This is a genomic window from Bdellovibrio sp. ArHS (assembly GCF_000786105.1).
Classification (GTDB): Bacteria; Bdellovibrionota; Bdellovibrionia; order Bdellovibrionales; family Bdellovibrionaceae; genus Bdellovibrio.
Genome location: NZ_JTEV01000013.1, coordinates 56,950 through 114,079, shown reverse-complemented (window position 1 = coordinate 114,079; position 57,130 = coordinate 56,950). Strand labels below are relative to the sequence as shown.

Below are 57,130 nucleotides of genomic sequence, written 5' to 3'. Positions count from 1 at the left end.
ACGCGCGCCAGAAGATCTCCGGTCGCGGCGTTCAACTTAACAGCCATCTTTTTTCCCTGAATTCCGCGAGTGCGGAAGGCTTGTGCGGATTCATCCATTTGCGCAGAAACGGCTTTTACAGCTGGCCCCTTTGCCGTTGCGACAACAGAAGAATACTCCTCTATGGATGAAGCGAATGTTTCATGATTGTTGACTAGGCTTGCGACGATTTGTTGCTGCGCTGTTTGTAGAGCCTTCAGCTCTTCTTTCAGTTGCGCACATTGAGAAGCGGCAAATGAACCTGAGGTAAACAGAATTACGCAGAAGAATGTAGCGATGGTTTTCATTGTCGTTGCCTTTCAGTCAGTTGGACTGCTTTAAAGCAATGACTCTGCCACCTGAAAACACCTTTAATTCGTTCTCAGGTGACATTTTTGGCTAAGACCTTAGAAATTTTTCAAACTCGTCCTTTGTTTCGCCAGCGGTGTAGGGCAAAAGAAGACGAGCGACGTGACGGCGACCTCGATCAATACTGCGTTTGCCAGGCTGCTTTTCTGCGGATTCAAAGAACTGTAAGAATGTCGTCGCCATCGCCAGCAAGGATTCCGCAATGTACTGCATTTCTGACAGCTGCTCGATCTTCGCCATTTTGCCGTCCTTCACCCACTGACGGTACAGGATCACCATCAATTTCAACATCTTTTGGATATGGGCTCGCCACATCTTGGCCAATTGCTGATCCTTACGGCGAAGAGCATACATCTCCCGGTGGAAAAAGCGATAGCGCCAGTAAAGTTCGAAGTTTTCGTTGATGAACTCTAACGGACTGACCTTCTTAGTGCGACGAGGACGCCACACATTGTAGGTCTCCTTCGCCATTCGTTTAAAAAGCTCGACCAGAATCTCCTCTTTGTTGTCATAGTGGAAATACAAGTTTCCAGGGCTGATTTCCATGGCTTTAGCGATGTGGTTTGTGGTGATCGCGACGACACCGCTGCGGTTGAAGAGTTCGATGGAGGTAAGGAGAATACGTTCTTTGGTCTTCATGTATTTAAGTCTTTAGTCCAAGTCCGCTCGAGAGTCACGCGAGAATAGCCTTGAAATGGGCTCCGGATGAGGCTTTCCGGTGTCTTCTTCTGAGATTGGCCTTGTAACCAATTAAAAGTTGATGCTACGATTAAATAATGCGCGCAAAAAACAAATATAAGTTGTTAAAACTATTCGCTTTTTCTGGGGCCAGCTTCGTCGCTCTTTATTCTCTGATGGGCTTCACCGCCTCTGAAAGTCAAGAAGCTCCCGCTCTTAAAAAAATTCAAACTCAACTTGAGCAACGAACCCACATCGCAAAAGCCGTGGGAGAAAAAATTCGCTCCAACCAACTGCCAGAAAAAATGGATATTAGCTGGGACGGCGACAAACACCCCGTAACACTGTCTTACACTATCGACGACAGCCTTCAGAAGGAGGCCGATCGTCTTTTGAAATCTTACAAGCCTGACTACGGTGCGATCTTTATGATCGATGCGATGACTGGAGAAGTGTTGGCGATGTCGAGTTTTCAGCGCGATAATCCATCGGCTCCCAACTTAAATCTTCAGGCCACTTTCCCGGCCGCTTCCGTCTTTAAAGTCGTAACGGCCACTGCCGCTGTTGATAAAGCCGGCGTGAATCCTGAACACAAGATTCGTTACAACGGCGGCGCTTACACTCTTTACAAAAAGAATGTTCTTTCTGATCGCGTGACCCGTTGGACCAATGTGATCTCTTTAAAGGATGCTTTCGCACGTTCGATCAACACCGCCTTTGGGCGCTTAAGCATTGAAAACCTTCACCCCGAAGATCTGAACGAATACGCAAACCGTTACATGTTCAACCAAGAGATTCCGACAGACTTTCCCGTGGACATGGGGGTCGCCTATGTTCCGCCCGGAAAAGGCTTTGAACTTGCCGAGGTCGCTTCGGGGTACAATAAAACCAACCGCATGAGTCCCGTACAAGGGGCCATGATCGCTGCCGCTGTCGCTAATGGCGGACAAGTCGTCGTTCCTTATCTATTCAACTCAGTTCAAGACGAAAAGGGCGAGGTTCTTTATCAAGGCGCGACTTTGACCAATGGAACTATCATGACCAAAGAGTCTGCGGCGAAAGTGCGCGAATTGATGGAGCAGACTGTTGTGGCGGGAACTTCGCGTCGCTCTTTCCGACCGATCGTGAAAGATCGCAAGTTCCGCGAAATTGAGATGGGTGGAAAAACAGGCCATCTGACCGGCGATAATCCGCGCGGCCGCGTTGACTGGTTTGTTGGCTATGCTTTGGACGATGAACGAAAAATTGCTGTCGCGGCGATCACTGTGAACAAAAAATTCTGGACTGTGAAGTCGGCACATCTGGGACAAAGCATGTTCCGCAAATACTTCGGCCCCATCGTGTCTAATCAAAAAGGCCGCGTGATTTCTTCGGCCAAATAAAAAAGGCACCCCAGGGTGCCTTTTTTATTGCTCGTCTTTCTTCTTTTCTTCGTGGGTTATTTTAATAGGCGTGACGTCAAGAATGTTCGCCTCACCCACCTCACGCTCATTGTGAGGACCTGCTGAGTCCTCTGTTCGACGAAAACCCTGCCCGTCATTGCGGAACTCATAATAACGAAAGTCCATTCCCGCATTGCCAAAACCAAAAGGCCCCCGCGCAAAGCCACCTGCAAAACCATTCACGCCTTTTGCAACTTGCTTGGCCATGTAGAGCTTAAATCTCCACACCGCCAAATGACGAAGACCAGGTAAAAACAAAATCAGCCCCAGCACGCGTGTGAAAAAAGACGGCACCAAAAACAGCAATCCGGAAATAAAGATCGCGCCTGAATGAAGAATTTTAGAGGCTGGAAGCTGCCCGCGCATCACCGTGGTCTGCAAATTCATGATGGCCAAACGACCTACCGTCGAAACAATCAAAAGCCCTAACAGGCAGGGAAGAAGATAAAGGCCCAAAGTATTTAAAAAGCCCCAGTGACGAACGCCAAGAAAGAAGATCACAATTTCTGCGATCACCAGGGGAAAGGGAATAAAGAACATTGCAACTCCTTTAAAGGAACCTGGTACTACAAGTCCAACGTCGCGACGACAGGACAGTGGTCGGAGCCTTGAACTTGATCGAGAATATCTGCTGAAGAAAGATATTTCTCAAGGCCTTTTGAGATACAAATGTAGTCAATCCGCCAGCCTTTGTTAGAAACGCGGCCAAATGTGCGCATATCCCACCACGAGTAACGCTTTGCTTCGGCTGGTTTAAAATAACGGAAGGTGTCGATGAAGCCCAGTTCCAGAAAAGAATCAAACCACGCTCGTTCTTCAGGCAGAAATCCGCTGACTTTGGAAAGACGAATCGGGTCGTGCACGTCGATATTGTCATGAGCTACGTTATAGTCACCGACCACGACGACTTGACGTCCCGTTTTTAACTTCTCTTTAAGATGAATGTTTAGATCTTTCAAAAATTTCTGTTTAAATCCATGGCGCTCTTCACCTGAGCCACCATTGGGAAAATAGATATTGTACAGATCAAAAGCGCCGTGATCAGACATCACGATGCGACCCTCAGCTTCATACTCTGGAATATTGTCGAAGTGAAACTGCACCGCTTGAGGATCTTGGTGAACGAATGTCGCAACTCCGGAATAACCCTTCTTCGTCGCAGAGGACCAAAAAGAATATTCCCAACCCAATTTTCTGGTTTCAATTTCCACCTGATCAATGTGAGCTTTTGTTTCTTGAACGCAAAAAATGTCTGGCTTTTCAGCATTCACAAACTCCATCAAGCCCTTCTTATAGCAGGCTCTAATTCCATTCACATTCCAAGAGACGATTTTCACAGTTTCTCCTTGAGTTTCCTCCCCAGTGGGAGCAACTATAAATAGCAGATGCAAGGAGACAGTGTCTATGCCAATGATTAATCAACCCGCACCCCAATTCACAACACAAGCTGTATTCGATTCTGGCGAAGTGAAGGACCTTTCTTTAAGTGATTACAAAGGAAAATGGGTTGTTCTCTTTTTCTATCCCTTGGATTTTACATTCGTATGTCCGACGGAACTAACGCAATTCCGCGAGCACGTCAGTGATTTTGCTGCCGCCGGAGCCGTAGTTATGGGCTGCAGCGTTGACTCAGTTCATTCTCACAAACGCTGGTTGCGCGATGATTTGGGAAATTTGGGATATCCTCTTCTTGCGGACCTCACAAAACGTATTGCCCGCGACTACGGCGTACTGTTCGAAGACCGTGGCATCGCCACTCGCGGAACTTTCATTATCGACCCTGAACAAAAAATTCAGTACATGGGCATTCACAACACTTCTGTGGGCCGCGACGCTAAAGAAATCCTGCGCGTTCTTCAAGGCTGCCAATCGGGCGAACTATGCCAGGCCGGTTGGAAAAAAGGTGATTCACATATTTCTCCATTGAAGTAGCCATGAATACGAAATCAGATTTCATTCAGCAATTAAGATCGTCTTATCCGGGGCTTCAGACGAAGCCTCTAGAGGATATCGTCTCTGAAAATCTGATTTCGCCCTTCGCGGTCGAGCTGCCTTCTTCTGTCTTAAAACAGGCGCAAGAAGTGGTCGCGACACTTTTTGCTCTTCGCGAAAAGCCTGCTTATCGCGCGCACTATCAAGACTTGATCCAAGAAAAAGGTCTTCAAGACCCCGGCAACAAGTCTATTATGATGAGCTATGATTTTCATTTGGATGAAAACCAAAACCTGAAGCTCATCGAAGTTAACACGAATGCGGCCTTTCTAATACTTGGCTACGAAATGTACCAGATGAAGGGTCACGCCCTTCCGATCAAAGACTTTTCATTGTCTGAAATGGGCGCGGATATTCGCGAAGAACTGCATTTGCAAGGCAAAACAGCCTCTGAAAAACTGAAGGTCGCCATCATCGATGAAACTCCTTCTGAACAACGCCTGTATGTGGAGTTTCTGGTATATAACGAGCTTTATAAATCTTTTGGTTGGGATTCGCGCATTATGGACTATCGCGAAGTCTTTCAGGACTTTGACCCTGAATTTATTTACAACCGTTATACCGACTTCTTTTTAACAGCACCTGCAAGTCAGAAGCTGCGTGAGAAATTCCTAAAACGCGAAGTGTGCCTATCCCCAAATCCTTATGAGTACCTGCTTTTGGCTGACAAACAACGCATGATCGACTGGATGCAAGCAGGCTTCTTGGAATCTTTAGGCGTTGAAGCCGCGGCAGCGGCACTGATCCGTCAAACTGTGCCATTTTCCTATGACTTGAAACCAGAAGCGGCTGAACAGGTATGGGCGGAAAGAAAAAAACTTTTCTTTAAGCCTAAGAACGCCTTCGGCTCAAAACAGTCCTACAAAGGCGCCTCGATCAGCAATAAAGCCTTTCAAGAGATCGTCGGCCAGGACATGATTGCGCAGGAATTTGTACCAGCCCCGGAACAAACTTTTGAAACACCTGAAGGCCCTCAGAAGTTCAAATTTGATTTGCGCTGTTACGCCTACAAAGGGCGTTTACAACTGGTTCTGGCCCGCCTTTATCAAGGACAGGTGACAAACCTACGCACGCCTTACGGTGGCTTTGCGACTGTTCTATTTCAGTGATTTCACCGCATCATAGCGGACAGAAAGGTACTGCGTCGTCTCGCCGTCTTTTTTAACCAGCAAAAGTTCGTACTCATTGTGGGCACGCTGATACAGCTTGTATTGCGCCCCCGTGCTCTGAATCCACGACTCCAACTGTTCTTTCTGCGGAAAGGACGGGCTTTTTAAATTCCAAAATGAAAATTTGGCCCCATCACTCATCATCTGAAACTGCCACAGACTTTGGCCCACCTTGGGGTTTTTATAGGTGTCGATCAAAGTTGGCGCGAATAAAGAAAAGCGTTTTGCGCCACTCTCTGTTGAGCTGCCACAAAGAACCTGGGGCTCAGAATACGGTCCCTTCAGAAAAGATTGATAGCCATAAAGCTTTGTCTGTTGCGACTGACCCTCCACATAAAATTCCGCGTCTCGCGCCACCAGCAAGGTTTCGGGCAGTTTTGACAAAGCCCCCACAAAGTCGGCGCGCATCTCGCTTAAAAATTCGGGACGTTCTTCACAAGCCGGTGCCGTTGAAAACTGTGGCTGCAGCAAACGCCCTTGATCAGAGTTTTTCCAGGCGAATGAACTTGTTGAAATTAGCACCAGTAGCAAAAAGCCCGTTGATTTCACGACGACCCCTTTTTATGTCTAGTCCAGTATTCGGCAGAAAGTTTTTAAGGCTTAATATTAAAGTGCAGTCGTGTTCTGCCGATATGAAGAGTGTCTCATTTTTCTACAGGGAGTGTGGAAGCAACATGACGATGAAATTAAGCGGCGCTCGAAAACAGAAGGAATCGACAAACTTTTATTCATCTTTCGACCAACTGAATGGTGTCCATCCTTGGATGGAGGCCGTGACAGAAGGTTATGTCTCGTACCGCGTACGAGAACTCCACGCGGGCAAAGTTGCCTACTTCAACTTTATATTGGCAAAAGAAATGGGTCTGATTGCTGCGGATCATCCTCTGCAGATGACTGAAGATTTAGAAAATAAATTGATTGAGACTTTTTCAATTCAAATCATCAACGAATACGACGAACTCACGCAACGCCGCATCGATCCTGAAACCATCCGCCCGCATCGCCACATGGCCACCCGCTATCTGCAACTTCAACACGCCAACAAACAAGGCAAAACTTCCGGCGACGGCCGGGGCATTTGGAATGGCACCGTTTATCATCGCGGCACCACCTGGGATGTCTCTAGTCGCGGAACCGGTGTCACGTGTCTTGCTCCGGGAGCTGTAGAGGCCGCTAAACCGCTAAAAACCGGTGGCACCGAGTTCGGCTATGGGTGTGGCCTGGCCGAGATCGACGAGCTTTTGGGAGCGTCGATTCTTGCCGAAGTCATGCATTTGCAGGGTTTGCGCACGGAACGAGTCCTTTGCGTCATCGATTTGGGAAAAGGTTACGGCATCGGTGTCAGAGCCGCACCGAACTTAATTCGTCCGGCACATCTATTTCTTTATTTGAAACAGGAAAAATACGACACTTTAAAAGCCGCCACTGACTATCTGATCGATCGTCAAGTCGCCAATAAATCGTGGGATATCCCGTCTCGAGGCCTGCAAAGATACGATGCGCTGTTAAGCTGTGTCTCAAAGGCCTTCGCTGAATTTACGGCGCAAATGGATATTGACTACATCTTTGCTTGGTTAGACTGGGATGGCGACAATGTCCTGGCTGATGCCGGGATTATCGATTACGGAAGTGTTCGTCAGTTCGGGATTCGCCACGACAAATATCGCTATGATGATGTGGAAAGATTCTCGACCAATCTTAACGAACAAAAACAGAAGGCTCGTCTGATTGTACAAGTTTTCGCACAAATGGTCGACTACCTGAAAACCAAGAAAAAGAAACCGCTGCGCCAGTTCGCCCGGCATCCAGAGGTTCTGAAGTTCAATAAAACTTTCGACAAAAAACGTGCGGAAAGAATCTTATATCGCATGGGCTTTAATGAAACCCAAAGAAATAATATATTCACCCACAAAAATCTGTTCGAAAAATTTGACAAAGAATTCTCGTTCTTCGAACGCGCAAAAATCAGTGGTTCCACAGAAAAGGTCGCCGACGGTGTAAATCATCCCGCCCTTTTTAATATGCGCTCTATTTTAAAAGAATATCCAAAGTTTCTGTTGGAAAGCCCGGTGCCTTTTGAAAAACGCTGGATGACCGACGGCAACTTCTTCAAAATCATTCTTTCAAGTTTCGCCAAAGCCCGCGATGCCCGTATGGGAGAAAAGCAACAGCGTCACATTGAAAAATTCCAGATGGCCTATCGCTCTTTAGTGATTGCGGCCGCAGGCAAACAGAAGCCCGACACGATTATAAAAGGCATTTGTGAGCGCGCGGAAAAACTTAACTCCGATAAACGCATCACAGGCAATGCCTTAATCGAAATGGTGGAAGAGATCATCACCGAAAAGAAAAAAGGTCTATCCATGGATCAAATCCAAAAGATCGTCGATCGTTTGGTCTTTGAAAACAATGGATTGCCCGAGGTGAATACCGGTCGCTTCTATAAAGACCTCCAAAGCACTCCGGCAGTCAAAATGGACCTTTACGCAAAACTCTTAAGCCTCGTCGAAGAGAACGCCGAGTCCATCTAATTTCTTAACGAAGGTCGACTCTGCAAAAAAGAAACCCACACGCGGGGATTCCAGAAGGACACGTGTGGGCTTCGAGGGGCCATGAGAACTAGAGCGATTAATTTGCGTAGGCGTAAATCAAAGAGCCGCCTTTTAACATATTGATAACTTTGGTTTTAAGTGAGCTTGCCACCGCGGGGCAACCCCAGCTACGACCCTGAATCACAGATTTTTCGCTGACATAGTTGGCGCCATGGATTACAACCGCACGACCGCGCGCATTGGAATTCGTCGAAGAAAGACCATCCATTCTTAAAGACAATCCATTCGAACCATTGTAAGTGCTTCCGGTCAGATAGTAACCCAACGAACTTGCTTTAGAGCCTGACGTGTTGCTGAACTTCTCTGCATAACCGTCGTGGTTCGAGTCAGAGCCTTTGCCGTGAGCCACGTGAATGCTCCAAACTTTTCCCGTTTTCATATCGATGATGTGGAAACGAGCTTTCGTGGACTTCGCACCGAAATCGATCACAGACACATAGTTCTTATTTTTGATTTTTGATTTATTCGAATCGAAATAAATCAGCGCTTTAGCCAAAGCATCCGTGTTGATGGCTCGGCTGGGATCCACATAGTCGTACTCCTTCAAGATCGCAGATTTGGTGCTGCTGGCAACAGCATTTTCTTCAACCATGCCGGTCGCTTCCGGATTTTCCGACTGAGCCGTAGAGTCAAACACTTGCTCTTGTGTTGTATCGTCCTGCAAAGTCTCCGTGGAACTTAAGTCGTCACTGTTTCCTGCACAGGCAGCTAATCCAAGATAGGCAGTCAACACAAGTGAACTTAGTAATGTTTTTTTCGTCATTCTTCCTCCGTGAAAAATTGGCGTTGTGTGTTTGTGAGATCCTACATAAGCGAGGTTACAAAGCGGCAATTTTAGTTACGGAAAAAGAAAATTTAAGACGTTCATCCCAAAGTTTTTTGAGAATCACTAGGATAAAGCACGCCGAAGGTGCGTGAACAAACTCAGGTTCGCACTATTTTTTGATTCTTTTGAGCTAGATAAAAATAAGAAAGGCGGATTTCAACCGCCTTTGCAAAGAACTATTTCTTAAGATCCGACAGCTGCTCTCGCACCCACCGACGAATAATCGGATATTCTTCTTCTTTTAACGAGTGATCTTTGTCCATTTCAACCCAGGACACTTTTAGTCCGGCGTCCTTCAGCTTATCCACCCCGTATTTGGTTTCTTCCAAAGGCAGAATATCGTCTTGATGCCCATGCGTGAATAACCAAGGTGTATGCCGGGCCTCCATCGATAAATTCGTACGCCAGCGTGGATAGAAATTGAAATACCCGCTGATGCCAACAACCCCCGCAAGTTTTTTGGGATAATTTAAACCGACATCCGCACTGATCAAACATCCTTGCGAAAAACCAAAAAGGAATATTTTTTTAGGATCCCAGCCTTGGTTTTCAAGATCATTTAAGAGATCAAAAAGCTTCTCACGGATTTTAAGCACACCGTTACTTTGAAATGGCGGTTCTCCATACCACGTATATCCATCTAGAAAGCGTCGAGGCGCATTCAGCAACAAATAATTCATCTCAGGAATATTCAACTCGTCGTCAAAAGAATAGAAAGGGCGAATGCTATCCCCACGTCCATGCAGGACAATCATCAAAAATTCTGACTTCTTCTTGGCGGGAATAAACTTATGTTTGAATAAATTTGTGGAAATCATAAACCTGCTCTAGCCACGGAACGAGAACAAAATAAAACCTGGCGTGCCTTCGTCAATTGAACATCTTCATTTAAACCCTGCTCTTCCATTTCAAGGCAGTCCCCGGCAGAGTAAGCCAAAGTGGAACGAACTTGTTTTTCAGGTGCGAACAATGGATTCATAAACTGGTCGGACTCGCGAGCGACTGAAATCTTCTCGAAATCCACGGCGACATCAGGTTGAAGACCCTTCATCTGCGGCGAACGACCTGATGGCAGATAGTAGAAACCTTTGGTTTCAAACAACGCGATCTTTTTATTCTGGGACCAGTACTCGCCCTCTTGGAAGGACCCTTTTCCAAAAGTCTTTTCTCCGACTAAGAGCGCGCGGTTCAAATCACGCAAAGCCCCGGCTACGATTTCCGCGGCACTCGCAGAAGACCCGTTAATAAGAATTGCCATCGGTAAAGAGAACATCTTTTCTTCGCCGCCATAATACTCTTCCGGCTTTTTACTTGGATCAAGATAACGAACTTCAAAAATCTTTTTATCGCCACCGACAAAAAGACTGGCGATACAAGCCGCCTCTTCCATCTGACCGCCTGGGTTGTCACGAAGATCTAACAGTAAACCACGCACGTGTGACTTTTTAACGATTGCCAAAGATTCTTTAACCTTGTCGCAAGAGCCTTTGGCAAACTTGTTAATACCCACCACTGCGATCGGCTTAATACCATCGATGACCCGAGTAGAAACCGTCGCCACGGTAATTTCTGTACGGCGAAGACGGAACTTTTTCTTTTCACCATCACGGTCGATGACGACGGAAGTCACTTCGCCGACTTCACCTTTCAGCAATTCAGAAACCCGAACTTGCATAAGTCCGCGCACTTTTTTGCCATTTACAGACAATAACAAATCCCCTTTTTGAACACCGGCCAATTTTGCGGGGCTGCCCTCTGTCACTTTGCGAACAACATAACCTGTTGCCGATTGGCCTAATGTGATGCCTAAAGAAGTGGATCGATTGTCTGCTTTGGCAACCACCTCTTGAAACTGAGAAACCGGCATCAGGTAAGTATGCGGATCACGAAACACCGAAATAAATCCATTCAGCCCCAAACCCACCATCCAGGACTTTTGGCTTTCCGAAATATGCTTTTTCTCGAGTTGCTTCCAAGCCTTAAAGAAGGAAACCTTCACCGCCTGAGCTGTGTTTTTACTAAAAAACTCTTTCCAAGGTTCTAACTGCTTTTTTTCCGAACTCATGTCGACGGACACAAGCTCTTCCACCGGGACCAATTGACCTTCTTGCGTAAGGCCCAAGTTAAAGCGGCCCGCAATAGTTAGAACCGCATTAGCGCAAGCCAGATAGTAACGCTCAGAACTGCTGCATGTTTGATCTTGTAAAAGGTCTTCCAAGGCATCTGGGCCGAGCCCCGTCTCAGCCCAGTAGCCCTCAACGGACTTAACCTTGGAAGTGTCGCGATAAGATTTACGCGACAAGGATATACTGACCCCCACGGCCAATACCAACAATGATGCTATGAAAAAACGTGGTGAACTAAGCACTCATCGCCTCCCGACTAGTGACACTCTTGAGCAACGGCTGTGCCGCCTCAGATCCAATTAGTTCCATTCTGAGGCCCTTTTTTGGTATTTTTTGCCAGGTTGAACAGGTCCCTAACAGGCCGCAAAACAGCCCCCTGTCCTTGTGAAAAGAAGGACTCTGTAATAGGGTGAAAAAACTATGATTATTGTAACGGGTGCAAACGGCTTTATTGGCAGTGTAATGGTGTGGGAACTCAACCAAAAGGGCTTTACGGATATCATCGCCGTAGACTCTGTCGGCTTAGAGGAACGCAACCTTTTAAAAAAACGTCAGATCTCGAAGTTCCTTTTGAAAGACGAACTTTGGCCCTTTCTGCAAACGGAAGAAGCCAAGAAGAAAGTCACGTGGATCATTCACATGGGGGCTTGCTCTTCAACGACAGAAACCAACAAAGAGTTTCTTTGGGAAAACAACACCTACTACACACAACGTATTTTTGAATGGTGCACTCAGCATGCTAAATCTCTGATTTACGCCTCCAGTGCGGCCACCTACGGAGCCGGCGAACTGGGTTTTGACGATATGACAGATCCGGAAAAACTTCGCCCGCTAAATTTGTACGGAGAATCCAAGGTTCTTTTCGATCGTTGGGCCGTGAAACAAACTCAAACGCCCCCGCACTGGTACGGACTGAAGTTTTTCAATGTGTTCGGACCCAATGAATACCACAAAGAGGCGATGTCCAGCGTCGCCTTCAAAGCTTACAACCAAATCAAAGCCAACGGTCATTTAGGTTTGTTCAAGTCAGCAGATCCCAAATACAAAGATGGCGAATTCATGCGCGATTTTGTTTACGTGAAAGACGTAACGGGTTGGATGGCCGAGCTGATGGATAAGAAACCTAAAAATGGTGTTTATAACATGGGCTTCGGAAAACCCCGTACCTGGTTGGATTTGGCTGGCGCTGTATTTACAGCGATGAAAAAAGAAATGAAAATTAACTGGTTGGAAATGCCCGAAAACATTCGGGGACAATACCAATACTTCACAGAGGCAAAAACGGACAAATGGTTGGCAGCGGGAATGAGCCCTGCAAAATGGCCTTTGGAAAAGGCCGTGGCCGACTACGTTCAAAATTATCTCGCCAAAGACGATCCTTCACTTTAAGGACTGATTATGGAGACGGACTTTCTACCGCCGCATCTGAGAAAATATGTCGTTGAACAACACTACGACAAATACACCCCTGTCGATCAGGCTGTCTGGAGATATATTCTTCGTCAGTTGAAGGCATTTCTTTCTAAACATGCTCACGAATGTTACGTGGATGGTTTGGAAAAAACAGGCATTAATATCGAAAGAATTCCCCGTATTGAAGAAGTCAGCGCCAAACTTAAAGAGTTCGGCTGGAAAGCGCTGCCCGTCAGCGGCTTTATTCCACCGGCGGCCTTCATGGAGCTTCAGTCTTTAGGCGTGTTGCCAATCGCTTCAGATATGCGCACGTTGGATCATTTGCTTTATACCCCCGCGCCTGACATCGTTCACGAAGCAGCCGGGCACGCGCCGATTTTAATACACCCGGAATTTTCTGAATACCTTCGTCAATATGCGCAGGTTGCCAAAAAGGCGATTATCAGCAAAGAGGACCTGGATCTTTACGAAGCGATTCGTGATCTGTCTGATATCAAAGAAAATCCTGTATCGACGCCGGAACAAATCAAAGCGGCGGAAGAACATCTCGAGATCGTCAGCAAAAATATGTCGCATGTATCAGAGGCCTCTGAACTTTCGCGCATGAACTGGTGGACGGCCGAATATGGACTTATTGGCTCTTTGGAAAATCCGAAGATTTTCGGAGCTGGCTTGCTTTCCAGTGTAGGCGAATCGAAGTGGTGTTTAAGTCAAAAGGTAAAGAAAATCCCTTTGACCGTGGATTGTATTAAACAAACTTACGACATCACCGAGCCGCAACCTCAGCTTTTTGTGACTCCCGACTTTAAAACTTTGAGCAAAGTTCTTGAAGATATGGCCGACCAAATGGCTTTCCGTCTAGGGGGACTTGCCGGCTTAAACAAAGCGATTGAAGCTCATTCTGTGAATACCGCGGAATTGAACTCAGGCATTCAGATTTCCGGACAGATTGTCGAAGCCATCACTGACAGCCAAGGACAGGTCGCTTACTTACGTTTGAGTGGCCCCACCCAGCTTTGTTACATGGATCAAGAACTGGCGGGTCACGATAAAAAGTATCATGCGCACGGTTTTGGAACTCCCGTTGGCTTTTTAAAGGCACATCCGACGAAATGCCCGTCCACGTTCACCGACGAAGAATGGTCCGCCTTGCAGGTTGAGTCCGGCAAGACCACGCGCCTAGAGTTCACGTCAGGTGTGGTTGTGACTGGTGTCGTTCAATATCGCCTTATTAAAAACAGTAAAACCATCACGCTGACGCTGGAAAATGCCAAAGCAGAATTGAATGGCCGCGTTCTTTTTGCTCCCGAATGGGGCACTTATGACATGGCCATCGGGTCTTCCGTGACCTCTGTCTTCGGCGGACCTGCCGATCGTGAAGCTTACGGCGAAATCGTCGACTTCATCGCAAAACGTGTTCCCGTTCCCAGCTATTCTGAACAGGAGCTTTTGCGCCATCGTCACTATGGCGCCATCAGAAAATTGCGCGAAGAAAAAGTGCAAGGCGAAAAACTGACCGAGGAATTATCAAAAATTTTACAATCTCATCGCAGTATTTTTGCAGATGATTGGCTTTTACCACTGGAAGCTTTAGAGCTTCTTCACGCTCGCGATTCTCACTCATTCTTGAAAAAACAAATCGAGGAAGACTTGGCTTTGCTGGCGAAAAAGGATGAAAAAACCCAAGGTCTGATCAATGACGGATTGGCTTTGGCAGGAGCTCTTTAATGAATTTGAAACGTCCCTTTGAAGTGCGCATCGTTCTGGTGCGCACAATATACGAACGCAATATCGGTTCCACCTCGCGCGCGATGAGCAACATGGGTTTCGATAAACTCGTGTTGGTGGCCCCCGCCTGTGACATCACCTACGAGGCTCAGCAAGCGGCCGCGACAGGCCAGACGGGATTGCAGAACAGAACCACTTATGCGTCGTGGGACGAATTCTTTGCCAAAGAACCCGAAAGCATCAAAATCTGTTTCACGGCCCGCGACGGCAAGGGACGTCAAGTTAGGGACATCGATGAAGTCCTGACGGATATTGCCGATCACGCTCCACCCTTCCAGGTTCATAGTGACGATCCTTTTGTTATTCACTTGATCTTCGGACCTGAGGATTGGGGACTTTCTGCTGAAGATCTGGAACATGCGAATTTTTGTGCGTGCCTGCCGACCTTCGGGGAAAACTGGAGCCTGAATCTAGCGCAAGCAACACTGCTGGGGATGTTCTCTTTAAGAAAACTATGGGGCGGACAGCGCACTAAATTGGATGGCGGAAAAAGCCGACGAGCCCCGCAAGGCATTCAGGGCATTAATCCCGAAGAAACTTTGCGCACCTGGCTTGAAGAGATGGGCTTTGATTTAACTCGCCAACGCAAAATCAACGTGTTCACTGTTCTTCGTCGAATGCTTTTACAAAACACCCCGACAAAAAAAGAACTTGTGATTCTAGAAACCGTTCTGCAACAGAGTCTTCGTAAGTTACGAGAATGGAAAGAATATCAAAAACGGGATGGCAAGGCTTAAGACGTCATGAGGTCATGACGTCATCTTGCAGGCGATCCTCTTGTTCGCGAATCGCACGCAGCTTCTGATCAAGCTTCACCATGGCTGTGGTCATGTTGTGACCCAAGTCAGTCAGTTCATTAATTCGGGATACTGTCTCGGTATCCTCGGCACCCACCAAACGCAGGCTTTCAAGCTTCGCAGAGTTTAAATCAATTTCTTTGGAAACCGTTTCCATTCTTTGATTCAACTTTTTGCGATCTTCAACCAACGCCTTCGTGATTTCCTGAATCTGTTCCAGAGTCAGGACTTCCAATTTACCATTTTTAAAAGAATCTTCAGATTGGGTCTCATCCCCTTGGAAAGCTTCCCAGAAAAGAGACCATTCGTTTTTGAGGGCTTTTACGATCGACCTACTACTGTCATCACCCATATATAATTAAATACTCCTGCGCCCTAAAAGGCGACTTACCGGTTCAGGCCTTCGGAATAAGAAAGTAACAAAGCCCGTAACCCAAGATCGCCACACCGAAAGTCACCAAAGATAGGAAAACAAAACCTGTTCTGACCAACCCGACTTCGATACGGTATCTCTTAGCTATTCTAGCACAGACGCCAAGAAGCTTGCCATCTAGAGCATGGTCTAGCTTGTCGACGCGGGGCAAACAAGTAGCCAGGATCAAATAAAGCAGGATTCCAGTCCCAAACCACAATATTGCAATCAGCCAAATGACGCGCACAATCCAAGTTTCAATACCTAAGGCTGTGCCCAAACCTTTACATACGCCCGCCAAAGCTCCATCGCTAGCGCGGACCCAGCGATAATTTTGGGTCATCGAATCTGTTGTCATGACAAAGTCCCTGTAATCATAAAGTCGTTTCCAAAAGTCAGGTAACGAGGGTTTTTAATGTGAATTTTATTTTTCATTTCAGAAATGCGCACTGTCTCGGTCCACGATCGGGCTCCCCCAGAACCCATAATGATGGGAGCTTGAAACATATAAAGGCGGTTCACCAGTCCCGCGCTGATGAAAGAACTCGCCGTTAAAGCGCCCCCTTCGACCATCACGGATCTTAAGCCTTGGGTGTAAAGCTGAGCTAACAAGGCTTCCAAATTGAGATCGCCCCCGACATTTGTTTTTACATAAACAATTCGAGGACTCGCCTTTAAATTCTGCAGAGTTTTTTCCACGCGTTCCCGCGCTTCTTCAGCCACACACCAGAAAACGTTTTCCGAGGAGTGAACTGCAGAAAGTTTTAAATCGTCATAACGATAAAGAAGTTCACCTTCGCCATCGACGACAACAATCTTGTTATCCTTCGAGATTTTCGGATGGCGAATGTTCAAAGAAGGATTGTCAAAATCAATGGTTCCCTTACCAACAAGAATCGCATCATAACAAGCGCGCAGATAATGAACATATTCACGCGACTGCGGGCCGGTGATCCACTGACTTTCTCCGGATTTCAAAGCCACTTGACCATCCAGGCTGGAAGCCATCTTCAAAGCGACAAATATTTTTTTCTGTCTAAAGTTCCACAGAAAAGCCTCGCACACTTCTTCAAGCAATGTTTTGATTTCCTGCTCTTCTGTGGGATTGGCCGAGTGAAAAACCTCCGCCTCAATGCCGGCGGCTTCCAGGATGGCAGCGCCTTGCCCCGCCACCAAAGGATTCGGATCGATCAATCCAAAGGTCACTTTTTTTAGCGGAAGTCGGGCCATCATCTTTGCGCATGAAGGCGTTTTCCCTTCGTGGGCGCAGGGCTCAAGAGTGACAAAGACATGAGCATCTTTAAGATTTTCTGGAGAAAGATTTTTAAGTGCGTTCACTTCCGCATGAGGGCCGCCGTAAAATTCGTGGTGCCCACAGGAAATAAATCCACCTTGAGCATCTAGAACCACGGCCCCCACCAAAGGATTCGGACTCACACGAGTGGCCCCTTTGTAGGCCTCACTGATGGCAAGCCTCATGGCTTGTTCAGACGAAAGCTTGGTTCCCTGAGAAGGAATAGAAAGGGGCTTCATTAGTTCCATAGATCCTGACTACGTTAAATATCCACGTTCACGCTGATCGCGCTCAATCGCATCAAACAAAGCCTGGAAGTTGCCATCTCCGAAACCGTCATGACCTTTGCGCTCAATCACTTCATAGAAAATCGGGCCGAAAGTATTCTTCGTGAAGATTTGCAGCAAATAACCCTTCTCGTCTCCATCCACAAGAATAGCATTTTTCTCAAGACGATTTAAATCTTCCGTCACATTCGGAACACGTGTCGGCAGCATCTCATAATATGAGTGAGGAGGAGGAGTTAAGAATTGGATTTCGCTGTTTTTCAAGTTTTCCAGCGTACCAATAATGTCAGTCGTCAACAAAGCAACGTGCTGAATGCCAGAGCCTTTGTATTCATCCAAATACTCCTGGATCTGTGACTTCGTCTCTGTGGGCTCATTAATAGGCACCGAGAACTTTCCACATGGAGAACGCATCACCTTAGAAAGCAGACCTGTTTTTGCACCACGAATATCAAAGTAGCGAGCTTCACGGAAAGCCAAAACCTTCGTGTAAAAATCACACCACTTGTCCATTTCACCTTTGGGAACATTGTTGGTGAAATGATCGATCACGGTAAAGCCAACACCTTGAGGAGCTTTATCTTCGGGTTTAACCTGGAAAATTTCGTTGTAAAGCTTGTTATGATTTTTTTCGTCAATGAAGTAAATCAATGAGTCACCAATACCGTAAATAGCGGGAAAAGGTGTCGCGCCTTTTTGGTGATCATTACCTTCATAAGGACGACCTCCACGAGCCACAGCCGTCTTAAACGCATGTTCAGCGTCCTTGACACGGAATCCTGTCGCACAAATAGAGGGACCGTGCATTTTTGCAAAGTCTGTCGCAAAGGTTTGAGGTTCACAATTCAAGATATAGTTGATGTCGCCCTGGCGGAATAAGCGGATGTTTTTGCCATGAACCTGTCCCACCTCTTTAAAGGCGTAACGCTTAAAAATAGTTTCGAAATAGTGTGCGTCGGGACCTGAATATTCGATGAAATCCACGCCATCAAGACCGATTGGATTTTGCTCTGTAATTTGAGCCATAGCTTCCTCCTAAAAAGCTGACAGTAGCCCTCTTTAGGGCTGATTTCAAGCAAGAAGAAGTTTAATAAAATCAATACCTTAAACGATCGCAAGAGCCGTCTTGCCCTCAACCTAAACGACTGTAAAAATCGAGGACTTTAGGGTCGACAATAATAGATCGGGGATTCCACCCGATAAGATGCAAGCCTTCTGCCGATCGCAAACGACTGAGCGCCACATACGCATGCCCTGGCTCCCAAAGGGAACTTAAGTCACACCATAGATCATCTAGCGTCGCCCCTTGGCTTTTATGAATCGTCGTGGCGTAAGCCAAAGTCAGAGGAAACTGAACAACTTGGGCCATGATATTTCCTTCCGCATCCTGAATCGCGAAAGAGGTTTTCTCAACCTGCACTTCTCGCCCGCCATCCTTTTTAACAGTGACTTTGTCTGCGGTGATATCCGTAACCACGCCCCTTGTGCCATTCACCCAACGCTTTTGTGGATCGTTTTGCAAAAACATCACCCGGCATCCCAGTTTCAACACTAACTTCAAAGGCACTGGCGCTGATTTTTGCAGGATTTCGACATGCTTTTCTGAACCAAAGTAAATCGAATCAATGGTGATTTCCTCTTCATCCAGCTCTTTTAATTTCTTCTGATTAAAGTTATCCGCCGCGATCTTGCGAGGAAAAAGACGTGTTCCGGGATGATCTTCGTCGTGATCCTGAAGGTGCTCGTTTAAAAAATCACGAACTCGTTCGGTGGTCAGACCATGACGAACATCGCTCAGAATATCCAAAAATAAATTATCCGAGACTCGTTGGTTGTGTGAAAGTTTAACGTTTTGAAAACCGCTTTGTTGCCAGACGGCATTTAAAAAACACCAATCGCGCTGTCCCGTTTGAGTAACCGGAGGCAATTGCGCAAAGTCGCCAACGGAGATAATACGCAAACCACCCCAAGGAAGTTTTGATTCGCGGGCTCTTTGCGAAAGGGCTTCTGCGATCATCAGGGCCTGCCCGGGAATCATCGAAATCTCGTCGATAATCACACCTTCCACTTTTCGCAGTCTTGCCATCAGTTTTGTGTCTTTAGCCGCCCGATTGTAGGTGGCATCAGGGCCGCCCTCCATGATACCCAAGCCAAAGAAACTATGAAATGTTCTGCCCCCCAAAAGGACAGCGGCAGCTCCGGTACTTGCTAAGATGGGCATTTCTTTGGGATCGAGTTCTTTCATGAAGTGGCGAATAAGAAAACTTTTGCCACTACCGGCTCCGCCCGTCAGAAAAACGTTCTCGCCAGAACGAAGTAGTTCCAAGGCACTCGATTGTTCTAAAGAAAGATCGACAGGAGTTTTAGACATGAATGGAACGATCATGCCATAGCCATGATCGTTCCTTCAACAGCTTAACGAGAGAATTTACCGTTCAAAGTCACATCACGTTGCGTGACCTCGCAGATTTCGCGTGGGCCATAACGAGGGTCCGTCACTTCCCAGCGGCAACGACGATCGAAATAACGGCGGTCCAGGATGCTAACACGGATGGTGTTGTAGTCATCGCTGAAACTTAAGACAACCTCGCGTCCATCCATATAACAAACGCCTGGATCAAAGTAGAACCCTACGGACTCCACAGCGCCTTTACGTGTGACATAAGCCCATTTTAAATCATTCACAGAGGACTGACACTGTGGCATCACGAAGCTGTCACCACGAGCATCTTTATAAGAAAGAACGGGTCTGTTCCCCTGAAAGGCAATTGTCAGCTCCCCACGGCGTCCCTCAAAAGACCCCTGATAAACCCCTTCCACCTTTTTCGCACGCGCCAAATATTCGTCCGGCACTTCACCATTTTCAATTTTGACTGTCTTACAAGCCGTCAAAGCCATTGTGGCGACTAAAAGCAAAACAAATTTTTTCATCGGATTCCCCCTTTTCTTCGATTACCGCGAGTTCTCACTGAAGTAAAATTGATAACAATGCCATAACGCCCTCGTCCATGGTCCCGAAGCCCTTTTAAATGATTTTGGCCGGGTTTACGATTTACAAACGACTAATATTCTAACCGTGGGAATTCTTACATGCTCAAACTCCTCTTGGCTTCAACCCTTGCTCTCTCTGCCCAAGCTCAATCCGTGAAAACTGTCGCACCTTCCGCGAAGATTCCAGACAAAAGAACCTTCCCGTTAAGTTCCGAGATCAACCCTTGTGATGACTTTCACAAATACGTTTGCGACAAGGCCGAGAATTCATTCAAATTGCGACCGGACCGACGCAGCCATACCTTTGCCTTTAATGACTCGCGCGAAAGACTTTTAGAGATCAAAAAGAAATTTATGAAAGATCTGCCCAAACAAAAAAATATGGATGAGCGCAGTGAGCAAGTGCGCGACGTCTACATGTCCTGCATGGATACGTCGGCGAAAAGCAAAGCCGAGAAGGCGGAAGTGGCTCGTATGGTCCAAGAGATCAGTCAGATTAAAACAGCCCAAGAATTGCTTCGCTATTCGCATGCAAATTTACCAAAGGGCTTTGGCAATATGGTCTTTTTGTGGGCGTCTCCGAACTTAGATGATCCGAAAAAGATGGATGCGATGCTTTACGCAAACTTCATGCTTTTGCCGGATCATAAATATTACGAACAACCAGAACTTCTGAAAGAATATGAATCTTTGTTGGCCCTGTTCCTTCAGAACATTGAACCGCAGATCAAAAAAACAGAAGCTCTGTCCCGCGCCAAAGCGATGGTCGACTTCGAAAAAGAGTTTATCAAAACCTATCCGGTCACAGCCGTACGCCACCAACGTTGGAGCGAAAAACGGGTAAGTACGCAGGCGGATCTTATAAAAAAATATCCGCAGCTTTATCTACAACCTCTGTTTGAGAAAACTCCCCCGGCAGTGCTTGTCAATACGCCCATTCCCGAGGCATTGGATTTTATCAATGTTCAACTTGAAAAACAGCCCCTGCAAGTTTGGAAGGATATTTACCTGTATAAAGCTTTAAGCGATCAAATGGATGATGGTTATCCGAAGTTTTTTAAAGCCGGATTTGATTTTGAAAAGAAATTCTTCGGCGGACCTGAAAAGCGTCCCGATCGCCAAGAACGATGTACAACCACAGCCAGCAACTACTTCATGAAAGAGATCGATGCAGCCCTCGTTGATAAGGTCTTCCCCCAATTTGACGAAAGCAAAGTCCACGAAGTCGGTGCCCGCATCCGGCAAAGTATTCTGGATGGTCTAGAGGCCAACAAATGGCTTTCGAAAGAAGGAAAAAAAGAGGCTATTGCAAAGATTAAAACGGCCCGCTTGCAACTTGTAAAACCTCATACCGACAAAGAGTGGGACTTCATTCCTCTGCGTAAATATTCAAAAACAAACTACGTGCAAAACATGCACACGTATAGCGAAGCTCGTTGGGAAAAGAACATGACCGAGCTGCGCGAGCCCGCCAACCAGGATGCCTGGGGTATGGGGCCTTTAACTGTGAATGCCTACTACAGCAGTAACGAAAACAAGTTCGTTCTTCCCATCGGCATACTTCAATACCCCTTCTATGATAAAGACGGATCGGTGATTGAAAATCTGGGGGCCGTGGGCGCGGTTATGGGACACGAGCTCGGCCACAGCATTGATGACAGCGGCTCCAGATATGATTCTCAGGGACGCCTGCGCCAGTGGATGACGACCAAAGACATTATGGAGTTCAACTTGCGCGGACAAAAAATGATCGATCAGTTCAACCAAATCGGTCATGATGGCAAGCTGACTCTTGGAGAAAATGTCGCCGATCTTGTCGGCTTAACGTTTGCCTACAATGCCGCATTCCCAAAAGGCCAAGGAACTGAAAAAGATAAAAAAGATTTTTTCATCGCCTATGGCCGACTTTGGTGCACGGTGATTCGCCCGGATTTCGACAAGCTGATGCGCAAGACCGATCCGCATTCCGCAGGGTGGGCTCGCATTAACGAACAGGTCAAACACCAGCCTGCTTTCGCGGAAACCTTCCAATGTAAGCCGGGCGATAAAATGACTTTACAGCCTCAGGAGCGGGTGCAAATCTGGTAAACAGGACCCTCTACGGTCTGCTGCACCCCAATAAAAGGGCCTCTCTTTGCTGCATTTCAAAGCAAGGCCTGCTATGGTAAGAATCTTGGCTGTGACGCAGGAGGAATCTGTGACAGTGAAGTTTGTTAACTTCGAATCAAAAACTGAAAATCCTCATTATGAGGGAGTCTACGACATCGCCCCGGCTGAACTTCAGCAACGGATGGCCGATGTGAAGCTTGTGGATGTTCGTCAACCTGAAGAATTCGTCGGCGAGTTGGGACACGTGCCCGGCGCCGAGCTTGTAGTTCTTAACACCCTCCCCGATCAGCTTGAAAATTTACCCAAAGACCAAACCGTGGTCTTCATTTGCAGAAGTGGCGGCCGTTCCGCTCAAGCGACAGCTTTTGCAAAAATGAATGGCCTCACGCACGTTTATAATATGCAAGGTGGAATGCTGCTTTGGAACCACCTTCAATTGCCTGTTGAAAGATAAAAAATATGCCAGGAAAAGTATTTGTTAATAGAACTTTGAATCTGAAAAAGATTCGTTACATCGGCGTCGATATGGACCATACATTGGTTCGTTATAACAGTGAAAACTTCGAGCGCCTTTCTCACACCACGATGATCGAAAAGCTGATCAAGCGCGGCTACCCGGACACTTTGCGAAAGCTGACGTTCGATTACAACTATGCGATCCGCGGCTTGGTGATCGACCGCAAGATGGGAAATCTTTTGAAGTTGAATCGTTATACCGCGATTCGCGCCAGTTATCATGGCCTGAAACCCTTGGATTTCAAAAGCCATCAAAAACTTTACAAATCCACCTATATCGATTTAAGCAACTCGGACTATTTGGCTGTGGATACATCTTTTTCGATCTCTTTGGCGAATTTGATCGCGCAAATTGTTGAGCTGAAAGACACGGATTTGGCCAACAAGTATCCAGAATACTCGCAAATCGCGGATGATGTGCTGGACGCTTTGGACGAAGCTCATCGCGATGGTTCTTTGAAAGATGTCGTAAAAAAGAATCTTGATCACTACATCATCAAAGACCCGGCCCTTGTTGCCGGACTGGAAAAATTCCGCCGTCACGGAAAGAAAATCTTCGTTCTGACCAACTCGGACTTTCATTACACGAAGCTTCTGCTCGACTATGCGATTCAACCGTTTTTGAAAGAGCATAAATCCTGGCAGGATCTGTTCGAGTTCGTGATCACTTTTGCGTCTAAGCCCAAGTTCTTCTATGAAAGTCAGAAGTATCTTCGTGTAAATCCCGAAGACGGCACGATGACCAACATGGAAGGGAAGCTAACGCCGGGGATTTACCAGGGCGGGAATGCCAAAAAGTTCACCGCTGACCTGGAACTTGCCGGAGACGATATCCTTTATATCGGCGACCATATCTATGGCGACATCCTTCGCTTGAAAAAGGACTGTAACTGGAGAACAGCGATGGTCATCGAAGAACTCGATGAGGAAGTGAACAATAATAAAAAGGCTGAACCTTTGAATCAGGAAATTGAAATTCTGATGAAGAAGAAAGAGCCTTTGGAAGACGAGTTGACGGACTTGATGACTCGTAAAATTGAAAAAGCCGCTAACATCAACGAGGCGCAAATCGATGGTCTGCAAAAAACCATTTCAGAGATTGATGCGCAAATCAGCCAGCTGATCAAAAAGCAGCAGGCGATGTACAACGGAAACTGGGGACAACTGATGAGAGCCGGCAACGAAGAAAGTTACTTCGCTTACCAGCTTGATCGATATGCCTGCGTTTACATGGAAAAGTTGGGAGACCTCTTGGATCTTTCTCCTCGAACTTACTTCCGCGCCCCGCGCCGACCGCTAGCTCACGAAATCTATTAGTAGTCATTTTTTGCACTTCACTACAAAAAAGCCACTCTTTAGCGAGTGGCTTTTTTATTTTTTAAATTAACGCGCCCCAGTTGCAAAAAGTCCCCTGGCACCTTTTTACCAAGGCAGGGGGGCGCTGTCGCGGAAGAAGCCGCCGTTGGGGCCGCCTTTGGGTAAGGTTGCAGCCCAGACGATGCCTTTGATTCCCTGTTCAATTGTGCGATCGGCATGGGGTCCGCCCATATCGGTGCGCACCCAACCCGGAGAAACTGAGTTCACGCAGATGTCAGCGCCTTGAACTTCCGAAGCAAAAAGATTTGTCACCATATTCAAAGCGGTTTTGGAAATGCGATAAGAGGCCGAGGCATTTTGCGGAACGGACAACTGCGCCATTCCACTAGAGACATTGACGATACGTCCGTAGCCTTCTTGCTGCATTAGCGGAAAAATCTTTTGCGTCAGCAGAAACGGGCCCAAGGTGTTCGTCGTAAATGTTTTTTGGATCGTGGCGGATTTTGTTTTGAACAAAGATGAATTTCCGCCGTCTTCGCTATCGATCAGAATTCCCGCGTTATTCACAAGGACATCCACAAATCCAAATTCTTTGCGGATAACCTCAACGAATTCATTGATACTTTTTTCCTGAGACAGATCCAGCTTCAGCGGCACCACATCCAGGTCCTTCATTTTGAAGGCATTGACCTGCTTTTGGGCCTTGTCAGGATTCCTCATGGCCATCACAACTTTGAAACCTCTTTGCGCCAGAGCCTCGCTTGTTGCGAGACCCAAACCACGATTTGCTCCGGTAACGATGGCTATTTTTTTCATCCTGCTATTCCTTACTGAGGACGGGGAACTGGAAATTCAGGACCGCCGCCGCCATTAGAGGGTACCGGCACTAGAACTCCGGTTGTCCAGTTGCGGGCGTCAATCACACACTCGCTGGAAATCACGCGCCAACGCTCAAGAGGGAAATGATAAACTGTCTCAACCCATCCCCAGCCATTCCAATCAACGACGCGACGATAACCGCCAGGACCACGGTCTACAACAGAACGGGTCTCGCGATGGAAGGTCAAAAGAGGATAATGAAGTTTCAAGCGACCCTCTTGAGTCAGCTGAGCTTTGGCTGGTTCTTCAAACAAACAACCATAAAAACCATCCACGCTGCGCAGACGACCTTCTAAAATTTCGCCAGGTTGAACATCACGATTTTTGGGAACGCGGAAGGAAAAGAAATAGTCCGAAGGCGCACCATTGTAATAGTAACTGCGCGTGTTCATCGTCAAAAGACCATCGAACTCAACCAGGCGCACGGTCGCTTGACCATCTTCAGTCATCCATTGGCCTTCCAGATTACTGGCCGCCACGGCATCAAAAGACAGTGCTAACGCGAAAGCCATCACGAACATTTTCATATTTCCCCCTTATCGAGAACCCGCATTGCGGTTGAACAAAATGATGTAGTCTTTGGCACCGGTCTGTTCCATCATTCCCGAATATTTATTGTCTTCAAATTTTTTGCGATAGGTTTTCCGGGCGATATTCTGGATCATGCACCCCAAAGCTCCGGTCCCCGCTAAGTCCTTTCCTTCCTCCACGGCACATTTTGGTTGGAAGGCCTCTTCTTGTTGACGGGTCACAGGAAACTTCGTGACAGAAAAACTCACCACGTCGAGTTTGTACTCTTCCTTAAGACGGTTTGCAGGATTTTTCTTTAATAGTTGCGAAGAATAAATGTTCGGCACGATGGCCGCAACTCGCAGGCCTTGTTCCCGAGCTTTATTAACACCGTCGACAAAGCGGTCCATTTCATTCTTGATGTCCACGCGCATGCTCGAATTGAAAAGCTCTACATAAGGCAACATTGGTTCGACCACAATCACATCATATTTTGAACCCTGCTCTTGATTGGCTTCAAAAAAACCACGCAGCAATTCCATATCTTCGATGTGGTTGGGGGTCACACCGAATAAAACAATCGGAGCTTCCTTGATCTCTAAGCGAAGTCGTTCGTAAACTCCTTTGCCAAGCTCTTCCGGGGTTGTTACTTGAGAGAATTTGATCTTGGGAATGCTTTGCGGCTGAATCGAAAAATTCATGGCGAAGTAGATACCCAAAGCGATCACTGCAGTTGCGCAAGCCCAATACACGTATTTCATGGGGCGAAAGTCGCGCAGAATATGAGCGATGTCTAGTTACGGCGCTTCGCAAGTCAAATGTCGCGACGTGGCATTTCGCGTTGTAATCTGTTAGAATTATGTTAGGTTGCGAAGATTACATAGGACTTGATCCCTAGGACAGGTACCCACTTATATGAAGGCGACGAACACTCATTCTTATTTAATTATTGGCTCTGGGCGCGTCGCCCGACACCTCGGCTATTATCTTCACTTACTTGATCAACATTTTGAAACTTGGGATCGCTCGCAAGATCCCCACGCTTTAGGCCGTAAGGTGGCAAAAGCCTCGCATGTTCTGCTGGCTCTTAGTGATTCGGCCCTCTTAGGTTTTTTTCGGCAGCATCTGGCGGGTCACGACAAGACAGTAGTGCACTTTTCCGGGGCCCATCATTTTGACGGGATGATTGCAGCACATCCGCTGATGACCTTCGGTCCCGAACTTTACGATTTAGAGTTCTATAAAAAAATCCATTTTGTCGTTACGGGGGCTGCCACTCTTCAAGAGGCCCTTCCCGTGTTCACAAATCCTTTTTCAGTTCTTTCCGCCCAGGAAAAATCCCTGTACCACGCTTACTGCGTTCTAGGCGGCAACTTTGTAACTCTGCTGATAAGTAAAATGCTGCAAGGATTTTCTGAAATGGGCATTCCTGCAGAAGCCGCCTCTCTTTATCTTGAAAAAGTTTTGGCCAATACAGTTAACAATCCTGCGCAGGCGTTAACGGGGCCTTTAGTCAGAAAAGACATAGAAACTGTGAAGGCAAATCTTCAGGCGCTTTCCCAGGATTCTTATCGGCCTATCTATGAAGCCTTTTTAAAAACACACTGGCCTGAATATCCGCGAAAGTAGGTCGTCATGAAAACGATTTTAGACTTCCAAGAAAAGAAAGCAAAAAAAGAAAAGATCTCGATGGTCACCTGTTACGATTATACTTTTGCGCGCCTTCTTGCCGAAAGTGACGTGGATTGCCTTTTGGTCGGTGACTCCTTAGCGATGACCATGCATGGACATAAAACCACGCTGAATGCCTCGGTAAATCTGATGGCCTTGCATACTGCAGCGGTGGTGCGTGGCGCGGGCGATAAATTTGTCGTCGGCGACCTTCCTTTTATGAGCTATCGCAAAAGTCTGACGGCAAATATGTCCGCCGCAGAAAAAATCATGAAGGCCGGAGCCCACGCCATTAAACTGGAAGGGGCCTCTGGCAACATCGAACTGGTTCGTCATCTTGTTGACTCGGGCGTTCCTGTCATGGGTCATTTGGGTCTGACTCCTCAATCCGTAAACCAACTGGGTGGCTTTAAAGTTCAAGGCCGCGACGAAAAAGCACAGAAGAAAATCAAAGAACAAGCCTTACAACTGCAAGAGGCCGGCGCGTTTTCAGTGGTCCTAGAATGTGTCCCGTCAAAACTAGCCAAAGAAATTTCACTCGCTTTGGAAATTCCCACCATCGGCATCGGCGGAGGCCCTGACTGTGACGGACAGGTCCTGGTTCTACAAGATATGCTCGGTATGACCCCAGGATTTAAACCCAAATTTCTAAAACAATATCTGAACGGTTTTGAGACTTTCACGAAGGCCTTTAATGCCTATCATCAGGAAGTCGTTGAAGGAAAATTTCCGACCGAGAAAGAGAGCTATTCATGAGTGAAGTTCTGCGCTCTCCGGATGAAATGAAGGCCTGGCGAAAGAAACGCGCCGGAACCGTGGGTTTTGTACCGACGATGGGAGCTTTGCACGCCGGTCATGAAGAACTTATCAAACGGGCCCGCAAAGAAAATGACCTGGTGGTTCTATCCATCTTCGTGAATCCCACACAGTTTAACGATCCCAATGATCTGCAAAAGTATCCGAAAACCTGGGACCAAGATTTTGCCATGGCCGAAATGAATGGTGTGGATGCGATCTTTTATCCCAATTATGAAGAGATGTATCCGGACAAGTATCGCTATAAAATTTCAGAAAGCGATTACTCGCGACTCTTGGACGGCGCTCATCGTCCGGGACATTTTGACGGCGTACTATCTGTCGTTATGAAACTGTTTCAACTAGTGAGTCCCACAAAAGCTTACTTTGGCGAAAAGGACTTTCAGCAGTTGACGTTGATTCGCGGTATGGTTGAGGCCTTTTTTATGGATTTGGAAGTCGTCCCGGTGGCAACCGTACGCGAACAAGATGGCGTGGCCATGAGCTCCCGAAACACACGCCTGAGCGCAGCTGAAAGAAAAATGGCCCCAGCGATTTATAAAGCTATCACTGAAAGTTCCACAGCGTCCGAGGCCGCGGAAAAACTTCAAGCCCAGGGTTTTGCCGTCGACTATGTGACTGACATCGGTTCGCGCCGCTTTGTCGCGGCCAAATTGGGTGAAGTGAGGTTGATTGACAATGTCGAAATCTAAAGTCTTGTTCATTATGACCGGCTCCATCGCTTGTTACAAAGCCTGCCATGTGGTTTCACGACTGGTGCAGGCCAACTGCGACGTTCAAGTTGTTGCGACCCCTTCTGCGTTGAAATTTGTTGGCAATGCCACCCTGGAAGGACTGACGGGAAATCCTGTCATCAGCGATATGTATTCCGCAGGAAACGTCATGGACCATATTCACCTGATGAGATGGGCCGACGTTGTTTTGGTGGCACCAGCAACCGCAAGCTTTATTAACAAAGCGGCTCAAGGTGTGGGCGACGATTTGGTGCAAACACTTTTCCTGGCTCACGACTTTAAAAAGCCTTTTCTGATCGCCCCCGCCATGAACACCAGCATGTATAAACATCCGGTCACGCAAAAGTCTTTAGACATCTTAAAGGGTTTGGGCCTGCAAATTCTTGAGACTGCCTCCGGAATTCTTGCCTGTGGCGAAGAAGGCTGGGGAAAACTGCTTGAACCTGATTTGATTTTGAAATTCACCTTGGACGCTCTTCAACATAAAAATGTTTCGGAGCCCTCAGAGGCGAAAAGTTTCAAGAGCGTGGCCAAGGTCAAGGTTCTGGTCACCGCCGGCGGAACTCAGGAACCTATCGATACCGTTCGCGTTATCAGCAACCTGAGTTCGGGCAGAACCGGTGTCACTATTGCCGAAGACCTTACACACATGGGATTTGATGTGACCTTGCTTCAAGCCCATGGATCTGCGAAAGCCGAACATGTCACTCGCCGCGACTTTTTTACAAGTTTCGCAAGCCTTGACGAGAAAATGAAAAACTATCTTTCTTCTGAAGAGTTCACTCATGTGATTCACGCAGCCGCGGTCAGCGACTACTCTATCGATAGCATCGAGGTGAATGGCGTCAAGCATCGTCCTTTTGAAGTGAAGAAAGTCAGTTCGGAGGCCGATCATTTGAACATCCATCTTAAACGCAATCATAAAATAGTCGATCGTCTGAAAGACTATTCCAAGAACAAAAACCTTCAAGTGATTGCCTTTAAGTTAACCAGCCACGCAACGGCCGAGGAAAAACAAAAAGCGGTCCTTAAGTTGTTTCAAGGATCGCGGGCTGACTACGTCGTACACAACGACATGACGGATATTGATATCGTGAATAGAACGCACAAGTTTACATTGCACTCCCCTGAAAGAGCCGTGGTCTGCGAAAACCTGGAAAGACTTTCCAGTGAGCTGATTCATGCTCTGATGCCTAAGGAAACTCTATGATTTTATGCCTTGATGTCGGAAACACTCAGATCTATGCCGGTCTTTTTGAAAAAGACCAAATGGTCCTTTCGTTTCGCAAGAACTCTAAAAGCGGAGCCTCTTCGGATGAAACGGGCATTTTCCTTCGTAGCGCAATTCGCGAAAATGGATATGATCCGTCGAAGATCACCCAAATCGCAATTTGCAGCGTCGTTCCCGAAGTGATTTATTCCCTGCGCGGCGCCTGCATGAAGTATTTCAATATCAATCCTTTTATTCTTCAGGCGGGTGTCAAAACCGGCTTAAAAGTGAAGTACCGCAATCCCGTGGAAGTGGGAGCGGATCGTATTGCAAATTCGATCGCGGCCACTCATCTCTATCCTGGAAAAAACCTTATTCTAGTGGATCTGGGCACTGCAACCACCTTTTGTGCTATCACGAAGGACAAGGACTACCTGGGAGGCTCAATCGTCGCTGGCCTTCGCCTTTGCATGGAAGCACTGGAAAGTAAAACGGCGAAACTTCCCTCTGTCGAAATCGTGTCTATGCATGAGGCCTTGGGACGTTCGACTGTAGAGAGCATTCAGTCTGGACTCTTCTACGGTCACTTGGGAACAATCCGCGAATTAAGTGATAGAATCACCAGAGAATGTTTCCATGGCGAAAAACCTTTGGTCATCGGGACTGGCGGATTTGCCTACCTGTTTGAAAAAGAAAAAATCTTCGATGAAATCGTGCCCGATCTGGTCTTAAAAGGCATGTTAATCGCTTTGCAATATAATACTTAGGATTTAGGAAGCATTATGAATTTATCAATGTTAAGAGCAAAAATTCACCGCGCCACTGTGACCGGAGCCGATCTGGATTATGAAGGTTCCATCAGCGTTTGCCCGGATCTTATCAAAGCATCAGGTCTGCTTATCAATGAACGCGTGGATATCTATAACTGTAACAACGGCGCCAGGTTTTCAACTTACGTCATCAAGGGCAAGAAGGGCGAAATCTGCCTTAACGGTGCAGCTGCTCGTCACGTCCAACGTGGTGATCTTGTGATTATCTGTGCCTATTGCGGTATGAGCTTTGAGGACGCTAAAAAACATGAACCTGCCGTTGTCTTTGTCGATTCCAAAAACCGCGTGAAAGAAAAACGCAAAGAAGATCGCAAGAATAACAAATAAAGGATCGAAGACGGCGATCCATTTCGAATCATGGATCGCCTTGTAATTAGAATCCGCCTTTTTCAACCAGGCTGACTAAAGAGTTCGGTGCATATTCCACTGGAAGTTCAATATGGAAAACAAGACCGCCGCCACCCGCTTGAGGAACTAATTCCCCACGTTCGTTCAGAATTTTTCCAACAACTGCTTTTTGTGTGCTTACTGGAGAGATCACCTCGACCGTATCACCAGTGCGAATGCGGTGGCGAGCTTCGACTTTGAAAAAGTTCGGATGTTCCGATTTTTCCATCACCACGCCGGCAAATCGTTGCGTAAAATTGCGTGAAGTTGAGTGACGGTATTCCTGCGCATTATGCGAGAGATTGCCCGTAACAAAACCTTTGTGATAGCCGCGATTTGGAATTTTGTTCAACTCATCCAAAAGACTCTTGTCGAATTCACGTCCCGCCGTCATGTCATCGATAGCTTTGCGATAAATCCGCGCCACCATTGAAGCATAGTACAAAGACTTCGTACGACCTTCGACTTTGAAAGAACAGATACCGGCCTCTTTGAGTTCGCGCAAATGCTCGATCACGCACAGGTCTTTGGCATTCATGATGTAGGTGCCATTTTCGTCTTCATCGATTTGATAGAACTGGCCCTTGTCACGAAGGTCTTCCAGATAGAACTCTTCGTCCTTTTCCGTTTCCGCTTTATGAACATTGTAACCGTAGCGGCAACTGTTGTCGCAAACGCCTTGATTCGCATCACGATAACTCATGTAGTGAGAAAGCAAACATCGACCAGAGTAAGCGATACAGATAGATCCGTGAACGAAAGCTTCTAATTCAATGTCCGGAACCTTCTCATGGATTTCTTTGATTTCTTCGACACGCAATTCGCGACTTAAGATGATTCGCGAAGCTCCCTGCTTTTGCCAGAATTTAACACTTTGCCAATTCATACAGTTAGCCTGCACACTCAGGTGAATATTGACATCAGGGTCCACTTCTTTGGCGATCATCATTAGACCGGGATCACTCATGATGAAAGCATCGGGTTTAAGATCGACCCATTTTTTAAAATTCTCGCGGAAGGATTTCAGCTTGAGGTTGCGCGCAAAAATATTGGCCGTGACATAGATCTGCTTATTGTTTTCACGGGCAAAACGGATGCCTTCTTGCAGGTCTTCGAAAGTCATTTCGTTTTCTCGAGCACGCAGACTGAAAAGCGGCACACCGACATAGACTGCATCAGCGCCATAGCGATAGGCGTATTTTAACTTTTCTAACGAACCGGCAGGCATTAATAGTTCGGGGGATAGTGAGGGGGCATTTATCACTGACATCGCTTTAATATTCCTTAGCAGTTTCTGGCTCTTAAAGAGCCAATAAAAGACCCCTTCTTACCGCTCCACAGGCCTTTCCAACATGACAATCGTCATATTCAGAATTTTTTATTCACCACCCACCGCGGATGGATGAGCCTCAGGTCTAAGGAATTTGCATGGATTTATTTGCAGTAACGATACTGACTCATGATCGCTCGGGTTTTCTGCGCCCCGGAGATGTCTCCACCACGACGTTTATTCCAATCGTCGCTGCGTAAAGGACCCCAATAAGTTCCTTCAGGCCCACGCGATGTTGGTGTCATTAACGTGTCTCGGTTTTGCAGTTCTTTAGCCAGTAAGTCGATACCACACTGAATGTTTTGATAAGGAATATGCAGATCGCGCGCCTTGGGACAGACGGGCTTCCACACTTGCAACAAACCTATCGCCGTTCCATTGGGTGCGTTGGCATTGTCATTTCTGGGGTTACAACTGGATTCTGAAGAGGCCATGGACATGATAATCCAAACCCAATACAGTTCGCGCTGATCTTTCGACATTTTAGGGTAGTTCGGGCACCACTTAGTGATATCGTCCGGAATATTTTCGCCAAAGGAATCCGGCTTCTCTTTGATCTGTTGAAGAGTATAAGAACCCCAGGGTCCAAGCTGACCCTCTTTATTGATAAAGTTGTCACATCCCTTAGCAAGTTTCGCAACAACGTCGCCGCCGACTTCACGAGCCACATTTCGATCCAGGTCCCGTTCGTAAATGAATCCTTCTTTTTCACGCGCAGCCCAGGCGGCATCCATCACATCGTAAGATGTGTCTTCGACTTTTTTGGTGTCTGAACCCAACGCCGTTTGCTTACCGCCGCCACTGAACATGTTGGTACAAAAGCCCATCAGAAGTTGAAAGATGCTTTGCTTCTGTACAGCTTCAGCCTGCGCCTGTTGCGCTTGGACAGCTTGGTTTGCTGCCGCTTGCGCTTGGGCTGCTTGTTGTTGAAGCATGAACTGTTGTTGAGTCTGCATAGATTGAAAAATAGCATCGGCATTTGCCGGATTGACGGCGGTCGTCTGTGCGAATGAAAATGTCGGCATCAAAGCTGCCGTAAGAATGAAAATCTTGATGCGCATATACGACCCGTCCCCCTATTGGACTTATCGGGAAAACAGAGGAATGCATGAATCTTTCTGGGCTATTTACGGGGCCTGTTTCACTATGATACAGTCGTAGGATGGGTATTACGCTTCTTCAACTACAGTCAGGCCATAAGGCCTATGGGTCCAAAGTTCTTTTCGAAGATGCCACTTTCGCCATCAATGAAGGGGAACATGTCGGAGTCATCGGTCCCAATGGGGCCGGCAAAACAACTTTGTTTAAAATTCTTGTCGACCAGGAACATCTGGACTCAGGCATCGTCACTCGCTCTCAACAACTGCGTTTAGGATATCTAGAGCAGGAGGCGGAATGGAACGTAGATGAAAAGGTCGAAGACTATCTTGGCAAAAACTGCATCAAACCTCTTTGGGAACTCAAACAGTTTGGCTTGAAGTTAGGCTTAAGCGAAGATCATTTCCAATCTCATCTGAAGCAGCTTAGCGGTGGCTACCGGATGCGTGTAAAGCTTCTTTTTCTTATCGGGCAGGAGCCAAATCTGCTGCTGCTGGATGAGCCCACGAACTTCTTGGACTTGGAAACACTTCTGGTGCTGGAAAGCTTCTTACAAGAGTTCAAAGGAGCTTTCCTTCTGATTTCGCATGATCGGGAATTCCTGCGACGCGTGACAGATCATATTTTGGAAGTTGAATCCGGCGACATCGTCAAGTTTCCGGGAAGCCTGGACGACTATTTTGAACAAAAGCAAATGCTGAATGAAATTTTGCAGAAACAGATTCTTTCTCAGCAGGCCAAAAGAAAATCCATCATGGATTTCGTCACTCGTTTTGGCGCTAAAGCGACGAAGGCTCGTCAGGCGCAAAGTCGTCTGAAAGCCCTTGAAAAGATGGAAGTCATCGAAATGAAGGCCGCCCCTACGCACTCGCACATTCATATTCCGGCGGCGCAACCCACCGGAAAAATGATCTTGGAAGTGGAAGACGCGGATTGTGGTTACGGCGAAAAGGTAATTCTGAAAAACGTCTCGTTGCGCTTGGAACGCGGCAATCATCTTGGCATTGTCGGCTTAAATGGCGCCGGGAAATCCACTCTTTTGAAATCTCTGGGAGAACAAATACCTTTAGTCCGTGGCGCAATAAAATGGGGACACCAAGTGCGGTATTCTTACTTTGCTCAGCACACACCCGAAGCTCTGAATCCAGATCATTCAGTCCTGGAGGCGATGGCTTCTGCTGCACATAAAGATGTGACACAGCAAGATGTTTTGAACATTGCCGGCAGCTTGCTTTTTTCTGGTGAAAGCGTTCACAAGAAAGTAAAGGTCCTCTCAGGTGGCGAAAAATCGCGCGTTGCCCTGGGGCAAATTCTTTTGCAGAAATCTCCCCTTCTTTTACTGGATGAGCCGACAAACCACTTGGATTTTGATACAGTAGAGGCGTTAACCACTGCTCTTGAAAAATACGAAGGCACTATCGTCACGGTGAGCCACGACCGCGGGTTCATTGGGCGCGTTGCCAACAAGATTCTTGAAGTCAATCACGGGCAGCTAACACTCTATCCCGGTACTTATGACGAATACGTGTGGAGTTTGCAAAAAGGATTCTTGGCCGATAGAACTTTTGAAAATGTGGATGGTAAAGTCTCTGCCATAGAGAAGTCACCAGAGACGATAAAATTCAACTATAAGGAAGAACGCAAACGCCTTGAGACTTTAATAAAAAAATCGCAAAAGCAAATCGAGGAATGCGACAAGAAGATTGCTCAACTGGGTCAAATAAGAGATTCTTTAAGTGAAAAACTGATGACGGCGTCAGGCGAAAAAGCGGCAACCTTTGCAAAAGAGCTGCACGACCTTGGCGGCCAGATCGAAGATTTAGAATCTTCCATGCTGCAAGCGATGGAAGATCAGCAGAACTTCGAAGCTGAACTAAAACAACTTGTAGGAATATAAATGTCTAGACTGCTTCTTTTGGTTTTAGTGTTGAATCTGATATCTTGCGCAAGTTATTTCAAAAGAAAAGACTGCGAATCCCTCAATTGGTTTGAGCATGGAAAAAAAGTCGCCCTGAGCGGAAATTGGCTGAACGCAGACTCCATGGTTACAGAGTGTCGGAAGGTCGATGCGGAAATTCAAGAGTCTCAGTTAGATCTGGGCTTTAAAAATGGAATGCAGATCTATTGCAGCAATACTCACGCCTACAACGTAGGAAAGGCTGGGGATTTTTACTCGCGCGATCTTTGTGAAGGACCACAAATTAATGTCCTAATTAATGAACATAAAAAAGGTGTCGCGGCCTACTGTCACAAAAGTTATGGATTCACGGCGGGAACCTCTGGCAAGAAGTATCAAAATGTCTGTCCCAAGGATTTAGAGCCGGCGTTCTTAAAGGAATATCGCCGCGGACGTAAGAAGTACGTCGAAACTCTGATCGCAACAAAAGAAGGTGAAGTGCGCGATTTAGACGCGCGCATGCGTACGATGAAATCTGATTTGAACTTTCAAAAAGGTCGTCTGACCGGCTTGCGCGGGGAACTGAACTCTTTAGAAACTCAGAAAGCCTTTGTCGCCAGCAATAACCCCGCACAACTGGGGTATATTGAAAATCGTATTGGACAGTTGAATTCAGACATCTCGTCTTTGAACTACGATATCTCCGGGAAAGAAAGTGAAATAAAAAAACTTGAAAACTCGCGAAATGCGAAGCTTTCGGAAATCACCTCTTTCAAAGAAGAATTGCCTAGTTTAGACGAGTAATCAATTTGGAATTCGGAACCATTCGATAGCGTCGACAAAAGCCTTCGGTTTGTAGGCATTAGCCTGCTCGCTCCAGTGAACTTCACGCCAGCCCAGACTTTTAAAAGAGGGATTTTCCACGTCTCTCCTCTGAATGAATTCAATTACGTTTGTAACCTGCTCAAGCTCGCTCTTCTTCATCAAAAGAGAAGGCAGATGGAATTGCACGAACGCAATCCCTTTGTTCTGCGCGCCAAACCCTTCCGCACCTTCTTTTAAAAATCGTGAGTACTGAATTTCACGCTTTACATCGCAGTGATCCACCACTAGCAACTTCTCGGTAATGTTTGCGTAATCCATCACGTAGCTGAAGTTGTACCCGCCACACTTTTCTACAACCGTGCGATTGGCCTTAAGCTGACCAAAGGATTTCAATGGAATCGGAAATCGGGACGGCAGCATCCAGAGGTTTTCCTGATCACGCAAAGCGATCTGGATCTTCGGAGATGCTTTGGCAATTTTCATAAAATGCGTAAAGATCGCCGCCTTTTCCGTCAAAGGCTCACGACTTACAAACAGTAGATCGAAGGTGGCCTCGGCAAAAGCCTCTTGGAATCCATGTGTGCGCAACTCATTGGTAAAATTCGCAGCGAAGACACGATGTGTTTCAGAGTCCTTCATTGCCTGCGATGTGGTTACAAAAGAATTCACGTTCTTCATGGCCTCTGCGGCTTTTAACAAGGTTGTTTCTTCCATCGCCGCCAAGCGGTGCATTCCAATTAAAGGAAGAGCCGGCTGATGTTCTGTACGCAAAAGACGTGGCAGACTTTGCACAAAGTTAAAACGCTCCCGGGCCGAAAGAGCTTTGTAGGAGTTCACCCAACTGACGACTAATAAAGGTCTTAAGCTAAGTTCAACGACCTGATGGTCTACGGCCAGATCCTCTTTCTGATCCAGGCAAGCGGCAAAATGTTCGGATTGTTTCCACGGAGATTCGCAGTAACCCTGAACGGACTTAATAACAAACGGCCAACGCACCTTTCGCAAGGCTGTTTTAATTTTGGTTTGCGGGTCCCCCACATTCAAATCGCCATCCAATAGATAGACGATGAAGTCGGTAATGACTTCTTCCATCAGGATCTGCTGCGCAAACAAAGCTTCATTTCGTTCACGATACCAGATTTTCGCCAAAGCCTTTTCCAGATGCCCGGGGGCTTCCAAAAGTTTTGCGCCTAGATAGATTTGATGACCCTGCACACGATAGAGATAGGGACGATCTTCTAAAATGGTGATCTGAACTTTTTTATAGAACGGCTCCATGCTTTCAAGAAGTCGTTCCATTTGTTGCACACGATAGTTCAAGTCTTTGGCCTGCTCACTAAAATAGGCGCTGAAGGGGACGTTTTTGTTCAAGGCACAGCGATAAATACTTTCGGTCGAAGCTTCCGTAAGCCTGTCAATTCTTTCGACAACCTTAGAATCAATACAGATCGGCCTCTTCGTCATCTGAAGAACCATCAGGCTAAGTAAGCCAAAACACACAAGACTCAGGGAGGTCAACCATCGGGCCAGCATATTGCCTCGCTAAGATTGCAAAAGACAGACCTCTTCAATTCCGATGTTTTCTAAAAAAACTTCATCATGTGAAACCACCAGCAACGCTCCGCTATAGTCATTTAAAGCCCCCTCTAAGACTTCCAGACTTTGCAAATCCAGATTATTTGTCGGTTCATCCAGAATCAGCAACTGCGGAATAGGCGACGCTAACAGAATCTTCGCCAGGGCGGCCTTGAGCATTTCCCCACCGCTTAGGGTCGTAACGGGTTGATGAACCTTGTCTTTCATGAACTGAAAGCGAGCTAATTTATTTCGCGTTTCGATTTCATCATAGGCGGACGTCAGCATGACGTTTTCAAGGACCGTCAAAGACGGATCTAGCAACGAATACTTCTGATCCAACAAAGCGACTGAAACCGCCCCCAACTTGGCCACTCCGGTTTGTTTGACATCATCAGAAAATCCACCCAGTAGAGCCTGAATTAAAGAACTTTTCCCGCTTCCATTTACTCCGGCCAATGCGCAACGACGAGCCCCCCGCAAAGTGAAAGAGACGGGTTCTTTCCATAAAAATTCAGAAGCCCCGGGGTACTTAAGGTTAAACTCCTGAACCTCGACAACCAACTTTCCCTCCGGTAAGTTCGCGGATGGCAAATCCAGGCCCAAGAGTGTTTCCGTTTTAGCTTGAGACAAAAGATGACGGAAGTTTGCGTCGGCGTTTTCCACACGCTTTTCCTCATTGATGTGCATTTTGGCCTGGGTCACTTGCGCCGCCCGCTTCAAGCCACCAACCACGATGCGAGGAATTCCTCCCTTATCAGCAATCCGCTGTCCACGACGCATGCGCTTTTCCTGCGCTGTCATTTTTTCGTGATATTCGCTTTCCAATTTCTTTTTTTCCTTTCGGGCGCGCTCTATTTTTACCTGCTGCAGTTCGCGTTCCGCTTCTTTTTGTTCAAGATAGTTCGCAAAGTTTCCGCCGAAAACAGACAATCCCTGATTAGAAAGTTCCCAAATGGTATCGACATGATTTAAAAGTTCCCGATCATGGCTGATTACCAAAAGGGCGCTTTGATAGGCCGTCACAAAATCGATGATCATTTGTCGTCCCTCTTTATCTAGGTTGTTAGTGGGCTCGTCCAAAATCAGAAGACCGACAGAACATGCCAAGGCCTTGGCAATTCGCACGCGAGTCCACTCTCCACCACTTAAATGATTTAACGGCGCATCCAGAGAAATATTTCGCAGCAGAGCTCCCCACAAAGCAGGATCTGCGAAAGGGCTTTCCCAAAGCTCAATTAGATATTCGCTGACAGAATAAGTGGGTATCTCTGCGAATTGAGGTAAGTATATAACCGGATGAGACCTTAATAGAGTTCCGCTTGAGGGCTCAAGCTCCCCCGCAATAATTTTTGCCAAGGTGCTTTTTCCCACACCGTTAGGACCCACCAAGCCACAGCGAAACGAGTTTAACGAAAACGAAATGTTTGAAAACAGCACGTCCCCTTGAGGAAGCTCAAACGCAAGTGACTGTGCCGTCACCTGTATCAAATTGTGTTGCATAAATATCCGTCCAACAGCCTGAAAGGCTTCAAGAAGTGATTAGAATAAGGAAATACGACGGATTTTAATTTCTCATAGTCAGTCGGATTTAAGCCCGACTGAGTTAAGCTTAGCACAAACGATTGGTTTTTTTCAAGACCCTCACGACCTGAATTATATATCTGTCACAAATAGAGGCGCCAGCGTCGCACAGCCGACCTACTACTGCACGGCGATTCAATAATTACCAACAAGGGGCCGTCGGCTGCGATTTCTCGGTGAGCTCTTTCAATGAAGCAACCAGCTTATCGTCAGCAGCCATCAGAATTATATCTTGAGACTTGTCTTTTTCCTTTAATTCCGCCAAAGAACTTTCGCAAATATTTTTTCCATCAACGACAGAAACTTTGCTGATAACTCCGGGGATAGAAACGACTCCAGAAAGAGCGTATATGACTTTTCCATTCTTTTCGGCCTTTCTGACCACCAGGTAGTTTAAGCGATATCTCATACCGACCTCAGGCTTCTCCAACCCTTTTGAAGTCAACGGCAACAACTGAATTTTTTCGCCTTTGACAGTCATCGCCTCAACCAGATCCTGTCCTTTCAACTCATAAAAGACTTCTGAAATAATAGGAGCTTCCAGCTCGGCCTCTTTTACTTTCAAAGAAACAAGTCGATATCCAGCATGCCCTGGAACCTTAAATTCATCAGATCTTTCCACCGAGACCTGGCATTTTGTGTTCTCTTCAAGACGAAGTGCAAAGCACGAAACTTCTTGGGCATTTAACGCCAAAACGGATTCAAACAAGTTGACCGTTTCCTCGTCTGTCAACTTACGGGGATTTACAACTTCAGCCGCCTTGCCGAGCTTCAAGGAAAACAGACGCATATCAAATCCCGCATCCGTCATCTCTTTTAATAGCTCAGCTTCAGTCAGTTGTGTGCCTTTCTGATTTATCAGAGCGACAACGCGATCAATTTGATTCTCGTCAGCACGTTCAATTTTTCTAATGACGTTGGGAATTCCTTTAGTAGTTTTAGTTTTCTGTTTCGAATTGCGCCCGGCCTGAGCACCTTCGACGGCGTTGACGGATGCAACTGGAACCTGGCAATCGCTGCCCTGAAGGCTTTGTTTAACCAAAGTGCACAGCTCCTGATCCGAAAGCCCCCGCAAGGAATAGAGTCCTGTCAGGTATTGTCTTAAAATTGTTTTCCCCTGTTCCACAGAGCTTAAAGCGCCAAAGGCTTTCTCATCAAAGAAAACCGCAAACTGAGTTTGGCGGACAATCGCCTGTTGGTGCCGAACTTCATATTCTTCAACGATAAAGCTTGTAACCGCCTTTAAATCGACGCCACCGAAGATCCAGTTTTTAAGCTGAAAAAGTCCACTCCAGGGCACGGAACCCGATTTCTCTAGCAGGTTGAACAACTCCGCAAGATGCTCCTGATAAGCAGAAAGGGCGCGAGGATCTTTGATATTCTTCGAGTATTTTTGGGCGACTTCCGCCTTAGTGGCGACCGACTCTGTGACGTTTGTTCCAATGGCTTTGCCTGCGGCACGCACAGAAGCTTTGCGGCTAGATTCTTGACAGGCTGACAAAACAAGGGATGCCGACACCATCAATGCCGTCGTTAAATGCCAGTATTTTCGAGTAGAGTCCATAAGTTCACCTCTAAAGGCTGTTATCTTCAAAGGAAGTGCCCTGTTTCATTTTGAGATTAACAACCTTAATAAGTTCCTGGCGAAGAGCTTCCTTGGAAACGGGCTTTTGTAAGTACCCATCAAATCCTTCCTTCAGGCAGCGCTCTTGATCCCCCTTCATGGCATGCGCAGTGATCGCAACAATACGTCCAGGGCATTTGCGTTTTTTGAGTTCCCTCACGGCACCGAACCCATCCATCACGGGCATCTGCACATCCATCAGAATTAGATCGTAGCCTTTTTGTTGCGTCTTCCTCAGAGCCTCAATGCCATTTTCGGCCATATCTATATTTTCTTCCAAGACTCCAAATTTCATAAGGTATCGGCGAAATAAGTCACGGTTGTCAGCCGCATCATCGACAACGAGAACCGCCGTTATCGAGTCTGCAAAATTATTCGGCGCGGGTGGTTGAGCACCGCGAATGGCCTCTTCCTTGCCGACAACATCGCAGGCAACGGTGATAAGAAACACGCTGCCCTTTCCAGACAAGCTTTTATCAAGAATTACATCACCGCCCAGCAGCCTTGCTAGTTTGCGAGAAAGAAACAACCCTAGTCCCGTGCCCCCGAAGCGACGGGTGGTTGAGCTGTCAGCTTGGGCGAAGGGCTGAAACAGTATGCTTTGCTGCTCCTCCGTAATTCCAATTCCCGTATCAATCACACGAAATTCCAACACGCATGATGTCGATTTTTCGCTGTCTCGCCTCTGCCGGACCTGAAGTTCTACCGAACCCCGATCCGTAAACTTGATGGCATTTCCGATGATATTGAACAGAATCTGTCTTAAGCGCGTAGGGTCGGTGCGAATATATTCTGGTAGGTCACTATAAGTAATCTTTAGAACTATTCCTTTTTCTTCCGCACGCAACATCAGCAGATGCTCTATGTCCCGCAAAAGATCTTTTAACGGAACCGCCAGTTTTTCGATTTCGATTTTCTGCGATTCGACTTTTGAAATATCCAGAATTTCGTCAACAATACGAAGAAGCTGCTGGCCATTTCGATAGATGGTCTCTAAGGATCTTTGCAAGTCTTCCGTCAGTCCGTCCGCCTCTTGCAGAATCTCGGCGAAGCCTAACATGGCCCCTAAGGGCGTTCTAATTTCGTGACTGACGTTGGCTAAAAAAGCGGACTTCGCACGACTGGCCTCAAGTGATCTATCGTAAAGACGAGAGTTTTCAATTGCCAATCCCAAGCGTCCCGAAATTTCTTCCAGCAATGGCAAGTCCGCCTCAGTGAAAAGCGGGCTTTCAGGTTTATTTAAAAATGTCACAAAACCTACCGGCTTTTCGTCGCGAATCTTAATGGGTGTGAAAACAAGGGAGCCTACCGGAACGGATCTATCTTCTATTTTGGCACCTTTGCCGTAAGCCTCTTCGACATGTGCCTTTAAGTCCCGGCCCAAAATGATGTCGGGCTTTCCCGTCTTCAAAACTTTTCCCGGACCGGTTTTAGAGTCCCAGCGCAAAGGATACCGTTGACGCCATTTCAAAACCTTCATCTCTTCTAAAGGGTCCTGCGCGGCCCCCTCTGTTAAAGCGATCTCCAATCCTTCTTCATCCAAAAGATCAACGATACATACGTCCGCCTTAAAGGACACGACTTTGCGACAGAATGCTTTTATCACCTTATCCAAATCGAACGACTGAGTAATAAGACTGATTTCGGAAAGGAACGTCATTTCTTGGGCGTGGTTTTCCGCCTGGGTTCGGGCGAACTCTGATTGAAAAAGGGCCCTCTTTTGCTGTTCCAGTTCTTTTTCTTCGGTAATATCTTCAGAGACACCGAGAAGATACTGAGGATTTCCATTTTCATCCAAAACTGGAATTTTTTTTGTATGCAAATAACGAACGCCGTTTCGGGTTTCTATCACCTCTTCGGGAATGTCAACGACGCGAGTTTGCTTTAGAACTTCACGGTCTTTAAAGGTAAAGAAGTCAGCCTGTTCTTTGGGAAAAAAATCATAGTCGTTTTTACCGATCAACTCGGCGCTGGGAATGCCCAACAAATCTTCCCCGGATCTATTAAAACGCAGGAAGCGAAGATCTTGGGCGTCTTTGACGAAAACCATATTCGGAATATTTTCGAATATCGCCTCGAAAAATGCTTCTGACTGCTGCAGTTGCTGGGTTCTTTTTTGAACACTTTCTTGCAAGCGGTTCTTTGTCTCTTCCAGCTCACGTTCCGCCCGCTTTCGCTCTGTCGCATCCAGAACCAGGGCAATCACGGTTCCATCTTTGTATAAGGTTAAAGCCACCGTCACTGGAATCCTGCTGCCGTTTTTGTGAATATACTGCTTTTCAAATCTGGCCACGGAATGACCTTCGGACATCTCTGCGGCCGCTTTCTCACTGCGGGAAACATCTTCCGGCGCCGTCAACTTTCGCCAATCCATGAGTCCCTTTTCCAGTTCTGCGCGAGTATAGCCAACGAGATTCAAAAAATAGTCATTTGCTTCAATAATTTTTCCCTGCAGTGTCGTACACACTACGCCAATGACTCCCGACTCAAAAATAGTGCGGTAGCGAAGTTCATCTGGACTCAAGGAGGAAGACATACACACTCTCCAGAAATCCACCGTACGCCGTGGGGGCCTTGGCGACAACGGATAGTGAAGAGGACTGAAACTCAACATGAGTCCAAACGGTTCGCGGACAATGCGAAACAAACAAAAGAATTTAATATGTGTATTGTTGCAGACGCAAATTAAGAGGCGAAAACCACGAATCTTAGCGGACTACTTTTCCCAAAGGCATTAGTCTTCCAACCTTGCCGACTTTTGCAGGCAGCGGATGCCGAATCTTTTCTGCGACCCAAGAGTTCATTTGAATTAATTTATCTAAGTTAAGACCCGTCTTTACGCCCATTCCGTGGAACATGTAAACCACATCCTCAGTGGCCACGTTGCCAGTGGCGCCGGGAGCGTAAGGGCATCCGCCTAATCCACCTAAACTTGCATCAAAGACATTCACGCCCAACTTGTAAGCCGCAAGAATATTTGCTAAGGCCTGTCCGCGAGTATCATGAAAGTGTCCCGCCAATTTTTTTACGGGAACAACCTTCTTTAGCTTTTTAAAGAGAGACTCAACCTGACCGACGTCCGCAACGCCAATAGTATCCCCGATTGAAATTTCATAAACACCGAGCTTATGCATTCGCTGCGCCAACTTTAATACCCGCGCTTCAGGAACTTTGCCTTCAAAAGGACAACCAAAGCAGGTTGAAAGATATCCGCGCACTTTGATCTTATGTTTTTTCGCTAAAGCCATCACGGGCTCAAAGCGTTTGAAACTTTCGTCGATTGTGCAGTTGATGTTTTTTAACGAGAAGGATTCTGAGCAAGCCGCGAAGATAGCGACTTCTTTTACACCGCTTTCTATTGCATCCTGCATTCCGCGTTCGTTCGGCACCAGAACCGAGAACTCGATTTTTTTAGAAATGGCTCCTGACTTCACCAAGGAATGCGTCTTGGCGATCACTTCGGCAGTTCCCGCCATTTGAGGAACCCATTTTGCAGATACAAAAGCTCCGATCTCCACACGTTTGGTTCCCGCTTCAATCAGTCGCTTTGCAAACTCCACACGAGTGTCTGAATCCAAAACATTTTTTTCGTTTTGCAGACCATCTCTTAATCCCATTTCGACAATTACGACTGACTTTTTCATAGACCCTATGTATCGGAAGCTGGTTTAATTTTAATAAGTGCTTTTCCTAAAGCGACCTGTTCGCCGACAGTACAATCGATACTATTGATCATGCCGGCAATATCCGCCTTCAGAGTGTACTCCATTTTCATCGCTTCCATGACCAGAACCGCCTGCCCTGCCGTTACGGAATCCCCGGTCGAAACCAAAATTTTCGTCACCTTACCAGGCATAGGAGCCATAACTTGGTCGGAAGAACCCGCAGCACCAGCTTTTCTTCGCGACTTACGTCCTGAGGATGCATCCAAGGTAAAGACACGTCCATTGTGATGAACCCAAAGTGTACCTTTGATTAACTGAGCATGAGCTTTGTAATCAACTCCGTCGACTCTGACTTTGATTTCCATTTAGATGCCTCTCCAGTAAGTGGCCCATGGTGAATTGTTGGTGCTTTCGACAGAAGTGCCGCCGCCACGAAGCTGCAGAAGAGCTCCTTCTGCAATTTTTTTATCCAAACTTGTCAACTCCGGCTCTTTCAGTGCGTCGGCGAAATAAGTTTCTATAAAACGTGTTGTCATCGTACCTATGATAAATTCTTTGTGTGAAAGAATCTCGATCAAATATGGAATATTCGTATGAACGCCAAAAACCACGGAATCTTTAAGCACGCGAATCATTTTTTGGATGGCGCGAGCCCGCGTCTCGTCCCAGACGATAACTTTGGCAATCATCGGGTCGTAATAAGGCGTGATGGTGTCGCCCGAATCGAAGCCGTATTCATAGCGCCTTCCCGGACCTTCAGGCCATTCGACATGACCTAGAAGACCTGTTGACGGCACGCCGCCCATGAAAGGGTTTTCGGCGTAGATGCGACATTCGATGGAATGACCGCGTGGCACGCGGACCTGCTTGGGGTCGTGCACGAAATCACCTTGAGCTGTCAGAATCTGCATTTTTACCAGATCCACACCCAACACTTCTTCGGTGACGGGATGCTCAACTTGAAGACGCGTATTCACTTCCAACAGATAAAATTCGCCATCCTGAAGAAGAAACTCTACTGTTCCGGCGCCTTTGTATTTACCCAAAGTCGCAATTGCACACGCGGCTTCGCCCATGCGACGGCGAAGATCTTCCGTCAAAGAGGGCGATGTCGCTTCTTCAATAATTTTTTGGTGCCGACGTTGCACCGAGCACTCGCGATCAAAGAAATGAATCACATTGCCGGTGCTGTCGCCAAAAATCTGAAACTCGATGTGCTTTGCGCGATCTAAATACTTCTCAAGAAAAACTTTTGGCGAACCAAAAGCCGACTGCGCTTCGCGCTGAGCTGACTCGATCAGCTCCTTGGCTTCAGCAGAAGACTTGATCAGCTTCATACCGCGACCACCGCCACCGGCTGCCGCTTTCACAATCACCGGAAAACCGATTCTTTCTGCTTCCAAAATCAGATGAGCCACGTCTTGATTTTCACCCTGGTAGCCCGGAACCAAGGGCAGGCCTGCTTTTTTAGCAAGCTCTTTACAATGAACTTTGTCTCCCAAAGAACGAATGGATTCCGCCGCAGGACCGATAAAGGTCAAACCCGCCTTGGCAACGGCTTCCGCAAAGTCCGCATTTTCAGAAAGAAAGCCAAACCCGGGATGAATCGCCTGAGCGCCTCCGGCTAAAGCCCCATCGACATTGGCTTTAATATTTAAATAACTTTCTGCCGTCGCAGCTGGACCAATGCAAATAGTTTTTGTCGCCATTCTATAAGCGCGAGAATGAATGTCTGCTTCGGAGTGAAGAAGAACGGTTTCGATGCCCAGCTCTTCACAGGCCTTAATAATACGAACAGCCACCTCGCCTCGATTGGCGATGGCGATTCTTGCGAACTTACCCATTATAGTGATCTCCACGATGGTTCACGTTTTTCCAGGAAGGATTTAAGTCCCTCCTGACCTTCGGCACTCACGCGGCGTTCTGCAATGAGCAGAGTTGTCGCCTCTTTTTGCTGAGACCAGGACATAAAATTCAAATCATTCAAAAGTTTTTTTGTTTCACGGACGGCTTCGGGACCGCACTGCATATAGTTGTGCACGATCTTTTGCACCGCCGTGTGGCCTTCTCCGACAGGAACAACGTCCGTCACGAGACCTGCCTGCTGAGCCACATGGGGGTTGAACACAACTCCTGAAAGCATCAGAGGGCGGACCTTGCCCGGCACCGCTTTACGATTAACGAAACTACTAATGACTGCGGGAGCAATTCCCAGCTTCACTTCGCTAAAACAGAATTGCGTGCCTTCTTCCGCGATCACTTCATCACAGATGGCAATCAATCCCAAAGCGCCACCAAAGGCGGCGCCATGAACCATCCCGATAACCGGCAACAGACACTGAGCCATGGTTTCAAACATATTAAACAACTTCAACGAATCCTGACGGTTCTGTTCGAAAGAAAACTGAACCATCTCGCGCATCCAATTCAGATCAGCACCTGCACAAAAGGCTTTCCCTTCTCCTTGCAGAACGACCGCTCGTAAATCTTTGCGGTCGTTCAGATTACGAAAAGTGTTGGTCAGTTCTTCGATCATTTCGGGATTAAAAGCGTTACGCACGTCAGGCCGGTGAAGCTTGACGTAAGCCACTTGATTCATTTCGGTCACAACTACGAAAGACATAACTACATCCTAAAGACACCTTGAGATTTTTCACCCCAAGATTTGTTAAGGCTTGCGGAAATTCCCAATGCCAAGACACGGCGAGTGTCCGCAGGATCAATAATGCCATCGTCCCAGATCCGAGCTGATGAGTAGTAGGCGGAACTTTCACGCTCGTACTTTTCCAGCGTCGGGCGTTTAAATTCCGCTTGCTCTTCGGCGGTCAGGCTTTGTTTTTTTGCGGCCATCTGATCCAACTTGACAGTCAAAAGAACATTCGCCGCCTGCTCGCCACCCATCACGCTGATCTTGGCATTTGGCCACATCCAAAGCTGGCGCGGCTGATAAGCTCTGCCACACATGCCGTAGTTTCCAGCGCCGTAAGAACCACCGATCACCACGGTAAACTTAGGAACATGAGCATTGGAAACGGCCATCACCATTTTGGCGCCATGTTTAGCAATACCTTCGTTTTCGTATTTTTTACCGACCATGAAGCCGGTGATATTTTGCAGGAAGATCAAAGGCACTTCACGCTGTTCACACAGCTCGATGAAATGCGCGGCTTTTTGCGCGCTTTCGCTGAACAAAACACCGTTATTCGCGATAATTCCCACGGGCATTCCCCAAATATGCGCAAAACCCGTGACCAAGGTTTTTCCGAATAAAGGCTTAAACTCATGGAAACGAGACCCATCTACGATACGCGCGATCACCTCACGCACATCAAAGGGAACACGACTGTCTTTGGGAATTACACCATAGATTTCTTTTGCGTCAAAGAGAGGCTCTTCGACCGGCATGAGCTTCATTTGCACGGCCCGCTTGTGATTCAAGTGGGCAACGATTGAGCGCGTGATTTCGATCGCGTGTTGATCATCTTCAGCAAAGTGGTCCGTCACACCGCTGGTCTCGCAGTGCACTTGCGCGCCCCCTAATTCTTGCGCGTCCACCACTTCCCCGGTTGCCGCTTTCACTAATGGCGGCCCCCCCAAAAAGATAGTTCCGTTTTCTTTAACGATAACTGTTTCATCACTCATCGCTGGAACGTAGGCGCCTCCAGCGGTACAAGATCCCATCACCACGGCGATTTGGGGAATGTTCGCCGCTGACATGCGGGCTTGATTATAAAAAATTCTTCCGAAATGATCGCGATCTGGAAACACATCCGCCTGCATAGGCAAGAAAGCTCCGCCGGAATCGACAAGGTAAATACACGGAAGTCCATTTTCAAAAGCGATCTCTTGCGCACGTAAATGCTTTTTCACGGTCATCGGGAAATACGTCCCCCCTTTGACGGTGGCATCGTTGGCCACGATCACACATTCCGTTCCATGAATCACGCCAATGCCCGTGATCACACCCGCCCCTGGTGCCTGCCCTTCGTACATATCCCAAGCGGCCAGCGTCGAGAACTCCAGAAATGCGGTGCCACCATCAACCAGAGCCTCGATGCGTTCGCGGGCCGTTAGTTTGCCGCGCGCTTTGTGTTTTTTCGTCGCGTCTTCTCCACCGCCCTGTTTGACAAGATGGACTCTGTCACGCCATTCATTGACGATGCCCAACATTGCTTCGCGGTTGGCTTTAAAGTCGGCCGAGTTCGTATCTATGTGACTGTCTAAAATTTCCATAATTCAAAAACTATTCTTGTCCGGCTAAAGCGGGAGTATGTTTAAAATTCAACTGCAAACGGATTTCCGCAACAGCCTGTTCATTATCATCGAAGATTTTTAGTTCCGCCTCGGTCTTTGCTTCGCGATGATCACGCAAGGCCGAAAGAACCATCTCACGCGTGGTCTCGGGAAGTTCCATGCGGATGCGACAATCCTCGGTTTGATTCTTAAAAAATTCCGCTTCAATACGCGCAACAGAAACTTCAAAAGAGCCAACCGGTGCGTGCCGCATCCACAGAACTTTTGCCGCCTCGGCCGCCGCCGTCGTCAACGCTCCTTCATGCATATTGTTGGACTCGCTCATGTTGCGCGTTCGCGCGGGAATAACCATTTCCACTTGAGTGTCGGAAAGACGAGAAATCCTTAAACCCATCCCCGCCGAAAAAGGTCTCACAATATCGAGTGCATAACTCAAGGCAGCATGAGAGGCCTTTGGCGACACGTCTTCTAAAAGAGCTGCCAAATCCGCAGCACTGAGGCGAATGCCCCGACTTTCAAGTTGGGTTTTTAGTTCGTCTTTCGCAGTTTGCAGTTGCTGACGCAGGTTCTGCTCAAGCTCAATCCCCTTTGACATTAAGATTGTCAGCCATTGTTGGTTCATGAGATATCCTCTCTGCACGGTTGTTGAAAAAAACGGAATATCATGCTCGGATAAGGATGTCAGTTTTATCACACTGAGTAAATAGAGAGAGGACTCTAGGAATGAAGAAAATTATTAGCCTCATTGTTTTTCTTGTAGCGTTGGTTTGGACTTGGAACGTGATTCACACTTCAGAGGCCGTAGGTTTTGAGACGCACTCCGGCATTCAGGTGAAGTTGGCTGAACTTATCGGCAATACGCTGACGACGAAAAAACCTCAGGCCAAAGACCTCTCGATCATGCGCCTTTGGACAGAATCTTTGGGTGATAACAAAGTTCGCGCCGTTTTTGCTTATAAATTCATCGAGCCCACCACTGAGGGTGAAGAGCTTGAACAAATCATCGAGGGCGAAGCAATTCTTCATCGTGAACCTTCTGAAGATGCAAGCACTGACAAATGGGTTCTTCAATCCGTAAAAACGACAAATGACATCGTGGTTTTCACCGAGGGTACAACTTTGACTCCGGGTGAAGCCCCTGAAACTGAGGAAGCAGCTCCCGCCGCCACGGCAGCTCCGACAGCGGCCCCTCAGGAAGCGACCCACTAAAAATGCCAATTCCTACACAATTCATCCAGATTGATGAAGAGGGTTACGGACTCAGTCGAGAAATTCGCATCCAAGACCCTTTAGTAGGACAAGAACTTCTGCAGAATTTGAAACTTCATGAAGGTGGAACATTGCTTTCCACTATTGGTGAAACGCCCGTCATCGTAGAGGCTTTTGACGAACCCTATGTGGCTTCACAAGTCCATTTTCACGACGGCACCTGGGAAATTTCGCTTCCTTACGGCGTCCATTATTCTTTTCAATTGGAATCGTTGTCCCTGGATGAATGGGACCGTTTTCACGGATACGCTTCGAACAATATTCCTTTTGTCTTTTCTCGCAAAGCCCAGGCCAGCTTTTTTAATTTGCTCGACGAATACGGCGATGACTTCATCGAGTTCCAGGGAAAGACTTACGAAATTCCCAACTATTGGCCTGCGAACGAAAATGTCGAAAAAGAGACTTACTGGAGCAACATTTACAAAGAAGAAGTCAATCCAGGTTGGAACTTAGGAGAACCGGCTGAAGCTTTGAAAGATATGCTTCCACGACTGAAAATTGCCCGTTCCCGAATTCTTGTTTTGGGCTGCGGAGAAGGTCATGATGCTGCATTTTTCGCGACGGCCGGTCACTTTGTGACGGCTGTGGATATTTCTCCGGAAGCCATTGAGCGCGCGAAAAAGAATTACGGACATCTTTCAAACCTGACATTCCTGGAAGCAGATCTTTTCAAACTTCCCCGTGATTTTGACCAAGCCTTCGACGTGGTTTTCGAACACACTTGTTATTGTGCGATCAATCCTGCCAAACGCCAGGATCTGGTGAAGGTATGGAACCGCGTCTTAGTCAGCGGAGGCCACCTGATGGGTGTGTTCTTCACTTTCGAAAAACGCCAAGGCCCGCCCTATGGCGGCACTGAATGGGAACTGCGACAACGTTTGAAATCGTCTTATCACCCGATCTTTTGGGGCCGCTGGCAAAAGTCTGTTCCCCGCCGCCAAGGCAAAGAACTTTTCATCTATACCAAGAAAACTTAAAAGAAGCCGGCACCTTCGGGTCGGAGGAATTTATGCATATTGAATTTACCCAAGCCGATGAAAGTCATATTGAGCATCTTGTGAAACTCGTCAACTCGGCCTATCGCGGAGACAGCTCCAAAGAAGGATGGACGACCGAGGCTGATTTGCTAGATGGTCAACGTGTGGATGAACAAAGCCTGCGCGAACTGATTCATAGAAATGATTCGATCATACTTATCGCTGAAGATGATGACACCGGAGACTTGTTGGGCTGTGTGCATTTAGAAAAGCACAATTCAAAATGCTATTTGGGCATGTTAACTGTCGATCCGTCATTGCAAAGTCAGGGAATTGGCAAGATGTTGTTAGACGAATCGGAAGCCCTTGCACAATTCTGGGATTGCACTAGCATTTACATGACGGTGATCTCGGTGCGCTCTGAGCTTATCGCCTGGTATGTGAAGCATGGTTTCCGTGACACCAAAGAGACGAAACCCTTCCCTTACGGCGACGAACGTTTCGGAATCCCCAAAGTACAAGGATTAGAGTTTACCGTCCTTGAAAAGAAGGTTTAGCCAACCGGTTTCGGGAGAAGCATATGATGCAAAGATGGGCCCTCGCACTGACCATGGTGATGGGAGCTTCCGCATTCGCCTATGAAATACCGCAGGATAGCGATGTGATGACCCGCTTTGGCGTCTGCCAAGCTGAATTTCTTCCTGCGAATTTTTCTCTCTTCGTATGGAATATAAAAAAAGCGGAAGCAAAAGCGCGCTGGGCTCGTGATTTTGAGCATTTCGTGCCCAAGTCCGATGTGGTTCTGATCCAAGAGGCGATGCTGGATCCCTTCGTCACATCGATAGCTCTTCGTCAGAAGAATTTTTGCTGGGATTTTGCCACCAGCTTTATCGATGAAAGCCCCACCGGAGTCATGAACGGCTCTTTGACCGGAGCTCTTAAAACCTATTTCTTTCGGAGCCCCGGCAGAGAACCCGTGGTCCGCACACCTAAAATGACGCTGGTTGCAGAGTTTGCTGTAGCCAATAGCCGTGAAACCTTGATGGTCGCTAACATTCATGCGCTGAACTTCGTCCAAGATAAAAACAACCGGGCGCAAATTCAAGCGGTTGCGGACTTCCTTCGAAAACACCAAGGACCCATCATTTTTGCCGGCGACTTCAACAGTTGGAATGGCAATCGCCTCAATGCCTTAGAGGCGATCTTGGGCTCTTTAGGACTTAAAAAGATTCTGTTGGACAATGATGATCGAGGCATGAAGTTAGACCATGTCTTTGTGCGTGGGTTGCTTCTTCACTCCTCAAAGCTGCACTCAGATATCAAAAGCTCAGATCATGCCCCCATTACGGCCGACTTCCGACTGCAATAACGCTTCATTGAGAGCAGCCCACACCCGCCGCAGACGCTCTTTGGAAGTGAATAAGATGCATTTTTAGCATAATAACATATTGTCTATGTATTAAAATTTCTCTCGGTTTAGGAGCATAGTCTTCTGTGTAAAGGAGGCCACTATGTTTTCGAAAATCATCTCACTAGCACTGATCGGATTGTGTGCCTCTACGACTGCTTTGGCTGACCAAATGGGCCCCAATGGTGACAAGTTTTACGAAGAAGCTGCTCACTTTGAAAATGCCTGCAAAGCGGATCCTTGCTCTGGCTCTTACAGCCGCGTGATTGTCTACGACCAAAAAGCGAAGCTAAATAAACTTTCCGCCGCAACTAAAGACACTTTGAAAAAGGTCGCCTTCGATCAAGCCCAAATTTGGGGCGATACTATTTTGGAAGGCGATTATTATGCCTCCGGTCGTACTCGTTTAGACCAAGTAGTGGCTTTTTATAAAGACCAGGATCTTGTCGGCTATAAAATCCAGTACTCTGAGAAGGCCTGGTACACTGGAGACTGTGAATTCGATGGCTCGCGTGCGTCTTTGAAAAGCTGTCAAGAAGGTCGTATCGTTGAAGGAAGCTATGTTTCCTCGGATACTTTGACTTACTTCAGCGACGAAGAACGTTACGCTGAGTTTTCTTTTGCGCAAGAGTAGTCTATAGTATCGCCAACATGGCGATAGCAATCGAAACTGAAAATCTAAAGCGCGTTTATCAAACATATCAAAAGCCCGAGGGATTTCTTAATTCCCTTCGTGGCTTTATCAATCGCAAGCATATTGACCGAGTCGCGCTTGATAGCACCACTTTAAAAATAGAATCAGGACAGATCGTCGGACTTGTCGGCGCCAATGGCGCGGGAAAAACTACGCTTCTGAAAATGCTTTCCGGCCTGGTCACTCCGACAAGTGGCGACGCCAAAGTTTTGGGATTTCGTCCATGGGAAAGAAAGAATGAATTTCTACGCCAGATCAGCATTCTTCTGGGACAGAAGAATCAGTTGTGGTGGGATATTTCTCCCGCAGACTCTTACGCCCTGCTGGCGCGAATTTATGACTTAGATCCCACTAAAGCCCGCCAGCGCGTTGAACAATTGGCCGAGATGCTTCAGTGCTCGCATGTCTTACACACGCAGTTGCGACGTTTAAGCCTGGGTGAACGCATGAAAATGGAAATCATTGGGGCTCTTTTGCACGAACCACAGGTTTTGTTTTTGGATGAACCGACAATCGGCTTAGACATTGTCGCGCAGGAAACAATTCGCGAGTTCCTGGATCAATACGTAAAAGAAAAAAGTCCCACTGTCATTTTAACGAGCCACTACATGGACGACATTGCCAAGTTGGCCGACAAGCTTTTGCTTATCAGCAAAGGACACATCGTCTATCAAGGCACCGTTCCCGAGTTTGTTGCAAAATCAAATAAAGAATTAGCTGAAAATGAAGAGGTCGATTTTGAAGATGTCATCCGCCGTTTTTTGGAAACGGAATCTCGCGTTCGCTAAACTTGCGATCGTCACGAATCTTGAATATCGCCTGAACTATTTTGTTGATGCGATTTTACAGCCCACGATCACCACGGGCATCGAAATGCTTTTGTGGTATGCAGTCTTCGTCGGCGCAGGCTCTACCGAGATTGCTGGCTTTAGTCGCGATTACTACCTTTCCTATGCTTTGTGGGGTGCATTTTTTGCGCGGATCTGCACCAGTTGGATGTACGAATATCGCATGATCCAAGAAATCGACACCGGGACCATAAATAGTCTTCTGGTGCGACCAATGAGTTTTTATGAATATTATTTTTCGCAACTTATGGGGTACAAATTCATAACGACGCTGGTATCAATGATGATTCCGCTGTTCGTGGTTATGGCTTTTAAACTTCCCACACAGTTTTCCCGACTGCCCATCGCCTTTGCTTTAGAGTTCTATTATCTCGTCCTTGTCCATTCCATCAGCTTTGCCGTCGCCACAATCGCGTTTTATTTCAACAAGGTTTACTCTTTGACGGGGGCCAAAAACTTAGCTTTGTGGTTGTTCACTGGAGAACTCTTCCCGCTGGATTTGATGCCCGAGCCCTTCCGAACCTGGGTGATCGCACTGCCTTTCAGTGCCGGGGTTTATGTCCCCGTCGGTTATATCACCGGGCGGTTGGAAATCGCGACAGTCTGGCAGTCCTTCGCCTCTATCACAATCGGCATTGTTATCGTGAACGCCATCGGAACGCTGCTGTGGCGCAAGGGAGTAAAAACCTATGCGGGGACGGGGGCCTAAGTGAAGACTTTAAAAAAATACCTCTCTCTATACTTTGCTCTTTTCCGAACCAGCTTCATCGCGGATCTCGAATATCGGGTTAATTTTTTAACCAGAATTGTGACTGACATTTTCTGGTATGCCGCCCAGATTCTGACGTTTGAAGTTCTATTTCATCACACGCCAAAGATTGGGGATTGGAACTTAGAACAGATGCGCGTCTTCCTGGGACTGGTCTTTGTTGTTGACGGTCTTTATATGATCATTCTTTCGGAAAATCTGGATCAGTTTTCTGAAAAAGTTCGCAAGGGTGATTTAGATCTGCTCTTAGCAAAACCCGTGAACTCGCAGTTTATGCTAAGCCTTCAAAAGGCTTCTACCGCGATGATCGGAAATCTGCTGTTGGGGCTTTCCTGGTTTTTCTACAGCCTTTGGCAACTTCCGGACTTTCATTGGCTGCGACTTTTGTGGCTCATAGTTTTGATTCCGTGTGGACTTATTGCCCTCTATGCAATGAGATTTTTTATGGCCTCCACTGCGGTTATATTTGCCCGCTCTGAAAATCTTCAGTTTATCTGGTATCAAATCTATAAATTGGGAATGCGACCCGATTCTATTTATGTACCTTGGTTCAAATGGATTTTGTTGACGGCTCTTCCGGTGGGAGTCATTGCCAGCGTTCCCGCAAGAGCCTTGTTGGAACCGCCGCAATTCGGCCTTATTATGTGGGTGGTTGTGTTATCATTTATTTTAATTTATCTCTCCAATAAATTCTGGAGATTTGCCTTGCGCTTTTATTCCAGCGCAAGTTCTTAAGGAAGGTTCATATGATCAAACTTTATGGTTCACCTCTTTCAAGTGCGGGACGCTGCTATTGGATGCTTGAAGAACTCGCTGTTCCCTACGAAGTCATGCCGCTGAATTTGCGAGAAAAAGAACAGAAATCAGAGGCGTTTTTAAAGATCAATCCGAATGGAAAAATTCCTGCGATGATCGACGGTGATTTCGTGTTGTGGGAGTCGATGGCGATCAATAGCTATCTGGCCAAGAAATTTGAAAGTCCTTTAGCACCGAAAAATCTTCAGGAAGAATCTTTGATTCAACAATGGAGCTTATGGGGCTTAGTGGATTTTCAGGAGCCGGCGGTAAGCTGGATGATCCAGGAATTCTTTGTCCCCGCCGAACACCGCAACCAGCTGGTCATTGAAAATTCAAAAAAAGCTCTGCCACGAGTTCTAGAAGTCTTGAATCGCGGCCTCGAAGGAAAGACCTTCCTTGTGGGAGATCGTTTTACCGTTGCCGACGTTAATTTAGGGACTGTGACAGACATTCTACTTGGACTAAAGTATGACTTATCGGCTTATCCTCACATTCAACGATGGATGACCGAGCTGCATTCTCGCCCAGCTTACAAAAAGGTCGCGCAAATGCGCCAAATGCCTAAGTAAAAGAAAAAAAAGCTTAATTACATCGGCGGACAGCCGATGTAATTACTGATGCTAGTACTCATTCTTTTTAAAACTCTACTTTTGTCGGGATTTGCGCAAACCACCTGTGATCGCGATTCAGTGCGCGACCAGATGAAGTACATATACCAAAATTACACCTACCGTGATGTTTCTGTCAGCGTGGATATCGCAAAAAAGAATATCAGTGCTTGCGGCGGCGCCCGCGCCATGGGAGTTTCAGAAACCTTTCTGGATCAGATAAAAATGACTTCGATCCGCGAAGAGTATAAACGCATCAAAGAAGACATCGAAACATTTTCTGAAAATGGGCGCGTAGAAATGTTCGAACTGGAATACAGGATGTATGCAAGAAAGGCCGGTCTGTCCCCCGCCGAAGTTGAAGCCTTCCTAAAAAAACACAAATCGCAAGGTGCCCAGTCAGCCGTCAAAGAGCGCCAATCCTGTTCTCCCGTCGACATGAGCAAGGATTTCGGACCTGTCAGAAATCAGGACTCGGTCGGATGGTGTTACGCATTTGCGGCTGCAGATCTTGTCTCATATAAGTTAAAAAAGACTGTTTCGGCTGCCGATATCGCCATTTCCTACAATGACGGAATTCTTTCTGATATTCGCAAAACATTGGGAACAACGGCTGACGACATCCAAGGGGGCTTCACCGCTGGCGCTATCGACAGTACCCTAAAAAAAGGATTTTGCCTGGAAAAAGATTTTCCTAGCGAAGACAACTCAAGT

57 protein-coding genes (2 of these 57 running past the window's edge) are annotated in these 57,130 nt (G+C 47.0%); 28 read left to right on the top strand and 29 right to left on the bottom strand.

Annotated features, from left to right (window positions below):
• Both OM95_RS07795 and OM95_RS07790 read right to left on the bottom strand, forming a co-directional pair.
• Positions 1-326, bottom strand: partial view of a hypothetical protein gene (locus OM95_RS07795; protein WP_041872219.1) — the 5' portion only. 19 nt of this gene lie to the left of the window's left edge; only the first 326 of its 345 coding nucleotides appear in the window; its start codon is at positions 324-326; its stop codon lies beyond the left edge, outside the window.
• A 91-nt stretch (positions 327-417) separates the two neighbouring features.
• Complete coding sequence (locus tag OM95_RS07790; RefSeq protein ID WP_041872216.1) at positions 418-1,026, bottom strand: TetR/AcrR family transcriptional regulator; 609 nt, start codon at positions 1,024-1,026, stop codon at positions 418-420.
• 137 nt (positions 1,027-1,163) lie between these two features.
• On the opposite strand from OM95_RS07790, the gene OM95_RS07785 reads away from it, so the two are divergent.
• Complete coding sequence (locus OM95_RS07785; RefSeq protein WP_041872213.1) at positions 1,164-2,447, top strand: penicillin-binding transpeptidase domain-containing protein; 1,284 nt, start codon at positions 1,164-1,166, stop codon at positions 2,445-2,447.
• Between the two features lie 24 nt (positions 2,448-2,471).
• On the opposite strand, the gene OM95_RS07780 is transcribed toward OM95_RS07785, so the two are convergent.
• Entirely contained in the window at positions 2,472-3,047 is a 576-nt protein-coding gene (locus OM95_RS07780; RefSeq protein WP_041872210.1) for an FxsA family protein, read from the bottom strand.
• Between the two features lie 26 nt (positions 3,048-3,073).
• Complete coding sequence (locus tag OM95_RS07775) at positions 3,074-3,844, bottom strand: exodeoxyribonuclease III (RefSeq protein ID WP_041872208.1); 771 nt, start codon at positions 3,842-3,844, stop codon at positions 3,074-3,076.
• Between the two features lie 67 nt (positions 3,845-3,911).
• Between OM95_RS07775 and OM95_RS07770 the strand changes: the two genes are divergently transcribed.
• Both OM95_RS07770 and OM95_RS07765 read left to right on the top strand, forming a co-directional pair.
• Positions 3,912-4,439: a peroxiredoxin gene (locus OM95_RS07770; protein ID WP_291515847.1), complete on the top strand. Its 528-nt coding sequence runs from the start codon at positions 3,912-3,914 to the stop codon at positions 4,437-4,439.
• Positions 4,440-4,441: 2 nt separating this feature from the next.
• Complete coding sequence (locus tag OM95_RS07765; RefSeq protein WP_041872203.1) at positions 4,442-5,608, top strand: hypothetical protein; 1,167 nt, start codon at positions 4,442-4,444, stop codon at positions 5,606-5,608.
• Here OM95_RS07765 and OM95_RS07760 read toward each other — a convergent pair.
• On the bottom strand, positions 5,597-6,217 hold the full coding sequence (locus OM95_RS07760) for a hypothetical protein (protein ID WP_041872201.1): 621 nt from the start codon (positions 6,215-6,217) through the stop codon (positions 5,597-5,599). The two genes, OM95_RS07765 and OM95_RS07760, sit on opposite strands and share 12 nt — an antisense overlap.
• 125 nt (positions 6,218-6,342) lie before the next feature.
• Between OM95_RS07760 and OM95_RS07755 the strand changes: the two genes are divergently transcribed.
• The gene (locus OM95_RS07755) at positions 6,343-8,199 is read left to right on the top strand and encodes a hypothetical protein (RefSeq protein ID WP_041872199.1); all 1,857 of its coding nucleotides are present in this window, start codon (positions 6,343-6,345) and stop codon (positions 8,197-8,199) included.
• A 97-nt stretch (positions 8,200-8,296) separates the two neighbouring features.
• On the opposite strand, the gene OM95_RS07750 is transcribed toward OM95_RS07755, so the two are convergent.
• The 3 genes from OM95_RS07750 to OM95_RS07740 form a co-directional block, all read right to left on the bottom strand.
• Positions 8,297-9,043, bottom strand: coding sequence for a murein L,D-transpeptidase catalytic domain family protein (locus OM95_RS07750; protein ID WP_041872198.1), 747 nt, complete (start codon positions 9,041-9,043; stop codon positions 8,297-8,299).
• A 239-nt stretch (positions 9,044-9,282) separates the two neighbouring features.
• Entirely contained in the window at positions 9,283-9,924 is a 642-nt protein-coding gene (locus OM95_RS07745; RefSeq protein WP_041872197.1) for a serine esterase, read from the bottom strand.
• Complete coding sequence (locus OM95_RS07740; RefSeq protein ID WP_291515845.1) at positions 9,921-11,474, bottom strand: S41 family peptidase; 1,554 nt, start codon at positions 11,472-11,474, stop codon at positions 9,921-9,923. Before OM95_RS07740 ends, OM95_RS07745 begins: the two co-directional genes overlap by 4 nt.
• 178 nt (positions 11,475-11,652) lie before the next feature.
• Between OM95_RS07740 and rfaD the strand changes: the two genes are divergently transcribed.
• Genes rfaD through OM95_RS07725 form a run of 3 tightly spaced genes read left to right on the top strand, consistent with a single transcriptional unit; the run spans position 11,653 to position 15,170 of the window.
• Positions 11,653-12,621 carry an ADP-glyceromanno-heptose 6-epimerase gene (rfaD, locus tag OM95_RS07735; protein ID WP_041872194.1) on the top strand — a complete coding sequence of 323 codons (969 nt, stop codon included), beginning with the start codon at positions 11,653-11,655 and terminating at the stop codon, positions 12,619-12,621.
• A gap of 9 nt (positions 12,622-12,630) precedes the next feature.
• On the top strand, positions 12,631-14,373 hold the full coding sequence (locus tag OM95_RS07730; RefSeq protein WP_041872192.1) for an aromatic amino acid hydroxylase: 1,743 nt from the start codon (positions 12,631-12,633) through the stop codon (positions 14,371-14,373).
• The gene (locus tag OM95_RS07725) at positions 14,373-15,170 is read left to right on the top strand and encodes an RNA methyltransferase (RefSeq protein ID WP_291515843.1); all 798 of its coding nucleotides are present in this window, start codon (positions 14,373-14,375) and stop codon (positions 15,168-15,170) included. Before OM95_RS07730 ends, OM95_RS07725 begins: the two co-directional genes overlap by 1 nt.
• 4 nt (positions 15,171-15,174) lie before the next feature.
• Here OM95_RS07725 and OM95_RS07720 read toward each other — a convergent pair whose 3' ends face one another.
• The 6 genes from OM95_RS07720 to OM95_RS07695 form a co-directional block, all read right to left on the bottom strand.
• Positions 15,175-15,582, bottom strand: coding sequence for a hypothetical protein (locus OM95_RS07720; RefSeq protein WP_041872190.1), 408 nt, complete (start codon positions 15,580-15,582; stop codon positions 15,175-15,177).
• Positions 15,583-15,625: 43 nt separating this feature from the next.
• Positions 15,626-16,000 carry a PspC domain-containing protein gene (locus OM95_RS17195; protein WP_291515841.1) on the bottom strand — a complete coding sequence of 125 codons (375 nt, stop codon included), beginning with the start codon at positions 15,998-16,000 and terminating at the stop codon, positions 15,626-15,628.
• Positions 15,997-17,184 carry a bifunctional diaminohydroxyphosphoribosylaminopyrimidine deaminase/5-amino-6-(5-phosphoribosylamino)uracil reductase RibD gene (gene ribD, locus OM95_RS07710; RefSeq protein ID WP_041872188.1) on the bottom strand — a complete coding sequence of 396 codons (1,188 nt, stop codon included), beginning with the start codon at positions 17,182-17,184 and terminating at the stop codon, positions 15,997-15,999. Before ribD ends, OM95_RS17195 begins: the two co-directional genes overlap by 4 nt.
• Positions 17,185-17,193: 9 nt before the next feature.
• The gene (hppD, locus tag OM95_RS07705; protein WP_041872185.1) at positions 17,194-18,249 is read right to left on the bottom strand and encodes a 4-hydroxyphenylpyruvate dioxygenase; all 1,056 of its coding nucleotides are present in this window, start codon (positions 18,247-18,249) and stop codon (positions 17,194-17,196) included.
• A gap of 106 nt (positions 18,250-18,355) precedes the next feature.
• The gene (locus tag OM95_RS07700; RefSeq protein ID WP_291515839.1) at positions 18,356-19,594 is read right to left on the bottom strand and encodes a PIF1 family ATP-dependent DNA helicase; all 1,239 of its coding nucleotides are present in this window, start codon (positions 19,592-19,594) and stop codon (positions 18,356-18,358) included.
• 44 nt (positions 19,595-19,638) lie between these two features.
• Complete coding sequence (locus OM95_RS07695) at positions 19,639-20,154, bottom strand: membrane lipoprotein lipid attachment site-containing protein (RefSeq protein ID WP_041872179.1); 516 nt, start codon at positions 20,152-20,154, stop codon at positions 19,639-19,641.
• 159 nt (positions 20,155-20,313) lie between these two features.
• Here OM95_RS07695 and OM95_RS07690 point away from each other — a divergent pair, with 159 nt between their 5' ends.
• The 3 genes from OM95_RS07690 to OM95_RS07680 all read left to right on the top strand — a co-directional run bounded on the left by OM95_RS07690 (position 20,314) and on the right by OM95_RS07680 (position 24,156).
• A complete protein-coding gene (locus OM95_RS07690; protein ID WP_041872177.1) occupies positions 20,314-22,302 on the top strand; it encodes a M13 family metallopeptidase in 1,989 nt (662 codons plus the stop codon).
• Positions 22,303-22,411: 109 nt separating this feature from the next.
• Positions 22,412-22,777 carry a rhodanese-like domain-containing protein gene (locus OM95_RS07685; protein ID WP_291515837.1) on the top strand — a complete coding sequence of 122 codons (366 nt, stop codon included), beginning with the start codon at positions 22,412-22,414 and terminating at the stop codon, positions 22,775-22,777.
• Positions 22,778-22,782: 5 nt separating this feature from the next.
• Entirely contained in the window at positions 22,783-24,156 is a 1,374-nt protein-coding gene (locus tag OM95_RS07680) for an HAD-IG family 5'-nucleotidase (RefSeq protein ID WP_041872175.1), read from the top strand.
• A gap of 105 nt (positions 24,157-24,261) precedes the next feature.
• On the opposite strand, the gene OM95_RS07675 is transcribed toward OM95_RS07680, so the two are convergent.
• Genes OM95_RS07675 through OM95_RS07665 form a run of 3 tightly spaced genes read right to left on the bottom strand, consistent with a single transcriptional unit; the run spans position 24,262 to position 26,306 of the window.
• Positions 24,262-24,972 (bottom strand): SDR family NAD(P)-dependent oxidoreductase, encoded by a 711-nt coding sequence (locus OM95_RS07675; protein ID WP_041872173.1) that lies wholly within the window; start codon positions 24,970-24,972, stop codon positions 24,262-24,264.
• An 11-nt stretch (positions 24,973-24,983) separates the two neighbouring features.
• Positions 24,984-25,562, bottom strand: coding sequence for a hypothetical protein (locus OM95_RS07670; protein ID WP_291515835.1), 579 nt, complete (start codon positions 25,560-25,562; stop codon positions 24,984-24,986).
• Positions 25,563-25,571: 9 nt separating this feature from the next.
• On the bottom strand, positions 25,572-26,306 hold the full coding sequence (locus OM95_RS07665) for a hypothetical protein (protein WP_041872170.1): 735 nt from the start codon (positions 26,304-26,306) through the stop codon (positions 25,572-25,574).
• Positions 26,307-26,460: 154 nt separating this feature from the next.
• Between OM95_RS07665 and OM95_RS07660 the strand changes: the two genes are divergently transcribed.
• Genes OM95_RS07660 through panD form a run of 6 tightly spaced genes read left to right on the top strand, consistent with a single transcriptional unit; the run spans position 26,461 to position 31,133 of the window.
• The gene (locus OM95_RS07660) at positions 26,461-27,174 is read left to right on the top strand and encodes a DUF2520 domain-containing protein (protein ID WP_041872168.1); all 714 of its coding nucleotides are present in this window, start codon (positions 26,461-26,463) and stop codon (positions 27,172-27,174) included.
• A gap of 6 nt (positions 27,175-27,180) precedes the next feature.
• Complete coding sequence (gene panB, locus OM95_RS07655) at positions 27,181-27,972, top strand: 3-methyl-2-oxobutanoate hydroxymethyltransferase (protein ID WP_041872166.1); 792 nt, start codon at positions 27,181-27,183, stop codon at positions 27,970-27,972.
• Positions 27,969-28,724, top strand: a complete 756-nt coding sequence (gene panC, locus OM95_RS07650; RefSeq protein ID WP_041872164.1) for a pantoate--beta-alanine ligase — start codon at positions 27,969-27,971, stop codon at positions 28,722-28,724. Before panB ends, panC begins: the two co-directional genes overlap by 4 nt.
• Positions 28,711-29,976, top strand: a complete 1,266-nt coding sequence (gene coaBC, locus OM95_RS07645; protein ID WP_041872161.1) for a bifunctional phosphopantothenoylcysteine decarboxylase/phosphopantothenate--cysteine ligase CoaBC — start codon at positions 28,711-28,713, stop codon at positions 29,974-29,976. Before panC ends, coaBC begins: the two co-directional genes overlap by 14 nt.
• Entirely contained in the window at positions 29,973-30,743 is a 771-nt protein-coding gene (locus OM95_RS07640; RefSeq protein ID WP_041872159.1) for a type III pantothenate kinase, read from the top strand. Before coaBC ends, OM95_RS07640 begins: the two co-directional genes overlap by 4 nt.
• A gap of 15 nt (positions 30,744-30,758) precedes the next feature.
• Positions 30,759-31,133 (top strand): aspartate 1-decarboxylase, encoded by a 375-nt coding sequence (gene panD / locus OM95_RS07635; RefSeq protein ID WP_041872156.1) that lies wholly within the window; start codon positions 30,759-30,761, stop codon positions 31,131-31,133.
• A gap of 46 nt (positions 31,134-31,179) precedes the next feature.
• Here panD and OM95_RS07630 read toward each other — a convergent pair whose 3' ends face one another.
• Together OM95_RS07630 and OM95_RS07625 are read right to left on the bottom strand one after the other, a co-directional pair.
• On the bottom strand, positions 31,180-32,463 hold the full coding sequence (locus OM95_RS07630; protein ID WP_041872154.1) for a U32 family peptidase C-terminal domain-containing protein: 1,284 nt from the start codon (positions 32,461-32,463) through the stop codon (positions 31,180-31,182).
• A 164-nt stretch (positions 32,464-32,627) separates the two neighbouring features.
• Positions 32,628-33,584, bottom strand: a complete 957-nt coding sequence (locus tag OM95_RS07625) for a hypothetical protein (protein WP_041872152.1) — start codon at positions 33,582-33,584, stop codon at positions 32,628-32,630.
• A 101-nt stretch (positions 33,585-33,685) separates the two neighbouring features.
• Here OM95_RS07625 and OM95_RS07620 point away from each other — a divergent pair, with 101 nt between their 5' ends.
• Entirely contained in the window at positions 33,686-35,518 is a 1,833-nt protein-coding gene (locus OM95_RS07620; protein WP_041872149.1) for an ATP-binding cassette domain-containing protein, read from the top strand.
• On the top strand, positions 35,519-36,322 hold the full coding sequence (locus tag OM95_RS07615; RefSeq protein WP_041872147.1) for a DUF2799 domain-containing protein: 804 nt from the start codon (positions 35,519-35,521) through the stop codon (positions 36,320-36,322).
• Here the strand turns inward: OM95_RS07615 and OM95_RS07610 are convergent, their stop codons facing one another.
• The 10 genes from OM95_RS07610 to OM95_RS07565 form a co-directional block, all read right to left on the bottom strand.
• Entirely contained in the window at positions 36,323-37,819 is a 1,497-nt protein-coding gene (locus OM95_RS07610) for a hypothetical protein (protein WP_291515833.1), read from the bottom strand.
• A 66-nt stretch (positions 37,820-37,885) separates the two neighbouring features.
• Positions 37,886-39,421: a ribosomal protection-like ABC-F family protein gene (abc-f, locus tag OM95_RS07605; protein WP_041872143.1), complete on the bottom strand. Its 1,536-nt coding sequence runs from the start codon at positions 39,419-39,421 to the stop codon at positions 37,886-37,888.
• A gap of 223 nt (positions 39,422-39,644) precedes the next feature.
• Entirely contained in the window at positions 39,645-41,066 is a 1,422-nt protein-coding gene (locus OM95_RS07600; RefSeq protein ID WP_041872141.1) for a hypothetical protein, read from the bottom strand.
• 10 nt (positions 41,067-41,076) lie between these two features.
• Positions 41,077-43,662: a PAS domain S-box protein gene (locus tag OM95_RS07595; protein ID WP_291515831.1), complete on the bottom strand. Its 2,586-nt coding sequence runs from the start codon at positions 43,660-43,662 to the stop codon at positions 41,077-41,079.
• Between the two features lie 172 nt (positions 43,663-43,834).
• A complete protein-coding gene (locus OM95_RS07590) occupies positions 43,835-44,770 on the bottom strand; it encodes a hydroxymethylglutaryl-CoA lyase (protein ID WP_041872138.1) in 936 nt (311 codons plus the stop codon).
• 5 nt (positions 44,771-44,775) lie between these two features.
• Positions 44,776-45,156 (bottom strand): biotin/lipoyl-containing protein, encoded by a 381-nt coding sequence (locus OM95_RS07585; RefSeq protein ID WP_041872136.1) that lies wholly within the window; start codon positions 45,154-45,156, stop codon positions 44,776-44,778.
• Positions 45,157-46,635, bottom strand: a complete 1,479-nt coding sequence (locus OM95_RS07580; RefSeq protein WP_041872134.1) for a biotin carboxylase N-terminal domain-containing protein — start codon at positions 46,633-46,635, stop codon at positions 45,157-45,159.
• Positions 46,635-47,414 carry an enoyl-CoA hydratase-related protein gene (locus OM95_RS07575; RefSeq protein WP_041872131.1) on the bottom strand — a complete coding sequence of 260 codons (780 nt, stop codon included), beginning with the start codon at positions 47,412-47,414 and terminating at the stop codon, positions 46,635-46,637. The genes OM95_RS07580 and OM95_RS07575 overlap by 1 nt, the downstream gene beginning before the upstream one ends.
• A 2-nt stretch (positions 47,415-47,416) precedes the next feature.
• Positions 47,417-49,024, bottom strand: a complete 1,608-nt coding sequence (locus OM95_RS07570) for a carboxyl transferase domain-containing protein (protein ID WP_041872129.1) — start codon at positions 49,022-49,024, stop codon at positions 47,417-47,419.
• Positions 49,025-49,034: 10 nt separating this feature from the next.
• On the bottom strand, positions 49,035-49,667 hold the full coding sequence (locus OM95_RS07565) for a DUF4442 domain-containing protein (protein WP_041872125.1): 633 nt from the start codon (positions 49,665-49,667) through the stop codon (positions 49,035-49,037).
• Positions 49,668-49,768: 101 nt separating this feature from the next.
• Between OM95_RS07565 and OM95_RS07560 the strand changes: the two genes are divergently transcribed.
• The 10 genes from OM95_RS07560 to OM95_RS07515 all read left to right on the top strand — a co-directional run.
• Positions 49,769-50,254 carry a hypothetical protein gene (locus OM95_RS07560; protein WP_041872123.1) on the top strand — a complete coding sequence of 162 codons (486 nt, stop codon included), beginning with the start codon at positions 49,769-49,771 and terminating at the stop codon, positions 50,252-50,254.
• Between the two features lie 2 nt (positions 50,255-50,256).
• Positions 50,257-51,291 carry a class I SAM-dependent methyltransferase gene (locus OM95_RS07555; RefSeq protein WP_041872120.1) on the top strand — a complete coding sequence of 345 codons (1,035 nt, stop codon included), beginning with the start codon at positions 50,257-50,259 and terminating at the stop codon, positions 51,289-51,291.
• 32 nt (positions 51,292-51,323) lie between these two features.
• On the top strand, positions 51,324-51,848 hold the full coding sequence (locus OM95_RS07550; protein ID WP_041872117.1) for a GNAT family N-acetyltransferase: 525 nt from the start codon (positions 51,324-51,326) through the stop codon (positions 51,846-51,848).
• Between the two features lie 23 nt (positions 51,849-51,871).
• On the top strand, positions 51,872-52,660 hold the full coding sequence (locus OM95_RS07545; RefSeq protein ID WP_041872115.1) for an endonuclease/exonuclease/phosphatase family protein: 789 nt from the start codon (positions 51,872-51,874) through the stop codon (positions 52,658-52,660).
• 142 nt (positions 52,661-52,802) lie between these two features.
• On the top strand, positions 52,803-53,333 hold the full coding sequence (locus OM95_RS07540) for a hypothetical protein (RefSeq protein WP_041872112.1): 531 nt from the start codon (positions 52,803-52,805) through the stop codon (positions 53,331-53,333).
• A gap of 17 nt (positions 53,334-53,350) precedes the next feature.
• Positions 53,351-54,181: an ABC transporter ATP-binding protein gene (locus tag OM95_RS07535; protein WP_041872110.1), complete on the top strand. Its 831-nt coding sequence runs from the start codon at positions 53,351-53,353 to the stop codon at positions 54,179-54,181.
• Positions 54,117-54,950: an ABC-2 family transporter protein gene (locus tag OM95_RS07530; protein ID WP_291515829.1), complete on the top strand. Its 834-nt coding sequence runs from the start codon at positions 54,117-54,119 to the stop codon at positions 54,948-54,950. The genes OM95_RS07535 and OM95_RS07530 overlap by 65 nt, the downstream gene beginning before the upstream one ends.
• Positions 54,951-55,745: an ABC-2 family transporter protein gene (locus tag OM95_RS07525; protein ID WP_041872107.1), complete on the top strand. Its 795-nt coding sequence runs from the start codon at positions 54,951-54,953 to the stop codon at positions 55,743-55,745. It abuts the gene before it with no gap.
• An 11-nt stretch (positions 55,746-55,756) separates the two neighbouring features.
• Complete coding sequence (locus OM95_RS07520; RefSeq protein ID WP_041872106.1) at positions 55,757-56,377, top strand: glutathione S-transferase family protein; 621 nt, start codon at positions 55,757-55,759, stop codon at positions 56,375-56,377.
• A gap of 48 nt (positions 56,378-56,425) precedes the next feature.
• Positions 56,426-57,130: the 5' portion of a C1 family peptidase gene (locus OM95_RS07515; RefSeq protein ID WP_041872103.1), read on the top strand. Its footprint extends 546 nt past the window's final position; 705 of the gene's 1,251 nt are visible here — the first part of the coding sequence; the start codon lies at positions 56,426-56,428; the stop codon falls past the right edge of the window.

What these genes read in the sequence shown, in the direction of transcription:
- OM95_RS07790 (WP_041872216.1), bottom strand. Translation starts at nt 1,026, where the DNA reads ATGAAGACCAAAGAACGTATTCTCCTTACCTCCATCGAACTCTTCAAC.
- OM95_RS07785 (WP_041872213.1), top strand. Translation starts at nt 1,164, where the DNA reads ATGCGCGCAAAAAACAAATATAAGTTGTTAAAACTATTCGCTTTTTCT.
- OM95_RS07780 (WP_041872210.1), bottom strand. Translation starts at nt 3,047, where the DNA reads ATGTTCTTTATTCCCTTTCCCCTGGTGATCGCAGAAATTGTGATCTTC.
- OM95_RS07770 (WP_291515847.1), top strand. Translation starts at nt 3,912, where the DNA reads ATGCCAATGATTAATCAACCCGCACCCCAATTCACAACACAAGCTGTA.
- OM95_RS07765 (WP_041872203.1), top strand. Translation starts at nt 4,442, where the DNA reads ATGAATACGAAATCAGATTTCATTCAGCAATTAAGATCGTCTTATCCG.
- OM95_RS07755 (WP_041872199.1), top strand. Translation starts at nt 6,343, where the DNA reads ATGACGATGAAATTAAGCGGCGCTCGAAAACAGAAGGAATCGACAAAC.
- OM95_RS07750 (WP_041872198.1), bottom strand. Translation starts at nt 9,043, where the DNA reads ATGACGAAAAAAACATTACTAAGTTCACTTGTGTTGACTGCCTATCTT.
- OM95_RS07745 (WP_041872197.1), bottom strand. Translation starts at nt 9,924, where the DNA reads ATGATTTCCACAAATTTATTCAAACATAAGTTTATTCCCGCCAAGAAG.
- rfaD (WP_041872194.1), top strand. Translation starts at nt 11,653, where the DNA reads ATGATTATTGTAACGGGTGCAAACGGCTTTATTGGCAGTGTAATGGTG.
- OM95_RS07730 (WP_041872192.1), top strand. Translation starts at nt 12,631, where the DNA reads ATGGAGACGGACTTTCTACCGCCGCATCTGAGAAAATATGTCGTTGAA.
- OM95_RS07725 (WP_291515843.1), top strand. Translation starts at nt 14,373, where the DNA reads ATGAATTTGAAACGTCCCTTTGAAGTGCGCATCGTTCTGGTGCGCACA.
- OM95_RS07720 (WP_041872190.1), bottom strand. Translation starts at nt 15,582, where the DNA reads ATGGGTGATGACAGTAGTAGGTCGATCGTAAAAGCCCTCAAAAACGAA.
- OM95_RS17195 (WP_291515841.1), bottom strand. Translation starts at nt 16,000, where the DNA reads ATGACAACAGATTCGATGACCCAAAATTATCGCTGGGTCCGCGCTAGC.
- ribD (WP_041872188.1), bottom strand. Translation starts at nt 17,184, where the DNA reads ATGGAACTAATGAAGCCCCTTTCTATTCCTTCTCAGGGAACCAAGCTT.
- hppD (WP_041872185.1), bottom strand. Translation starts at nt 18,249, where the DNA reads ATGGCTCAAATTACAGAGCAAAATCCAATCGGTCTTGATGGCGTGGAT.
- OM95_RS07700 (WP_291515839.1), bottom strand. Translation starts at nt 19,594, where the DNA reads ATGTCTAAAACTCCTGTCGATCTTTCTTTAGAACAATCGAGTGCCTTG.
- OM95_RS07695 (WP_041872179.1), bottom strand. Translation starts at nt 20,154, where the DNA reads ATGAAAAAATTTGTTTTGCTTTTAGTCGCCACAATGGCTTTGACGGCT.
- OM95_RS07690 (WP_041872177.1), top strand. Translation starts at nt 20,314, where the DNA reads ATGCTCAAACTCCTCTTGGCTTCAACCCTTGCTCTCTCTGCCCAAGCT.
- OM95_RS07680 (WP_041872175.1), top strand. Translation starts at nt 22,783, where the DNA reads ATGCCAGGAAAAGTATTTGTTAATAGAACTTTGAATCTGAAAAAGATT.
- OM95_RS07675 (WP_041872173.1), bottom strand. Translation starts at nt 24,972, where the DNA reads ATGAAAAAAATAGCCATCGTTACCGGAGCAAATCGTGGTTTGGGTCTC.
- OM95_RS07670 (WP_291515835.1), bottom strand. Translation starts at nt 25,562, where the DNA reads ATGAAAATGTTCGTGATGGCTTTCGCGTTAGCACTGTCTTTTGATGCC.
- OM95_RS07665 (WP_041872170.1), bottom strand. Translation starts at nt 26,306, where the DNA reads ATGAAATACGTGTATTGGGCTTGCGCAACTGCAGTGATCGCTTTGGGT.
- OM95_RS07660 (WP_041872168.1), top strand. Translation starts at nt 26,461, where the DNA reads ATGAAGGCGACGAACACTCATTCTTATTTAATTATTGGCTCTGGGCGC.
- panB (WP_041872166.1), top strand. Translation starts at nt 27,181, where the DNA reads ATGAAAACGATTTTAGACTTCCAAGAAAAGAAAGCAAAAAAAGAAAAG.
- panC (WP_041872164.1), top strand. Translation starts at nt 27,969, where the DNA reads ATGAGTGAAGTTCTGCGCTCTCCGGATGAAATGAAGGCCTGGCGAAAG.
- coaBC (WP_041872161.1), top strand. Translation starts at nt 28,711, where the DNA reads ATGTCGAAATCTAAAGTCTTGTTCATTATGACCGGCTCCATCGCTTGT.
- OM95_RS07640 (WP_041872159.1), top strand. Translation starts at nt 29,973, where the DNA reads ATGATTTTATGCCTTGATGTCGGAAACACTCAGATCTATGCCGGTCTT.
- panD (WP_041872156.1), top strand. Translation starts at nt 30,759, where the DNA reads ATGAATTTATCAATGTTAAGAGCAAAAATTCACCGCGCCACTGTGACC.
- OM95_RS07630 (WP_041872154.1), bottom strand. Translation starts at nt 32,463, where the DNA reads ATGTCAGTGATAAATGCCCCCTCACTATCCCCCGAACTATTAATGCCT.
- OM95_RS07625 (WP_041872152.1), bottom strand. Translation starts at nt 33,584, where the DNA reads ATGCGCATCAAGATTTTCATTCTTACGGCAGCTTTGATGCCGACATTT.
- OM95_RS07620 (WP_041872149.1), top strand. Translation starts at nt 33,686, where the DNA reads ATGGGTATTACGCTTCTTCAACTACAGTCAGGCCATAAGGCCTATGGG.
- OM95_RS07615 (WP_041872147.1), top strand. Translation starts at nt 35,519, where the DNA reads ATGTCTAGACTGCTTCTTTTGGTTTTAGTGTTGAATCTGATATCTTGC.
- OM95_RS07610 (WP_291515833.1), bottom strand. Translation starts at nt 37,819, where the DNA reads ATGGTTCTTCAGATGACGAAGAGGCCGATCTGTATTGATTCTAAGGTT.
- abc-f (WP_041872143.1), bottom strand. Translation starts at nt 39,421, where the DNA reads ATGCAACACAATTTGATACAGGTGACGGCACAGTCACTTGCGTTTGAG.
- OM95_RS07600 (WP_041872141.1), bottom strand. Translation starts at nt 41,066, where the DNA reads ATGGACTCTACTCGAAAATACTGGCATTTAACGACGGCATTGATGGTG.
- OM95_RS07595 (WP_291515831.1), bottom strand. Translation starts at nt 43,662, where the DNA reads ATGTCTTCCTCCTTGAGTCCAGATGAACTTCGCTACCGCACTATTTTT.
- OM95_RS07590 (WP_041872138.1), bottom strand. Translation starts at nt 44,770, where the DNA reads ATGAAAAAGTCAGTCGTAATTGTCGAAATGGGATTAAGAGATGGTCTG.
- OM95_RS07585 (WP_041872136.1), bottom strand. Translation starts at nt 45,156, where the DNA reads ATGGAAATCAAAGTCAGAGTCGACGGAGTTGATTACAAAGCTCATGCT.
- OM95_RS07580 (WP_041872134.1), bottom strand. Translation starts at nt 46,635, where the DNA reads ATGGGTAAGTTCGCAAGAATCGCCATCGCCAATCGAGGCGAGGTGGCT.
- OM95_RS07575 (WP_041872131.1), bottom strand. Translation starts at nt 47,414, where the DNA reads ATGTCTTTCGTAGTTGTGACCGAAATGAATCAAGTGGCTTACGTCAAG.
- OM95_RS07570 (WP_041872129.1), bottom strand. Translation starts at nt 49,024, where the DNA reads ATGGAAATTTTAGACAGTCACATAGATACGAACTCGGCCGACTTTAAA.
- OM95_RS07565 (WP_041872125.1), bottom strand. Translation starts at nt 49,667, where the DNA reads ATGAACCAACAATGGCTGACAATCTTAATGTCAAAGGGGATTGAGCTT.
- OM95_RS07560 (WP_041872123.1), top strand. Translation starts at nt 49,769, where the DNA reads ATGAAGAAAATTATTAGCCTCATTGTTTTTCTTGTAGCGTTGGTTTGG.
- OM95_RS07555 (WP_041872120.1), top strand. Translation starts at nt 50,257, where the DNA reads ATGCCAATTCCTACACAATTCATCCAGATTGATGAAGAGGGTTACGGA.
- OM95_RS07550 (WP_041872117.1), top strand. Translation starts at nt 51,324, where the DNA reads ATGCATATTGAATTTACCCAAGCCGATGAAAGTCATATTGAGCATCTT.
- OM95_RS07545 (WP_041872115.1), top strand. Translation starts at nt 51,872, where the DNA reads ATGATGCAAAGATGGGCCCTCGCACTGACCATGGTGATGGGAGCTTCC.
- OM95_RS07540 (WP_041872112.1), top strand. Translation starts at nt 52,803, where the DNA reads ATGTTTTCGAAAATCATCTCACTAGCACTGATCGGATTGTGTGCCTCT.
- OM95_RS07535 (WP_041872110.1), top strand. Translation starts at nt 53,351, where the DNA reads ATGGCGATAGCAATCGAAACTGAAAATCTAAAGCGCGTTTATCAAACA.
- OM95_RS07530 (WP_291515829.1), top strand. Translation starts at nt 54,117, where the DNA reads ATGAAGAGGTCGATTTTGAAGATGTCATCCGCCGTTTTTTGGAAACGG.
- OM95_RS07520 (WP_041872106.1), top strand. Translation starts at nt 55,757, where the DNA reads ATGATCAAACTTTATGGTTCACCTCTTTCAAGTGCGGGACGCTGCTAT.